We start from the raw sequence: 57671 nt of genomic DNA on the forward strand, positions 1-57671 counted from the left end.
GAGCGAGCCGCACGTCACGGCTGAAGTTTCGTTTACCTTTAATCCCAACTGAAAAAACGGGCCTTGCAATTGCAGGCCCGTTTTTCGTTGGCAATCACCATCAGCGCAAGAAGGCCTGCCGATACTCCCCAGGCGTCGCCCCCAATGCCTGGCGGAAACGGTGGGTGAAGTGACTGGCGCTGGCGAACCCGCAAGCCAGTGCCACGTCGCCCAAGGGTTGTGAGGTGTGGCGCAGCAGGTGCCGCGCCTGTGCCAGGCGCCTCGCCAACACATACTGGTGGGGTGGCAGCCCGAAGCTCTCGCGGAACATCCGGGCGAAGTGGTATTCGGACAGCGCACACAATGCCGCCAATTGCCCGAGGCTGATAGCGTCGGCCAGATGGCTGTCGATGTAATCCACCAGCAACCGGCGTTGGTGTGCGGCGAGCCCGCCTTTGAGGCGCAGGTCCTGGCGTTGGCCGACCTGGCTGAGCAGCAGGTGATTGAGCAGTTCGTGGGCCAGGCTGGTGGTCAGCAGGCGTTCGCCGGGTTCGTCCCAGTTCAAGGCGATCAACTGACGAAAGCGTTGTGCCTGTTGCTCGTCGTCGAGGAACGTCGCCTCGCGCAGTTGCACTTGCCGGGGTTCGCGATCCAGCAGCGTGACGCAACCGAGGGCGAACTGTTCGGCGCTGAAGTACAGGTGAGCGAGGCGAATGTCGCCGTTGATGACCCAGGCCGACTCATGGTCCGCCGGCAGGACGCAGAGCTTGTCGGGAGCCCCGAGCGTGTCGGGCCGCTCGCGCCGAAAGGTACCGGTGCCGCCGGCGATGTAGCAGGACAGCGTGTGGTGGGTCGGCGCGTCGTAGTCCCGGGCGTCATGATGATTGGTCCACAAGGCGGCCGCCATGCCGTCACCGAGCTCGGCGCTGTGCTCCAGACGGGCATTGGGCGAGCTGTTGAGGGCTTGAAAGACTTGCAGGGTTTGCAGTGTGGGCATGATCGGTTATCTCCAACGTCTTGCATCCTACTCCGTTGAAAGACCCGTGCCAGCCTGCACGCCGACAAAACCGCAAGTTTACGCAAGCGCCCGGTGGACGGCGGCGTGACACTGAACGCCATCGTCCAGGAGCCGTCACCATGAACCTCTCGTTATACCTGCTCACCGTGCTCATCTGGGGCACCACCTGGATTGCGCTGAAACTGCAACTGGGCGTCGTTGCCATCCCGGTATCGATTGTCTATCGCTTCGGCCTCGCGGCCCTGATCCTGTTCGCAATGCTCCTGCTCAGCCGGCGCCTGCAAGTGATGAACCGTCGTGGGCATTTGATCTGCCTGGCCCAGGGACTGTGCCTGTTCTGCGTCAATTTCATGTGTTTCCTCACGGCCAGCCAGTGGATTCCCAGCGGCCTGGTGGCGGTGGTGTTCTCCACGGCCACGTTGTGGAATGCCCTCAATGCCCGGGTGTTCTTCGGCCAGCGGATCGCCCGTAACGTGCTGTTGGGCGGCGCATTGGGATTGTCGGGGCTGGGGCTGTTGTTCTGGCCGGAACTGGCCGGCCATCACGCGAGCCCGCAGACGCTGCTCGGATTGGCGTTGGCGTTGCTGGGCACGCTGTGTTTCTCGGCGGGCAATATGCTCTCGAGCCTGCAACAAAAGGCTGGGCTCAAGCCGCTGACCACCAACGCCTGGGGCATGGCTTATGGCGCGACGATGCTGGCGGGGTGGTGCCTGTTCAACGGGATTGCTTTCGATATGGAATGGAACCTGCGCTACATCGGTTCGCTGCTGTACCTGGTGATCCCGGGCTCGGTGATCGGCTTCACCGCTTACCTGACGCTCGTGGGGCGCATGGGGCCGGAGCGGGCGGCGTATTGCACTGTCCTGTTCCCAGTGGTGGCGTTGAATGTCTCGGCGTTTGTCGAAGGCTACCAGTGGACGGCGCCGGCACTGGCCGGGCTGGTATTGGTGATGCTGGGGAACGTGCTGGTGTTTCGCAAGCCTCGACCAGCGGCGACCAGTGTCGCGCTTTGTGAAAGCAAGGCTTGCCCGCGATGAAGACGACGCGCTCTGTCAGAAACCGAGGCGTTCGTTTCGCGGGCAAGCCGTGCTCCCACAAAGCGGGGCGATGGGATACGGCGCCGGCTTCTACTTCCAGACTTGCGGGTTGACCAGGTTCTGCGGCCGCTCACCCAGCAACGCACTGCGCAAGTTTTCCACCGCGAGATTGGCCATGGCTTCACGGGTTTCGTGGGTAGCCGAGCCGATGTGGGGCAGGGTGACGGCGTTCTTCAGCTGGAACAGCGGCGACTCGGCCAACGGCTCCTTTTCGTAGACGTCCAACCCGGCGCCGCGAATGCGGTTGTTCTGCAAGGCCTCGATCAATGCAGGCTCATCCACCACCGGGCCGCGGGAAATGTTGACCAGGATCGCGCTTGGCTTCATCAGCGACAGTTCACGCTGTCCGATCAGGTGGCGGGTCTTCTCGCTCAGGGGCACAACGAGGCAGACGAAGTCCGCTTCGGCCAACAACTGGTCCAACTCGCGGAACTGCGCGCCCAGCTGGTTTTCCAGTTCGGTCTTGCGGCTGTTGCCGCTGTACAGGATTGGCATGTTGAACCCCAGCCGGCCACGCCGGGCGATGGCCGCGCCGATGTTGCCCATGCCGACGATGCCTAGGGTCTTGCCGTGCACGTCGCTGCCAAACAGTTGTGGCCCCACCGTCGCCTGCCATTGTCCGGCCTTGGTCCAGGCGTCCAGTTCCGCAACGCGACGGGCACTGCTCATCAGCAGGGCGAAGGCCAGGTCGGCCGTGCTTTCGGTGAGCACGTCGGGGGTGTTGGTGAGCATGATCCCGCGTTCATTGAAGTAGGCCAGGTCATAGTTGTCGTAACCCACCGACACACTGGCAACCACCTGCAGGTTCGTGGCGCCTTGCAATTGCTCGCGACCGAGTTTGCGACCAACCCCGATCAGGCCGTGGGCATGGGGCAGGGCTTCGTTGAACTGTGCATTAATGTCACCCTTCGATGGGTTCGGCACGATCACGTCGAAGTCCTGTTGCAGGCGCTCGACCATCTGGGGCGTGACACGGCTGAAGGCAAGTACGGTTTTTTTCATCGTGCAAGGCTCGTCTTGGAGGCAATACCAAGCACGCTAACATTCTCGGCGAGGGTTAGGCGAGAGGGGGGTGCAGTTTATGACTTGGAATGACCTGTGGGAGCGAGCCTTCTCGCGATGGCAGCGGTTCAGCCAGCGTTGATATTGACTGACATACCGCTATCGCGAGCAGGCTCGCGCCCACAAGGGGCCTTTATGTTGTCTCTAGGCCGCCCGCAGCGAAATGAACGCATAATCCGAAGCTGCCTCGGTGACGACCCGAGCCCCACAGGCCATGACCTCGCGGGCGACGTCATCCCCGGACAGATGGAATTGCCATTCACTGGTTTCCTGCGCCGTTGGTCGCAAGCGCACCTGATCGATGGCGGCGGCGAACGCTGTCATGTCCGGCAGATAGGCGGCAAACCCGTCACCTTTCAGCGCGGTGGTATGGATGCCCAAGGCCGCACAGATGCGGTCCTTGATCGCAATCTCTTCGCGATCGGCCTGGCGCGAGCGTTCGATTAGCTCGGCCAGTTCTTTATCAACCAATTTCCCGCCGACGATCAGTTGCGGACCGGTTTCCCAGGATTCCGGGGGGCAGTCCTTCGCTGCGATATTGAGCGGGATATGTGGGTTGATTTCCATCGGATAGATCCGGCACACCAGCGGCCTGCGTTCGTAGATGCTGCACAGGTTTTCTTCGTCGAGATTGTGGCAGCGGCCGGGGTTATAAGCGGCGAAGGTGATCGCCACGAAGGCATCGGTGCCGCCGCTCCGGACCCTCGCGGAACGGCGTTCGGCATGCTCGCGCTGCGCCACCGGCAGACCGAGGCCATTGGGCAGGAAGGCTTCCACCAGGACGATGACCTGGCCGCCGTCGCTTGCCCACATCCGGGCTTCATCGAGGGTCAGGGGAACGTGGTGGCCAGAGCAGCATTTGCCGCAGCCTACGCAGGAAAACGTTGTATTCATTGAGCGACCGGTCGAGAGCTGAAAGGCGGCGACAGAAAAACGCCGTGATGAGCCTCGCGAAGCAAGTTATGCGCCACTCACTGATCGGTCGCGGTGGAGCGTATCGAGTCCCATTCGGTCACGTGGGCGGTCTTGGTTTTCTTGCGGTAGAGGCACAGCTCGGTACCGCTCGCCCCTTTCATGTGTTTCTGCGGGTATTGGCCTTGCAGCAACAGCGCGGTATAGCCGACCCGGTCGTCGAATTGCGCGGCGGTGCCCACCGGCTCGGCGTTCTTCAAGCCACTGGCCTTGATGCAACTGGCCAGCACGGCTTTGTCGTAGGCAGCCCAGGCTTCCGGGCTGGAGGCATGGGCTTGGGAGGCCAGGGCAGCGAGGCCAAGGAGAAACGATGCGCGGATGTTCATCGGGATGTCTCGTTCCGGAAAGTCATGGCAAAAGTATGCCTGAGATTGCCGGACCCTCCCACGCCGGAACGCAGGAGCGCATCGTCGGTACAACTCAGTGGCCTTGTTCGGCCACCGCCTTGGCTGCCGTGATCAGGCACTTGGTCAGTTCGGGCGAGGAAAACTTGGTCAGCACCCCATTGGCGCCGGCCAACCGGGCCTTTTCACTGTTCATGGCACTGTCCAGCGAGGTGTGCAGCAACACGTAGAGGTGGGCGAAGTCCGGCGTTTCCCGCAGCGTGCGGGTGAGGGCGTAACCGTCCATTTCCGACATTTCGATGTCGGAGACGATGAGGTTGATCTGTCCGGCCGTGCCTTGCAGGTCCAACAAGCATTCGATGGCTTCCTTGGCGCTGCGGGCGGTGTGGCATTGCAGGCCCAGGTTGCGCAGGGTGTGCACCGATTGTTGCAACGCCACCTGGCTGTCATCGACCACCAGGATCCGTGCGTTGCCCAGCACTTCGGCGTCTTCCATGCTCAGCTCGGTGGGCGCGGTTTCGATCTGCGCCGGGGCGATGCCATGGATGACCTTCTCGATGTCCAGCACCTGCACGAGCTTGCCGTCCACCGACGTCACGCCGGTGATGAACGCGCGATTGCCGCCGGAGCCGTAAGGCGGTGGCTTGATGTCGGTGGTCAGGCAGTGGACGATCTTGCTCACCGCCTGCACGTGCAGGCCCTGCTTGGAGCGGCTGACATCGGTGACGATCAGGCAGCCGCCGTCCGGATCTTCCAGCGGCCGCTCGCCAATGGCACGGCTCAGGTCAATCACCGACAGCGATGTGCCACGCAGGGTCGCAATGCCTTTCACGTGTGGATGCGACTCCGGCAGTTTGGTCAGTGGCGGGCACGGGATGATCTCACTGACTTTGAGCAGGTTGATTGCCATCAGCTTGCCGCTGCGCAACGTAAACAGCAGAAGCGAAAGTGAATCTGCGCGGGCTTTGTTGGAAGACATAAAAACCTTCTGTGTAAAAAGGTGGGGCGAACGTGAAGATCGCCAAAACAGCTTTTGATATCGGGTTATCGACTTGTTGGGGGCAGGCTTTAGGGCGAAAGCGGCCGACATCCGCTTTCCGGGCCAGCGGCCTGTGAATACACACCTGTGGCGAGGGGATAAATCCCCTCGCCACAAAGGCTTGAGCAACTTGAGGGCGTTACTTGAGCCCCAACCGTCGTGCCATCCGCCCCAGGTTCGCCCGATCCAGCCCCAGTTCTCGGGCGGCACTGGCCCAGTTGTGTTGATGGCGTTCCAGGCTGGCGCCGATCAGCCGGCGCTGGAAATCGTCCATGGCTTCGCGCAGGTCTCCCGTCACGGGGGGGATCGCCAGCGCAGGGTGTGTCGCTGAAGGCTCGGACGTTGGCTCGGTCGCCTGGGGCAAGTCCAGGTCCTGGGCACCGAGGCTGAGGATTTTCGGCCGCACCGGGCATCTGCCAAGCGCTTTCAGGGCGCTACGGCCGATCAGGTGTTCAAGTTCACGCACGTTACCCGGCCAGTCGTAGGCCAGCAGCGCGGCCTGGGCATCGCTGCTCAGACGCAGGCTGTTGAGGCCCATGCGCGAGCGATTCTGCTCCAGGAAAAAACCGCTGAGCAGCAGCACATCTCGGCCACGATCCCGCAGCGCCGGTACCTGCAAGGGATACACGCTCAAGCGGTGGTAGAAATCGGCCCGATAGCGGCCGTTGCGCACCTCTTCGGCCAGGTCGCGATTGGTGGCGGCGATCAGACGCACATCCACCAGATGCTCCTTGTCCGAGCCCAGGCGCTGCAACTGGCCGCTCTGCAACACTCTCAGCAGTTTGGCCTGGACGGTCAGGGACAACTCACCCACTTCGTCGAGGAACAGCGTGCCGCCATCGGCCAACTCGAACTTGCCGCGCCGGTCGCTCGTCGCTCCGGTGAACGCGCCGCGTACGTGGCCGAAAAGTTCGCTTTCCACCAGAGTGTCCGGCAGGGCGGCGCAGTTGAGGCTGATCAGCGGCTGTTCGGCGCGTTTGGAGGCTGCATGGATGGCTTGGGCGACCAGCTCCTTGCCGACGCCGGTTTCACCGGTGATCAACACGGTCAGGTCGCTGCCGCCCACCAGCTTGATCTCTTCCACCAGTCGTTTATGGGCTTTGCTCTGGCCGACCATGTCGCGGGATTGCTGGCCGCTGGCCTGGCGATAGACCTCGGCTCGGCGGTGTTCGTCTTCGGCTTTCAAGGCCAGGCGTTCGATGCGTTTGGCGGCGCTGACCGTGGCGGCGGCGAGGCTGGCGAAGGCCTGCAGCGCACCGAGGTCGATGGGTTCGAAGCGCTCCGGATCCAGGGAGTCAAGGGTCAGCAGGCCCCAGGGGCGCTCATCGACGAACAGCGGGCAGCCCATGCAATCGTGAACTTCCAGATGGTCGTCAAGGCCTTCAACCAGTCCGTCGTAGGGATCGGGCAGGTCGCTGTCGGTGGCGAAACGGGTGGGGTTCGGGTTGGCCAGCAGCGCTTCGAAGCGCGGGTGTTCACTGACCCGGAAGCGCCGGCCCAAGGTGTCGGTGCTCAAGCCGTCCACCGCCAGCGGCACCAGGCTGTCCCCGTCCAGCCGCAACAGCGCTGCAGCGTCGCAAGGCAGCAAGGCGCGCAGGGCGCCGAGCAGGCGGCGATAGCGCTCGCCTTCAGGCAGTTCGCGAGACAGGTCAGCTACCAGCGGCAACAAGGCGGTCAGCAGGGAGGTTGCGGTCATAATGACTCCGTGTAGTCAAAAAGACTATAACTTCACGTGTGTCGTTATGACTACATTATTTTTAAGCTATTGAAAATTAACGAAAATATTTGTGGCATGAAACCTGATAAGCATCGGTATCCGTTTCCGTAACACACGAGGATTCACCTTATGCTCACCCGGGAAGAACGCGCCATCATTCGCTCCACCGTTCCATTGCTTGAAAGCGGTGGTGAAGCGCTCATCACTCACTTCTACCGCATGATGCTTTCCGAATATCCTCAGGTTCGACCGCTGTTCAACCAGGCTCACCAAGCCAGCGGCGATCAGCCTCGGGCCCTGGCTAACGGTGTATTGATGTATGCACGGCATATCGACCAGCTCGACCAGTTGGGTGACCTGGTGGCGAAAATCGTCAACAAGCATGTCGCCTTGCAGATCGAGCCACAGCATTACCCGATTGTCGGCTCCTGCTTGTTGCGGGCGATTGCCGAAGTGCTGGGCAACGAGATCGCCACGCCCGAAGTGATCTCCGCCTGGGGCGCCGCTTATAACCAATTGGCCGATATTCTCATCGGCGCCGAAGCCGGCATGTACGACAAGAAGGCCGCTGCCCCGGGTGGATGGCGGGGCGAGCGGGAATTCATCCTGGTGGCCAAGGTCCAGGAAAGCTCGGAGATCACCTCGTTCTACTTCGAACCGGCGGACAAGGGGCCGATCCTGCTGGCCGAGCCGGGTCAGTACATCGGCATGAAACTGTTCCTGGACGGTGAGGAAGTGCGCCGCAACTATTCGCTGTCGGCCCTGGCGGACAACGGCCAGTACCGGATCAGTGTCAAGCGCGAGCCGGGTGGGCGGGTATCGAACTACCTGCATCATGATTTCCAGATTGGCAGCCGCATCCAGTTGTTCCCGCCGTCCGGGGACTTCTACCTGACCGCCAGCGACAAGCCCTTGGTGCTGATCAGCGGTGGCGTCGGTATCACCCCAACCCTGGCGATGCTGCAAGCGGCGCTGCAAACCGAGCGACCAGTGCATTTCATTCACTGCGCACGTAATGGTCGTGTCCATGCCTTCCGTGAGTGGATCGACGACCTGGCCAAGCGGCACCCGCAACTCAAGCGCTTCTATTGCTACGACGAAGACGACGGCTTGAGCGAGGCGGCCGATCGGATTGGTTTGTTGAGCCAGGAGCAACTGGCCAAGTGGCTGCCGGAACAGCGTGACCTGGATGCCTATTTCCTGGGGCCGAAGGGCTTCATGGCCGCCGTGAAGCGTCATCTCAAGGCCCTGGGCGTACCGGATGGGCAGAGCCGTTACGAGTTCTTCGGGCCGGCTGCGGCGCTGGAATAAAGGCAAGCGGCAAGCCCGGCAGAACCGGGTTGCCTTCATCGCGAGCAGGCTCGCTCCCACAGGAAATTGCGGCGGACGCACAGTTGTGAGTGCTGCAAAAAAACGGTGGGAGCGGGCTTGCTCGCGAAGACGGCGGCATCGTCGACATCGAGGTTGCCTGACACACCGCTTTCGCGAGCAAGCCCGCTCCCACAGTGGAGCCGGGGTGCACGCAGCATTTGCATGCACCATCGGACCCTGTGGGAGCGAGCCTGCTCGCGAAGGGGCCGGCATGCTTTGCACACTCAACTGACCTTTCGCCCGCTCAAAGTTAATCCGCACTTAACCTTTTTCCTGTCTATTCCCCCCCAAAGATGGCGCAAGCCGCTCGTTCACTGTCATGGCCAACGTGTAGACTTCGGCCATCCGACTGTGCGCCGAGTGTCGCAAGGCTGTGCGTCGATCCATGCATCCAAAGGAAAAGGTAATGAGTGAGGAAATGATGCGGTTGGGCCGCGAGCGGCGCTACCTGGTGTTGCTGGGGCTGATCTGCCTGGCGCTGATCGGTGGTGCGCTATATATGCAGGTGGCCTTGGGTGAGGCACCGTGCCCGCTGTGCATCCTGCAGCGTTATGCGCTGTTGCTGATCGCGATCTTCGCGTTCATCGGCGCGGCCATGCGCACCCGTCGCAGCCTGACGATTCTCGAGGGGATTGTGGTGCTCTGTGCCCTGGCCGGTGCGGGGGTGGCGGGGCATCACGTGTATACCCAGTTCTTCCCGGCAGTCAGCTGCGGTATCGATGTGCTGCAACCGATTGTCGATGATCTGCCGCTGGCGAAGATCTTCCCGTTGGGGTTCCAGGTCGACGGGTTCTGCTCCACCCCATACCCGCCGATCCTGGGCTTGTCCCTGGCGCAATGGGCGCTTCTGTCCTTCGTACTGATCGTGGTACTGGTACCCTTGCTGGTGTCGCGTAACCGCAAGACCCTTCGCTGAAGCACCTCGATGAAACGCCCCGGTTTCCCTGTTGGAGAACCGGGGCGTTTTGCATTCAGCGATAGGAGGGACAGGCCTTGATCCGGGACAAGAATGACCTGCGACACTGTGCGACACGTTGTCACACATCCCCAGGTTCCGGGGGCGTTCGCGGCAGGAATATACGCCTCGTCCTGTAATAAAAAAATGTACCGGCTTGCCACGCCCATTACCTTGGCGGAGCCGGCAGCAGGCATTTTTAACAGCGCAGCGCCATTTGGCGAGCCCCCCGAAAAACGGGCGCTTGCCAGGCAAAAAACCTCAACGCGTTTCGTTCAGGCTGTCTGAATCGGGCGTAGTAGGCCTACGTTTTTTGGGGTTCTTGTTGAGAATCAATTTCGATAACATGCCGGACCGTTGCGGTATCGGGAAGAGATTGTTGCCGGTTTGGATAAAAATTATTTCGGGATGAGACATGGTCTACAGCGCTCCAGCTCACTACAATCGCCCGCACCGAATATCCGACCCGGCTCAGGCTTGAGCACGAGAGGCGGTCGAAGGGTGCCAGCGCCCCATGCGACCCCAGGTGTCGGTGCCTTCCAACTACCCGCACCAAATGGAATTGGGCTGTAACAAGGCCTTTTACCGACGAATTCGAATAAGAACTCACTGCTGGCCCAGGATATGTCGAACAGCGTCTGACGCTCGACGGGCAGCCCTTATTCAAATCCAAGAAATGCCAACCCTTGGCAGGGTGAAGTGTTGGCGATCAAAACCCAACTGCATTGCGCAAGCTGCTTTAGAGGTCGTGAGATGAGTAAAAACAGGTACCCCCGATTACTAGGCTTGTTGCCGCTGCTCGGCACGTTGCTGCTGGGAGGCTGCAACATGACCTTGCTCGATCCCAAGGGCCAGGTCGGCCTGGATGAACGAAACCTGATCATCACCGCCACGCTGCTGATGTTGCTGGTCGTTGTGCCGGTTATCGTCATGACGTTCCTGTTCGCCTGGAAATACCGCGCGTCCAATACCAAGGCGGTGTACACGCCGAAGTGGTCGCACTCCACCAAGATCGAAGCGGCCGTGTGGACAATCCCGGTCCTGATCATCATTGCCCTGGGTTATGTCACCTACAAGTCGACCCACGCCCTGGACCCGTACCGTCCGCTGGAATCCGACGTCAAGCCGATCACCATTGAAGTGGTCTCGATGGACTGGAAGTGGCTGTTCATCTATCCGGAACAGGGCATCGCCACCGTTAACAAGATCGTGTTCCCGGCCCACACGCCGATCAACTTCAAGGTCACCTCCGACACCGTGATGAACTCGTTCTTCATCCCGGGCCTGGGCGGCCAGATCTACGCGATGGCGGGCATGCAGACCAAGCTGCACCTGATCGCCAACCAGAACGCCGAACTCGAAGGTATCTCCGCCAACTACAGCGGCGCGGGTTTCACCGGCATGAAGTTCAAAGCAATCGCCACCACCCAGGAAGACTTCGACGCCTGGGTCAACGATGTGAAGAAGGCACCTAAACAGCTTGAAAAAGCTGAATACGAAGCCCTTTCCAAACCGAGCCAGAACAACCCAGTCGAACTCTACTCCGCGGTCACGCCGAACCTGTTCCAGACCATCATCGACAAGTATGAAGGGATGAATCCGGGCAAGCCGATGCACCACGAGAAGAAAGAGCAGGAAGTGGCGCACAACATGGAAGGGATGGACATGAGTTCGCATTCAGCTGCCGGGGCAGAGGAGTAAACGATGTTTGGTAAATTAAGTTGGGAAGCGATCCCGTTCCACGAGCCGATTGTCATGGTGACCCTCGCCATCATCGCGCTCGGTGGTCTGGGGCTGTTCGCCGGGATCACTTATTTCAAGAAGTGGACCTACCTGTGGACCGAGTGGCTGACGTCGGTCGACCACAAGAAAATCGGCGTGATGTACATCGTCGTCGCCATGGTCATGCTGCTGCGCGGTTTTGCCGACGCCATCATGATGCGTACCCAGTTGGCCATGGCCACCGAGGGTTCGCCTGGCTACCTGCCACCTGAACACTATGACCAGATCTTCACCGCCCACGGTGTGATCATGATCATCTTCATGGCGATGCCATTCTTCACCGGCCTGATGAACCTGGCAGTGCCGCTGCAGATCGGTGCCCGCGACGTTGCCTTCCCGTTCCTGAACTCCCTGAGCTTCTGGCTGCTGGTGTCCGGCGTCGTGCTGATCAACGTTTCCCTGGGTGTTGGTGAATTCGCCAAGACTGGTTGGGTTGCCTATCCGCCGTTGTCGGGGCTGCAATACAGTCCGGGCGTAGGTGTGGATTACTACATCTGGGCGCTACAGCTATCCGGGTTGGGTACGACGCTCACGGGGGTCAACTTCCTGGCTACCGTGCTGAAAATGCGTACCCCGGGCATGAAGCTGATGGACATGCCGATCTTCACCTGGACCTGCACCTGGGCCAACGTACTGATCGTCGCTTCGTTCCCGATCCTGACCGCTACCCTGGCACTGCTGACGCTTGACCGTTACATGGATTTCCACATTTTCACCAATGAACTGGGTGGAAATCCGATGATGTACGTCAACCTGTTCTGGGCCTGGGGTCACCCCGAGGTGTACATCCTGATCCTGCCGGCGTTCGGGATCTTCTCCGAAGTCATCTCGACCTTCTCCGGCAAGAAACTGTTCGGCCACCACTCGATGATCTACGCTTCCGGCGCGATCTCGGTGCTGGGCTTCATGGTTTGGCTGCACCACTTCTTCACCATGGGTTCGGGGGCCAGCGTCAACGCCTTCTTCGGCCTGGCGACGATGCTGATTTCGATCCCGACCGGGGTGAAGCTGTTCAACTGGCTGTTCACCATCTACCAGGGCCGTCTGCGTTTCACCAGCCACGTCATGTGGACCCTGGGCTTCATGGTGACCTTCGCCATCGGCGGCATGACCGGCGTACTGCTGGCCATCCCGGGTGCCGACTTCGTCCTGCACAACAGCCTGTTCGTGATCGCGCACTTCCATAACGTGATCATCGGCGGCGCGGTGTTCGGCTACATCGCTGGCTTCGCCTTCTACTTCCCGAAAGCGTTCGGCTTCAAGCTGCACGAAGGCTGGGGCAAGGGCGCGTTCTGGTTCTGGATCACCGGCTTCTTCGTCGCGTTCATGCCGCTCTATGTACTGGGCTTCATGGGCATGACCCGTCGTCTGAACACCACCACCAACCCTGAGTGGGTGCCGTACCTGTACGTTGCCATGTTCGGTGCGGTGCTGATCGCCGTCGGTATCGCCTGCCAGCTGATCCAGCTGTATGTCAGCGTACGTGACCGCAACAAGCCAGAGAACATGTGCGCACACGGCGACCCGTGGGATGCCCATACCCTGGAGTGGTCGACCTCTTCGCCACCGCCGTTCTACAACTTCGCCGTGCTGCCGAAAGCGGACACCATCGACCCGTTCACCGAAGCCAAGGAAAACGGTACTGCGTACCAGACTCCGGCCAAGTACGCGCCGATCCACATGCCGAACAACACCGCTACCGGTGTGGTCATGGGCGGCCTGTTGACCGTGTTCGGTTTCGCGATGATCTGGCACATCTGGTGGCTCGCCGCTGCCAGCCTGGTCGGCACCGTGGTGTATTTCGCCATCCATGCCGCCCGCGACGATCAGGGCTACATGGTGCCGGTGGATGTCATCGAGCGCATCGAAGCCGAGCAGCACAAACGTCTGGTCGCGGCCGGGAAAGTCCGGGCTACCTCCACCCGTGTTGAAACCTCGTTGGAACAGGCTTAAACCATGTCGAACTTAGTGACCAATGTTGGACACGCCCATGGTCATGACCATGGGCATGATGACCATCACCACGACTCGGGCGAGATGACCGTATTCGGTTTCTGGCTCTACCTGATGACCGACTGCATTCTGTTCGCGTCGATCTTCGCGGCCTATGCAGTGCTGGTCAACAACGTCGCCGGTGGCCCGTCGGGCCACGACATCTTCGAGCTGCCTTACGTACTGGGCGAAACCGCTCTGCTGCTGTTCAGCTCGATCACCTACGGCTTCGCCATGCTGGCGTTGTACAAGGGCAAGAAAACCCAGGTCCTGGGCTGGCTGGCCATGACCTTCCTGTTCGGTGCCGGCTTCATCGGCATGGAGATCAACGAGTTCCACATGTTGATCTCCGAGGGCTTCGGTCCTAACCGCAGCGGCTTCCTGTCCGGGTTCTTCACCCTGGTCGGCACCCACGGTCTGCACGTGACCAGCGGCCTGATCTGGATGGCGATCATGATGTACCAGGTCCAGAAAAATGGCCTGACCGCCACCAACAAGACCCGCCTGAGCTGCCTGAGTCTGTTCTGGCACTTCCTGGACGTGGTGTGGATCTGCGTATTCACCGTTGTTTATCTGATGGGGACCCTGTAAATGGCTAACGCACATTCCCATGATGGTCATGACGCCAGCCACGGCAGCGTCAAGTCCTATGCCATCGGCTTCATCCTGTCGGTGATCCTGACCGTCATCCCGTTCGGCCTGGTGATGTACCCATCGCTGCCCAAGAGCCTGACCCTGTGGATCGTCCTGATCTTCGCCGTGGTCCAGGTCCTGGTGCACCTGGTGTACTTCCTGCACCTTGACCGCTCCGCCGCCCAGCGTAACAACGTGATTGCGTTTGTCTTCGCGGCGTTGGTGATCGTCCTGCTGGTCGGCCTGTCGTTGTGGATCATGTTCAGCATCCACACCAACATGATGGCGCACTGAGGAAAGTCCGGATGTCCTTAAAGCACTTTATCCAAATCACCAAGCCGGGGATCATTTTCGGTAACGTGCTTTCTGTGGCAGGCGGGTTCTTCCTGGCCTCGAAAGGGCATGTCGATCTGGCCATCTTCCTGGCGGCGATGATTGGCACGTCCCTGGTGGTGGCGTCCGGTTGCGTGTTCAACAACTGCATCGACCGCGACATCGACATCAAGATGGAGCGCACCAAAAACCGTGCACTGGTCCAAGGGTTGATCCCGGTACAACTGGCCCTGGCATTCGCCACGGTGCTGGGCGTGGCCGGTGTGGCGCTGTTGTACCGGGTGGCCAACCCGTTGGCGGCGCTGTTCGCGGTGATCGGTTTTGTCATCTACGTCGGTCTCTACAGCCTGTACCTCAAGCGCAAGTCGGTTCACGGCACGCTGGTGGGCAGTCTGTCGGGGGCGATGCCACCGGTGATCGGTTATGTGGCGGTCAGCAACAGCTTCGACATGGCTGCGCTGACGCTGCTGGTGATGTTCAGCCTGTGGCAGATGCCGCATTCCTATGCCATCGCGATCTTCCGCTTCAACGACTACCTGGCAGCCTCGATTCCGGTGTTGCCGGTCAAGCGCGGTATTCGCGTGGCCAAGAAGCACATCCTGCTCTACATCCTGGCCTTCCTGGTGGCGACCTTGATGCTGACCTTCAGCGGCTACGCCGGCATGAGCTACCTCGCCGTCGCCGCCGCCATGGGCATGTACTGGCTGTACATGGCCTGGACCGGCTACAAGGCCGTGGATGACACGGTGTGGGCACGCAAGCTGTTCGTGTTCTCGATCTTCACCATCACCGCCCTGAGCGTCATGATGTCCCTGGACTTCAAAGTGCCAAGTGAGCTGCTGCTGACCTACGCACCTTAAGCGCCAGATGCCCCACAAAAAGCCCCGCCTTCGAGAGAAGCGCGGGGCTTTTTCATGGGCGCTGCCCGGGGTGGTGATGTTCCTGTGGGAGTGGGCTTGCTCGCGAAGTCATCGGTGGGTTCGATATCTTTGGTGGCTGACCCACTGCTATCGCGAGCAGGCTCGCTCCCACAGATATGGGGTATGGCGCATCACCGGCGAACACTGCAGACCCCATGTGGGAGCGAGCCTGCTCGCGATGGCGGCGGCACATCCACCCTCCATTCAAACTGATTCACCGCCTTCGCGAGCAAGCCCGCTCCTACAGGCTTACTGCTGGGCGATGCTGTAGCCGTCAAAGGCCTTTTGCTGCTGCAAAGCGGTGATGATGCTTTTGCGGGTGGCCTGTTGTTCGGTGCCGTCGTTGTCCAGGAACAGGTCGTTTTCCAGTTCGGCCTCGTCCCCTTCGCCGACGAAATTGAAGCCCAGGAATTCGAAGGCCTCACGGTCGACGTTCGGCTTGGAACTCGGGGTGCGCAGGGGCAGGGTGACGCTTATGCCGTCCTTGCTGATGACAAACACTTGCGCTTCCTTCTTGGCTCGCGAGGCCTTGCCCTTGCTGCCGCTCGGGTTGCTGATGGCCTGGTGGGTCTGGTTCAGCACCTTCAAGGCCAGGCCATAGACCAACTCCTGGAAGGCCGGGTCATCCTTGTAGCTGGAGAGAATCCGGCTGATGGGGAAGCGGCTGCTCAGGTCTTCCAGCGCGGCGAAATCGGCAGCTTCGGCGTCCTTGAGCTGCTTGAGCTGGCCCATCAGTTCGTAGGCCTTGTCATCGTCGAACGCATCGTGAGCCTGGCGAATGGCGCTGCGCAGCTCGCGGATCTGGTCGCTCTCGCGGTTCGACTGGAAGGCATCCAACACCATCTCACTGATGGTCTTGGCTTGAGGCAGATGCTGTGAAAGATTGATGGAGTTTTCGTATTCCGCTTTGGACGACAAGGTGACTACGGATTCAGCGGTATTGGAATCGGACATTGAAATTTCACTACTTCTGTTAGCTGGATAAGACGAGAAAGGCGTTGAGCTTTTTTTCGGCCGCCTAATCTATTGGACACGGGCGGCGTTGTCACGGTTGATCCGGTGGCTGGTCGGCATTTGTTGCAGGCCACGGTGTTTTCGTACGCATCAGCGCCTCCAATCGCAATGCGTCGGGGATAGCCGCGCCACTGGCGGTGTTGTCGAAGATGCACCAGGTCGGTGTATCGGGTTCGCGTTTCAACTGCCGGGCGAGTTGCTCCAGCCAAATGTCTTCGTAGCGGGAGTAATAGATTCGCGGTGAGCCGTGCAACCGGTAGTAGCGCACCCCGAGCCAACCCCCGGGCTGGTCGCAGCCGGGCAAGGGCGATGGATCGGCGGCCACGCGGCCGATGTGTTCAGCGTGCAGCAATGCCGTGACGTGCTCGGCCAGCCAGCTTGGATGTCGGGGCTCAAGTACCGCGTGGCCCTGATAACGGTCCCGCAATGCCTTGAAAAACGATTCGGCCGCTCCGGCATCGAAGGCCAGTGACGGTGGCAGTTGGATCAACAGGCAGCCCAGCTTTTCCCCCAACTGCGAACACTGGCCGAGAAACTCATCCACAAGCCCGTCACAATCGCGCAACCGCCGTTCATGGGTGATCTGCTTGGGCACCTTGACCGAGAAGCGGAAGTCCGGCGCGACGCTGTCTGCCCACTTCGCATAGGTGGCGGGACGGTGCGGACGGTAGAACGAACTGTTGATCTCCACGGCCGGGAAGCGGGCGCTGTAGCGTTGCAGATGGGTGCCTTCCTCGGGAAAGTCCGGCCATTGTTCCCGGGGCAGCGACCAGCCGGCGCAGCCCAAATGAAAGTCAGGTGAAGAGCGAGATTGAATCGACAAGGGCAATGACCTGTAGCGTCTCTGATTTCGCTGGGTTGTTCTGTAGCCCTGAAAGGCTACATTTCCAAAAGTAGCCTCTCAGGGCTACTCCTACGTTTAGTCAGCGGATCTCGCCCATTTCTCCAAGGCAAATTCCACAAAACTGCGCAGCTTCGGCAACCGGTAGCGGTCCTGGGCGTAGATCAGGTTCATCGGCCGATGAGGCAGTTGATAATCCTGCAGCAACGCCACCAGGTACCCGTCCTTCAAATCCTGTTCCACCAGCGCATCGGGCAGCATCACCACGCCCATGCCGGCCAGGGCCGCGCGATGCAGCCCCGCCGAACTGTTGATCAGCATCGGTCCGTTCACCGGCACTTTGATTTCGCCGTCCGGGCCGTCGATGGGCCAGTGGTCCTGGGCGAAGCGCCACTCGTCACTGGCGGAATAGGCGAACGACAGGCAGTCATGTCGTTGCAGATCGGCGGGTTGTTCCGGGGTGCCCCGGCGGGCCAGGTAAGCCTTGGAAGCGCAGATCGTCAGGGTGTAGTCCATCAATGGACGGGCGATCAGTTTCGGATCGGACAGGCCGAGGCGGATGGCGGCATCGAAGCCGTGGTCGAGCAGATCCAGGCGCTGGTTGGTCAGAACCACGTCGAGTTTGACCTGCGGGTAGCGCTGGCTGAATTCGGCCAGGGCCGGTGCGAGGCGTTCGGTGCCGAAGGTCAGTGGCGCGGTGATGCGCAGGGTGCCGGTGGGTTCGCCTTGGGTCTGCTCGGCCAGGCGCTCGGAGTCGGCCACCAGTCCCAGGACTTCCAGGCAACGCTGATAATAGGTCGAGCCGAATTCCGTCAGGCGCTGACGACGGGTCGTGCGGTTGATCAGGCGCACTCCCAGGCGTTGCTCCAGTGCCCGAAGGTGATTGCCCACCATGGTGGTGGACATTTCGCACGCCTGGGCCGCCGCGGTCAGGCTCCCGGTTTCTACCACTTTGACGTAAACCGTCATTGCCTGGAACAGATCCATTATCAAGCCTGGCTTCTAAATGATTGAAGTAAAGCAGTGTTTATCCAGCAAGGGTGGCTAACCATACTGGAAAAAACCACTTGATGGAGCTTGATGTCATGACCGCTGCCTGCCTGATGACCACCTACCAACCCCTGGCGCTGAGTTTCACCCACGGGCTGGGGACGCGCCTGTGGGACCAGGACGGTCGCGAATACCTCGATGCGGTGGCCGGTGTGGCGGTGACCAATGTCGGTCACTCCCATCCCCGGTTGGTAGCCGCCATCAGCGAGCAGGCCGGTTTGCTGCTCCACACGTCGAATCTGTACAGCATCGACTGGCAGCAACGGTTGGCGCAAAAGCTCACGCAACTGTCGGGGTTGGAGCGGGTGTTTTTCAATAACTCGGGTGCCGAGGCCAACGAGACCGCGTTGAAGTTGGCGCGTCTCTACGGCTGGCACAAAGGCATTGAGCAGCCCCTGGTGGTGGTCATGGAAAACGCCTTCCACGGACGCACCCTGGGCACCCTGTCCGCCAGCGACGGCCCGGCAGTACGGCTGGGTTACAACCGCTTGCCGGGGGATTTCATAAAGGTGCCGTTTGGCGATCTCGCCGCGCTGGAAGACATCCAGCAAATCCACGGTGAACGCATCGTCGCGATACTGGTGGAGCCGATCCAGGGTGAAAGCGGCGTGCAAATGGCCCCGCCGGGCTACCTCAAGGCTTTGCGGCAGTTGTGCTCCCGGCGTGCCTGGTTGTTGATGCTTGACGAGATCCAGACCGGCATCGGCCGCACCGGCCAATGGTTCGCGTTTCAGCATGAGGGCATCGTGCCGGATGTCATGACCCTGGCCAAAGGGTTGGGCAATGGTGTGCCCATTGGCGCATGCCTGGCGCGGGGCAAGGCGGCCGAACTGTTCACTCCCGGCAGTCATGGCAGCACTTTCGGGGGTAATCCGCTGGCTTGCCGGGTCGGCTGCACGGTGTTGGACATCATTGAGGAGCAGGATCTGGTGGGCAACGCCAGGCGTCAGGGCGAGCAACTGCTCGTCCGGCTGCGGGCGGAACTGGCGGATAACCCGAACGTGCTGGCGATTCGTGGCCAGGGATTGATGATCGGCATCGAACTCAAGCAACCGGTCCGCGACCTGGCGCTTTGCGCCGCCCGGGACCACGGCTTGTTGATCAATATCACCCGGGGCAAGACCATCCGTTTGTTGCCGCCGTTGACGATTGATGGCCGGGAAATAGAGATGATTGTCCGGGGGGTAAGCCGCAGCCTTGTCCAATGATAAAATCGACCTGGGCGAAGCGCAGCGGAACGGAATTTTTAACGTTTGCTGCGTTCCAACGCCAGCCAGAGTCGATTGCCCATGCCCTGGCACATCAGATTGAAAACCCAGGAGCTTGTCCCATGTTCACCTCGCGTCGCTTGATCGTTGTCGCTACCGCCGTGGCCCTGTTGTCCGGCTGCGCGTCGCCTAACCCGTATGACAATCAGGGCCAGGCTTCCACGGATTCTTCAGGGATGAGCAAGACCGCCAAGTACGGCGGCCTCGGAGCCCTGGCCGGTGCACTGGCCGGTGCGGCCATCGATCACAACAATCGCGGCAAGGGCGCGTTGATCGGCGCTGCGGTCGTGGGCGCTTCCGCGGCAGGTTACGGTTACTACGCCGACCAGCAGGAAAAGAAACTGCGGGCCAGCATGGCCAACACCGGTGTTGAAGTGCAGCGCCAGGGCGACCAGATCAAACTGATCATGCCGGGCAACATCACCTTCGCCACCGACTCGGCGAACATTGCGTCCAGCTTCTACCAGCCGCTGAACAACCTGGCCAACTCCCTCAAGGAGTTCAACCAGAATCAGATCGAAATCGTCGGCTACACCGACAGCACCGGCAGCCGCCAGCACAACATGGACCTGTCCCAGCGCCGTGCCCAGAGCGTGGCGACCTACCTGACATCCCAGGGCGTCAGCGGTGCCAACCTGAGCGCCCGCGGGGCCGGTCCGGACAATCCGGTGGCCAGCAACGCCGACGTCAACGGTCGGGCGCAGAACCGTCGCGTCGAAGTCAACCTCAAGGCCATTCCGGGCCAGCAATACCAGGCACCGGCGCAGCAAGGGCAGACTTACCAGCAGTACCCGTGATTGCCTGACGGCAGTTGAAAACGGGGGGCCATGGAAACATGACCCCCCGTTTTTTTTCAGCCTGATGCCAGCCCTGTGGCGAGGGCGCTCGTTTCCACAGAATCTGGCACACCGCAGATCCACTGTGGGAGCGAGCCTGCTCGCGATAGCGGTCTACCGGCCTCGGTAAAGTCCCACCGTCAACGCGGCCCCAGCATCCGCGTCGGCGGTTTGCCGTTGGCGTTGTGCTGGTAGATCTGCGTGGGCTGGCCTTGCTCATTGAAAAACACCTGCCCGATCCCGGCCGAGTTCCACAAGCGCTCACCCGCCTCGGCATGTTCCGGGGTGTGGGGGATGATGCGCATGCGTCGGCGCTGGGTGAACCAGTTCAGGGGCGAGCGTGGGGCGTAGAGCCAACGGTTCAGGCGGTCGAACCATTCCAGCAGCACCGGCGGGAACTCATTCTTGATGCCGCTGCTGGTGACCTGCCAGATGCGTGGGCCACCCTTGCGATGGGGGATCAACACTTCGTAGACGAAGGAATAGTGCACATCCCCTGACAACACCACGTAGTTCCCCGGCGTCCGCGAGTGTCGGAAAATGTTCAGGATCACCTGGGCCGCACCGCGATGGGCCATCCAGTTTTCCGCGTCCACCAGCAGCGGATAACCACACCAACTGAACACCCGTTGCACGGTTTCGATCAGCTTCACGCCGAAGATCGGGGCCGGCGAAACGATGATCGCCGAAGGGTGGTCCAGCAGTTCCTGTTGCAGTTCGCTCAGGGCTTCCCAATCCAGCAAACCGGAGGGATGCCTGAGGTTGCGTTCGCTGCGCCAGCGGCGGGTGCGGGTGTCGAGCACCACCAGGGCAGGGGTGCTTGGCAACACGTAGTGCCACTGCTGGAAGCCCAGCAAGGTATCGATCAATTTGTCCTGGGGGCCGCTGTCCAGGTAGCGGTCCCGTGCCGTGTCGCTCAGGGCCACGGCCTGGCGAACCACCTCCTCGAACGCATCCGGGTTGTTGCCCCAGCCTTGGCAGAGCATGTAGGCGATCAATGCGTTGCCGATGATGCGTTTGGAGAACGGGTGGCCGTAGGCCGTTTCCTCCCACTGCGCGGACAGATTCCAGTCATCGGTGATGTCGTGATCGTCGAAGATCATCAGGCTCGACAGATGCGCGAACACCCGTGCCACACCACCCAGGCCGGCCTTGAAGCCATCGATGCGTTGCTGCTCCAACGCGTAGCGCTGGCGCCGCTCGACGGTCAGCTCGGGTGGCTGCGGGTCGATCAACGTCCAAGGCACCGGCGACCAGGTCAGCAGATACATCGCAATGACCTCGGCGAAGGTCACCAGGTGATTGTCGGCGCTGCTGCTGGTGAAAATCGGCTTGCGTGCGCCGCCGAAAAACCGCTCGCGCAGGGTTTCGTTGCTTTCCAGGGCCGGTAGCAGGTCGGCGCGATGGTAGTAGCTGGCCGGGTGTCGATAGAGCCTGGCGCTGTCTTCCACCACCGCACCGTCCAGGCGCTCCTCGAACAGCCCCAACCGCTCGATCAACGCATGAGTCGCCCGCAGCATCGGCCCGGCAACGTCGTCGGCGTAGATTTGATCGCCGCTCATCATCAGCAGTGCCGGCCGTTGCTCAGGCGCCTGGGCGAGCAGCCGGTCGACACAGAGCAAACCGTCGTTGGCCGGATGATGGGGTTTGCGACATGAGCCGTGGACCAGTTGGCCGATACGCGAGTGCAGCACGAAACTTGGGCGTTTCGCCTTGCCATACAACAAGTGTGGCGCCCATTCGGCGATGGGCGCGCCGTCCACCAGCAGGTCGTATTCAAGCGCGACGTCCTGGGGCAGGGGATGATCGAGCCGGACATCGATCAGGTGCACAAACGCTTGCTGCCCCACCGGCACCACCGTGCAGCGTTCGGTATCCAGCGCCAGATCGCTCACACCTTCCACTTGCAATGTCAACGCCAGCGACCGCGTCCCTACCAGCCACATCACCAACCGCGTGGGTTCCAGCCGCCGCAACAGCGGACCGACCAGGACGGGGGGCAGGGTGATGGAGATATCAGCAGTGGAAGGCATGCGCGGGTAAAGCCCTGGTTCAGAACGAGGAGGGGATCATAACGCAATGCGCTTTGGCACTGAGGAGGGGTGAACAAGAGCAGCAAAGCGACACGGCTCTTGTGGCGAGGGGATTTAGCGAAACGTCGCACCGCCCCGTTGGGCTGCGCAGCAGCCCCCTAACCATGAGCGAGCGATGTGCTCGTAGTTTGGATGGGGCCGCTTCGCGGCCCAGCGGGGATGAATCCCCTCGCCACAGGTCGCTCGATCACTGAACCTGATTGGCTGCTTGCGCCGCCTTGAGCAGATCCGTTCCGATCTCCTTCTCGAACTTCGCCCATACCGGCTTCATCTTGTCCCGCCAGGCGTTGCGCTGTTCCGGCGTGAGGGTAATGATCTCGGTGGTCTTGGCGTCCAGGACATGTTGCTTATCCTGCTGGTTCAACCGCTCTGCCTCACCGTTGGTATAGGTGGTCACCTCCGCCACGATCTTGTCCAATTCGCTGCGGATGTCCGGCGGCAGGCCATTCCAGAAATCGGACGTGGTGATCCACATGTAGTCGAGCGCACCGTGGTTGGTTTCGGTGACGTATTTCTGCACCTCATGCAGCTTCTGGTTGTAGAAGTTCGAATAAGGATTTTCCGCGCCATTGACGACACCTGCGCGCAAGGCCTGGTACGCCACGGAAAAAATCATTGGCTGCGCCTTGGCGCCCACTGCCTTGAACTGTTCTTCCAAGACTGCGGACGTCTGTATGCGGAACACCAGGCCACGGGCATCATCGGGCATGCGCAAGGGCTTGTTGGCCGACAACTGCTTCATGCCGTTGTGCCAATAAGCCAGGCCGGTGATGTTCTTGCTTTCCATGGACTTGAGCAGCTTCTGGCCTTCGGGGCTCTGTTGAAAGCGCTCCACCGCGGCCATGTCGTCAAACAGAAACGGCAGGTCGAACAGCTGCACGGTCTTGGTGTACTGCTCGAACTTGGCCAACGACCGCGCAATCATCTGCACATCTCCCAACAGCAGGGCCTCCATCTCTTTGTCGTCGTTGTACAAGGTGGAGTTGGGATACACCTCGACCTTCACTTTGCCTGCCAGTCGCTCCTCCACCAGCTTCTTGAACATCAACGCGCCCTGGCCCTTCGGAGTCTGTTCGGCCACGACGTGGGAAAACTTGATCACGATTGGTTCTGCCGCCATCGCGGTGGCCCCTGCACTGAGGACGAGGATGCAGAGGAGTGTCTTCCATATCGGCTTGAGCATTGCAGGCTTCCTTTTTATTGTCTTTATCGTACGGGTTCATTCAAAACCCGGCGTACAGCGGACCACGACAAGTCTAGGGGAAAAAAAGCAGACTGCAGGATGCCGTCCAAGTGGGGGGGTCGAGTGTCTGCTAGGCTACGTCGTCAGAATCGAGGAACCTAAGGAAGGGGCAGCATGTTTACATTCGATAAATTATGGAACAGTCATCCGCAGATATTCGGCGACGCCGCGCCCTGTAGAACCAAGGGCGCCAAGAACTTCAGCGACCAATGTGCGATCAGCCTCGGCGTCGCGCTGCGTCGCGCCGGTGCCGACATGAGCCAGCTCAAAAGCGTGCGCCATTGTTGGCAGCACCCCAAAAGCGAAGGGCACATATTGGCCGCCGAAGAGCTCGCCAACGCCTTGACCCGCGCCAGGATTCCCGGCTTGCAGCCCATGAAGACGGTCAAAAGTGAAGACTTCGAAGATGCCCTGAAAGGCCAGCAGGGCGTTATTTTCTTCAAGGACTTCTGGCGTCGGGCAAATGAAACCACTGCCGGTCGCAGTGGTGATCACATCGACTTATGGAATGGTCGACGCCTGACGGATTGGATGAGCTACGTGCGTATACAAATGGGTTTTTCGATCGAAGGTACGTTTTCGGATTTCCATGACTCCAAGGACATATGGTTCTGGAGGGTCATATGAACGTCATCAAGGGAACGTTGTTTGTCCTCCTGATCATTGCCCTGGCCGTCGGGGCGTTCAATCTGGTTTTCATCGCGGTCGGCAACTACTTTGGGCCGTTCTACGAAAGCGAGGCGGATCAGAGCCGTAACTTTGCAATCTGGTTGTTCGGTAATGCCGGGGTGGTGATCATCGCGGCGGTGGTCGGGGTCTTGTGGAATCGCCGGCGCAACCGCCGAATCTAACCGAGCCACAGCATCGCAGGAATGCTTCGGCACCCACAGGTCACAGCGACGCCCTGAAGGGCGCCGCTGCAAGGCTGAGACTCAAACCTTTGCAGGGTTCTGCTTTTGCGGATCAATGCCGCGAGGGCGATGAAGTGCCGATCCCCGGCGATGAAGTCAACGCGTTGATCTTGGAACCGAGGCGTCTTTATCGCGGGCAAGCCTTGCTCCCACAGTCGATCGGCAGTTCGGTCACTGAGCCTGGTTGAATCAACTCATCCCCAACCAGTTCGGCAACACCAGCGAGATCCATGGCACATAGGTAATCAGCACCAGGAACGCCAGCAGGATCATCAACCATGGCATGGCCGCGCGGATAGTGGCAGGCAAGGACATGCCGGTCACCGCCGAGGTCACGAACAGGTTCAGACCCACCGGCGGTGTAATCAACCCAATCTCCAGGTTCACCACCATGATGATGCCCAGGTGGATCGGATCGATGCCCAATTGCATGGCGATGGGGAACAGGATCGGTGCCAGGATCAGGATGATTGCCGATGGCTCCATGAACGCGCCAGCAACCAGCAGCACGATGTTCACCACCAGCAGGAACGTCACGGGCGTGAGCCCGGCATCGATCACCCATGCCGTGATTTGTTGGGGAAGCTGCTCAGTGGTCAGTACATGGGCGAAGAGCATGGCGTTGGCGATGATGAACATCAGCATGATGCTCAGCTTGGCCGACTCCAGCAGCACCTTCGGCGTTTCACGGAACGTGAGGTCCTTGTAGACGAACAAGGCGATGAACGCTGAATACACCGCAGCCACCGCAGCCGCTTCGGTCGGAGTGAACATCCCCGAATAGATCCCGCCGAGGATGATGATCATCAACAGCAGGCCCCACAGCGCTTTGCGTGCCGCAGACAGCCACTCGCGAAACGTTGCCCGGGGCAGGGCCGGCAGGTTCTTTTTCACGGCGACGATGTAGATCGCGATCATCAGCACGACGCCCAGCAGCACCCCGGGAATCACACCGGCCATGAACAGTTTGCCCACGGAGGTTTCGGTCGCGGCGGCATACACCACCATCACGATCGAGGGCGGAATCAGGATTCCCAGTGTCCCGGCGTTACACACGATGCCAGCACCGAATGCCTGTGGATAACCCGAGCGCACCATGCCGGCAATGGCGATGGAGCCGACCGCCGCCACCGTTGCCGGGCTTGAGCCGGACAGTGCCGCAAACAGCATACATGCCAGTACCGCGGCAATCGCCAGGCCGCCGCGGATGTGGCCGACACAGGCGTTGGCGAAGTCGATCAGCCGTCGCGCCACGCCGCCGGTGGTCATGAACGCGCCGGCCAGCAGGAAGAATGGAATGGCCAGCAATGTGTAGTGCTCGGACGTTTCGAACAGCTTGATCGCCAGGGAGCGTACCGAGTCCGGGCTGAAGAAAATAATGGTCAGCGAGCCGGCCAACCCCAACGAGATGGCAATAGGCACGCCGATCAGCATCAGGGTAAACAGTGCCGCAAACAGGAAGGCAATGGTCATGGTTTGTCTTCCTCGTGTTCGGTCAGCTTCATCGCTTCCGCCGCTTCATCGGCCAGGCCCAGTCCTGTCTGACGATTTCTCAGGATGCGCACGAGGATTTCCGCGAAGCGGATGAACACCAGGGCAAAACCCACCGGTACGATCAACCCGATGTGCCATTGCATGATGCCGAATTGACCCAGATCCTCGGCGCCGATCTGCGCGATCATCAACGTATTGATCCATTCATAGCTTGCCACCGCCAGCAGTCCGGCGTAGGTCAGGCAGAACAGGCAGGCGATCACCCCGATAAAGCGTTGTACCGGCTTGCTGGCCAGTTTCACCAGCGCATCGACGCCGATATGCCCGGCGGTGCGCACGCCATACGACAAGCCGAAAAAGATCAGCCAGCCGAACAGCGCCTTGGTCAGCGAGCTGCTCCAGGTCATGGCCTGGGCCATATTCATGATGCCGTCGCCAATGGCGAACGCCGGTTCACTGACGGCAGACCAGTTGTCGCCGATGCTGTAGAAGACGCTGTAGAGGTTGTTGAGCACCACATAGACGAAAGTGATCAACGTCATGGCGGCCAGAAGGAAGGCAATGAAACCTTCCTCGAAGTGTTCCCAGATGCGCCGAAAAGCGTTCATGGAGGACATCTCCTGCAGGGGGATGACAAGCCGGCGCTGCCAGGGCGGCAGCACCGGCCAACCCATTACTGAGCTTTATTGGAGGCTTCGGCCGCTTTGATCAGATCAGCACCGATGTCGCCTTCGAACTTCTTCCACACCGGTTTCATCTTGTCGCGCCATTCGCCACGCTGTTCAGGTGTGAGCGTGATGATTTCGGTGGTTTTGGCGTCGACGATTTTCTGCTTGGCATCCTGGTTCAGTTGTTCGGCTTCCTTGTTTACCTGGGTGGTGACTTCCTTGATGATCTTGTCCAGTTCGGCACGGACATCGGGTTGCAGGCCGTTCCAGAACGTGGTGTTGGTGATCAGCATATAGTCGAGTACACCGTGGTTGGATTCGGTGATGTACTTCTGAACTTCATGCATTTTCTGGCTGTAGATGTTCGAGTACGGGTTTTCCGCACCATTGACCACGCCGGTCTGCAGGCCTTGGTACACCTCGGCAAAACTCATCTTGCGCGGGTTGGCGTTCACCGCCTTGAACTGTTCCTCCAGTACGGCCGAGGCCTGTACCCGGAACTTCAGGCCACGGGCATCCTTGGGTTCACGCAGCGGCTTGTTGGCCGACAGCTGCTTCATGCCGTTGTGCCAATAAGCCAGCCCGGTGATGTTCTTGCTTTCCATGGACTTGAGCAGCTTCTGCCCATCAGGGCTCAACTGGAAGCGGTCCACGGCAGAAATGTCGTCGAACAGGAACGGCAAGTCGAACAACTGCACGCTCTTGGTGTATTGCTCGAACTTGGCCAGCGATGGCGCAATCATCTGTACATCGCCCAGCAGCAAGGCTTCCATCTCCTTACCGTCACCGAACAGCGAGGAGTTAGGGTAGACCTCCACCTTCACTTTGCCCGGGAGTCGTTCTTCCACCAGCTTCTTGAACAGCAACGCGCCCTGGCCCTTGGGCGTTTGTTCGGCCACCACGTGAGAGAACTTGATGATGACCGGATCAGCCGCCATGGCCGTGCTCAATGCACTGAGGGCGAGGGTACAGACGAGTGCTTTCCAGATTGGTTTGAACATTGTGGGGATACCTCGTTATTTTTGTATTTATCGTGCGGGCTCATTCAACCCTAACGCACGTTGGGACAGTTGCAAGTCTAGGCAGAAAACCGCCTGCCGGTGGAAGTCCTCTTTCAGTCCTTGTGAGATTCGCTTCAACAGCCTCAGAATCCCATCCGCCAGCCTCCACAGGCCGGGTGACCTGGAATACTTTTCAACTCGAAGGATTTACGGATGATCGACTTCAACAACAAAGGCTTCTTCAAACTCAAGCAGAACGACGAATATGCCGAACGTGTCACGGCCCTGCTGCTGGACGGCGAGCAGGTCATCGACGCTTACAAATCCATGCGCGATGGGGTGGTCTTCACCAACAAGCGCATCATCGCGGTGAACGTACAGGGCATCACCGGCAGCAAGAAGGATTTCACCTCCCTGCCATACAAGAACATTGTGGCTTACTCGGTCGAAACGTCCGGCACTTTCGATCTGGATTCCGAGCTGGAGATCTACTTCTCATCCCTGGGCAAGGTGAAGTTCGAGTTCACCGGCAAGACAGGGATCGTCGAGATCTCGAAGGTGATCTCCCGGCATCTCCTGGCTTGACCTCAGGACCCGCTGGGAGAGAGGGCGCCAGTAATCGGCGCCTGCCCTCACTCGAAATCCGTCCCACCGGACGTCAATACCAGTAAACGATAGACGCCGTTCTCCACTTCGATCCCATGGGTGTCATGGGTGAAGCCGGGGAAGGACCTATCGAAGCTCTCCAGTGCTTTCAGATAAGCCAGCAACGGTCCATCCGCGGGGCCGGTGTTTTCCCCCGGCATCAACAAGGGGATGCCCGGTGGGTACGGCACGATGCCGGTGGCGGCGATGCGTCCGGCTGCGTCCTCCAGGGTCACTTGCTCGACGTCGTTGCGCACCAGTTTTTCGTAGGCTTGCACCGGGCTGAACACGGCCTTGGGCAACGTGCCGAACGCCTGGGCCATGGTGGAGGTGGTCTTGGTCTTTTTCATCGCGGCGAAGATTTCATCGGCCAGGTCCTTGAGGCCCATGCCGGCGTAGCGCTGCTGGTTGGCGGTCAGCAGGTCCGGCAGGCACAGCTCCAGCTCGGTGTTTTCGTCATAGTCGCGCTTGAAGTCGAGCAGGGCGTTGACCAGGGTGCCCCATTTCCCTTTGGTGATGCCGATGGAGAAGAGAAACAGGATGGTGAAGTCGGTGGTCTTCTCGACCACGATGCCCTGGTGCTCCAGGTAGGCCGTCAGGACGCAGGCCGGGATGCCGAAGTCGAGCAGGTTTCCATCATCCCCCATGCCGGGGCTCAACACTGAGACCTTGATAGGGTCGAGCATGCAATAGCCTTCTTCGATATCGCCGAAGCCATGCCAGACCTCGTTCGGATGCAACACCCAGCAGCTCGGGTCCGTCTTGAGCAGCGTCGGATCGACTGCATGGAACGGCATCTGGCTGGCGCCAACGCGCACCGACGGCGGTTGCCAGCAGGTGAAGAACCATTCGTGCTTGCTCGACATCTCGTTGTGCATGCGCGACAGAACCTGGCGAAACGCGACGGCTTCCTCGATGGATTCGCTGGTCAGAATCTGCCCGCTCGGTGCTTCCATCATGGCCGAACTGACGTCGCAGGAAGCCATGATCGCGTAGTTGGGCGAGGTCGAGGCGTGCATCATGAACGACTCGTTGAACCGCCCGTGTTCGATCGGGTTGCGGCCATTGCGCACATGAATCATCGAGGCCTGGGACAAGGCAGCAATCAGCTTGTGTGTCGACTGTGTGGCGAACACGGTTGGCTTCGAATCGTCGTGATCGTCGGGGTCGCCATGCATGGCGAAGCGGTCGCGGTACAGCGGGTTGAAACGTGCATAGCCGTACCAGGCTTCGTCGAAATGCAGGCGGTCGACGCTTTGTCCGAGCAGTTCTTCTACGCGGGTGACGTTGTAGGTCAGGCCGTCGTAGGTGGAGTTGGTGATGATCGCGTGCACCGGTGTCGGGTCGATGCCTTTCTTGACCAGCGGGTTATTCGCGATGGCCGCTTTAACCCCGTCGGCGCTCAGGGTCTGCGGCAGGATCGGGCCGATGATGCCGTAGCGGTTGCGGGTGGGGACCAGGTAGGTGGGCAGCGCGCCCGACAGGGTCATCGCATGCTCGGCCGACTTGTGGCAATTGCGGTCGCAGAGGGCGATCTGGTTGCGGGTGACGCTGGCCATGAGGATCACGCGGTTGGACATCGAGGAACCGTTGGTCACGTAGTACGTGCGATGGGCGCCGAACACCTTGGCCGCATAGCGCTCACCCTGGCCGATGGGACCACTGTGATCCAGCAGCGAGCCCAGCTCCCCGACCGAAATGGACAGGTCCGCACGCAACAGGTTCTCCCCGAAGAACTCGTAGAACGCCCGACCTGCGGTGCTCTTGAGAAACGCTGTGCCGCCTGCATGTCCGGGAGTGTGCCAGGAGTATTCGTAGGAACTGGCAAACCTGACCAGAGCACCGAACATCGGTGGCAGGGAGGCTTTGCGATACCGCTCGATGGCCGCCAGGACTCGCCCGCTGAGGAAACGGCTGGTGTCCTCCGGCAGCCAGATGAAGTCGTCGGCGTATTGCATGACCACCAGGGGAATACTGGAGGCGCTGCTGCGATCGCTGATCAGGAAGACCGGTACCCGGGTGTTGCGTTCACGCAGATTGGTCAGCAGCTTGATGCACTCGTCATGGTCCTCGCTGTCGTCCATTTCCCAACTGAGCAGGACACATTGAATCGCCGGGTCCGAATTCAGGATCGACGTGGCGTCGCTCAGGGATTCCGACACCAGCAGGCTGATGGCCCGTTGCTCCACGTCGCTGATCAGCTGAAGCAGGGCACGACCGAAGACTGTGCGTTTATCCGGCGGGCTGCTGACCAGCAGGGTGAGCATCCCCAGAGTGTGCTTGTTTTCCGTCATGGCAGGCCCCCGAAGTGGCTTTATTCAAGTGGTTCACAGGTACTGGCTCGCCTCTGGATGTTGTGCGCTGACGGTTTGCGTCGGCGCACTGTTATTGAGCGCTTCGAGGCGAATGAGGCGGGTGTTGATGAAGCCGAACAACGTGCAGCCGAAAAGGGTCGCCACGCCACCGAGCATCATTGCCTGTTCGCCCGAGCTGTAGAGCGCGAGATAACTGTAGGCCGCCGCTACCCAGGCAATGATGTTGGTGACCAAGGCCTTGCCGGCGGGGACGTTGGACACTTTTTGCAGGGTCATCAATGCGGCCATCGAGAGGATGTAGGGCACCAGGTTGGTGACCACCGCGAGGTTGACGAGAATGTTGAACTGCTTGCTCAGGTCAGGGCTGATGGTGAGCAAGCCCAGTGCCGTTTGCGCGGCAAGCAGCACCAGCATGCCGACAATCGGCGTACCGGCTTTGTTGGTCTTGGCGAAGATCGGCAGGAAATATCCCGTGTCCGCCGAGCTTTTGTAGACCTGGGCAATGGTGAACTGCCATCCCAGCAACGAACCGATGCAGGCCAACACCATCAATCCCATCACGATATCGCCCACGAACGGGGTGAACATCTTGGCGAAAACCAGCCCGAACGGCGCCGTGGATGCGGCCAGTTCGGGGTTGTCGACGATCCCGGCAATCACGTTGGTGGAGACAATGTAGAGCGCCGCTGCCCCCAGCGTGCCGCCCAGCACCGCAATGGGCACGTTCTTCTCGGGATTCTCCACGGCGTCAGTATTGGCACACGCCGACTCCAGGCCGAGAAAGGCCCACAAAGTGATCGCCACGGAAGCCCCCGCCGCGTCGTACCAGCTCTTGTCATGCGGGTTCCAGCCGGCAGCGTAGATACTGCTGTCGAACCAGAACCAGCCGATGGTCGAGACAAGCGCCACCGGCGCGATGACCCCCCACACGGTGACCGAACCGATCCGGCCGGTGATCCGCGCACCGCCGAAATTGGCGAGCGTGGTGATCCACAACAGCGCGATGGTCGCCAGCCCCACTTGCAGGGCATCCAGCCGGACCTGCAGAAGTTCCTGGATGTAGCCTACGGCGGTAATGCTGATCGCCACGTTGGCGATCAGCAGCGACAGGCCATAGGTGTAGTTGGTGATGTAGTTGCCGCCCTTGCCGAAGGTATATTCGGCGTAGCCCCCCATGCCACCGGTCTTGCGACTGAGCATTCCGCAGCGGGCGAACGAATAGGCCAGCGCCAATGAACCGGTGGCCGTGACCAGCCAGGAGAGGATAGAAATGCCCCCGACCTCGGCGAGTTTGGTGGGCAACAACACAATGCCTGAGCCGAGCATGTTCACGGCGGTCAGCATGGTCAATTGCATCACCGTCATCTTCTCGGTGACTGACATCCCTGCCTCACTCAAACGCACAGTAAAGACTTAGCTATAGCTGAAGATAGAGATGTCGCAAGGCTTTGCGTGGTGAGTTCGGGGGGCCGGTAGTGTGGAAAAACCTTCGGCGTCGCCTCGGGTTCAGTGGCCCGGAAACTCAGGCAGGTAACACGCAGGCGAACTCATTTGCGCCCGTTTTTCCACCTCATCCTCCAACCATTCGGCCAGCACCACGGCATTGTTTTCGAGGGGCGATCGGGCTGCGTAGACCAGGGTGAGGGTGCCATTGCAGGCGATGTCGACCAGCTTCCACCAATGCTGCGGTTGCGCGCCCAGTTCCTGGCGATAAGCCGTTTTGAACTGATCGAAGGAGATCTCACCGCCCTTGAATGCCTTGCGCAGCTCAGGGGATGGAGCGACGTCCTGGAGCCATGCGTCGATGCTCAACGCGTCCTTGCGGCAGTTGCGCGGCCACAGGCGGTCGACCAGCACGCGCTGGCCATCGTCGAGGGCGGGCGCTTCGTAGGCGCGTTTGCATTGGATCATCACGAGCGGCCTGTCGCGGGGATTGGGTCAGCATAGGCCTTGGCGGCTGGGTTATCACGGGAGAAAGGCGATACCAGATGAGATGCCGACGGAGCGGACGCAAAGATGCCCGAGCAAACACGGAACCTGTGGGAGCCGAGCTTGCTCGCGATGGCGGCGGTCCGTCCGACATTGATGCAAGCTGACCCAACGCCATCGCGAGCAGGCTCGCTCCCACAATGGTTCTGTGTAGGCGAGAGATTTGTGTTCACCACGAATCCCTGTGGGAGCGAGCCTGCTCGCGATGGCGGTATGTCAGCCGACGATGGTGTGTCGGCTGCCACGGACCACGCATTGCGTCACTGAGCGTCCAGCAACTGCCGCAATCGCGGCATCGTTGCCGCGAATCCCATCTGCTGCGCCTCGCGTTGGAGCCCTTTCAACGGCTCCTCCTTCGTTTGATCGCCCCGCAACCACTGGCCTGCCACGTCGATCAGCCGCACATGATGATTGACCCACGCGCATGAAGCGGACTCGGGCAGTACTGCCATCTGCTGTCCATGCCGGATTGCCTGTTCGATGTTCCCCGCCAGCAGACAGGTTTCAGCGGCAGCTACGCGAAAGCGCAGGGTATTGTGGGCGAGGCACGCTTGGGTGAGTTGAGTTTCGCCCTTCAATAGCGCCTGTTCGCTGAGCTGCGGATCGTCGACCATCATCGCCAGGCTGCCGTAGATCCAGGGTCCGATGTAGCGGTGCAGGTCGAAGCGTTCAACCAGGCTTGCTGCGTCCATGATCAACGTCTGCGCCAGCTCGCGTTCACCCTGGTGCAAGGCCACCCGTGCCAGCCCTTCCAGCAGGATCGCTTCGAAACGGCTGGCGCCCAGGTTGCGCGCCAGTTCAAGGGCACAGGTCAGTTGCTGCTCTGCCGACGCCTGCTGAGCACTTGCCGCCAGCACCCAGGAGGCGGTCAGGCGCGAGAACACTTCCGCCCGATGGTTGCCGATCCTGCGGCTGCATTCGATGGCCTCCGTGGCGTCGCGCAACGCCAGGTGCGGCTGGCCCAGGTAGAACTGCGCCGAGCCGCGGGCGCTGCGATTGCCCGCTTCCACGTCCACCAACCCATGGCGCTCGCACAGGCGCACGCATTGGTCGAAGACTTCGTAGGCGGTCTGCATGTGCCCTTGGGCGTAGTAGGAGTCGCCGATCCCGCTCAGGGCCTTGGCCTCGGTTTCCAGATCCCCGCCGATCCTCGCAAAGGAGAGCGCCTCTTCGTGCAAGCGGCGACACTCGACATAGTCACCGCGCGGAAAGTAGATATTGCCGTGCAACTGATGCAGCCGGGCCAGTGCCGTGTGGGCGCGCAGGGCCTGGGCAACGGGCAGCATGTCTTCGATCAGGCGTTCTTCTTCGTCCAGGCACTCGAGGGTATTGAGGACTGCCGCCAGGCCCAGCGCCGACTCGATCCGGTCCTGCGGCTGTTCCGCTAATGCCAGCGCCCGCTGGAAATGCTCCCGCGCTTGCGCCGTCTGGCCAAGGCCTGAACAGGCTTGGCCGCACAAGAACGCAAGGGAAAAACTGCCGTGGGTGCGCTCGCCGAACACCGCACATTGATGTGCCAGCGCGAGCACGCTGTCGTACTGGCAGGCGAGGCGCTTTTCGTCCATGGCCGCCAGCAGCGCATCGAACGCTGCCGGGTCTTTGGCTCGCAGCAGATGCTGGGCATGGAGCACCCGGTCGCGCTCGCGGTATAGCTTCGCTACCGTCCGATGCAACTGTTCACGCAGCACGTCGGGGATCGCGTCGTAAAGGCAATGCATGACCAGGTCATGGACGAACAGGTAGTTTCCCGGCTCGACTTCGCGCAGCAGCCCTTGGCGCATGTCCGCCGTCGGCAGATAGTCAGGTTGTCCAAGTGCCTCGCGCCAGAGCGTCAGTTCGAAACGATTGCCCAGTACCGCAGCGTAGTGCAGGGCGCGACGCTGGTGCGAGGCCAGCTTGTCGAAACGGGTCTGGATCAGGTGTCGCAGGCTGTCGGGGAAAGTACCTTCCTGGCTCGCCAGCAACTGCGTCAGGTACAACGGGTTGCCTTGGGCGCGGATGACGCAATCGGCGCGGTAATGCGGGTCGACATCAATGAACTGAGCGGCCAGGGCGGAGGCCTCCCGTGCGCGGATCGGCGCGATGTCGAGCACGCTCATGGGCGTGTTCGCGTGCGCTCGGATTGCGTTTTCCAGCGGGTCGCCTTCGGGGCGGGACGTCAGCAGCCAGACGATGGGCGCGTCGTCCGTGGCATCGAGCAGTTTGCCCAGCAGCGTAAACAATGGAGCGTCGCCCCAGTGCAGGTCCTCCAGGCCAATCAGCAAGGGCTGTTGCACCGCTATTCGCCGCAACACCTCGAGCAAGGCGAGCAGCAGCCCCTGTGTGCGAGCCGGGCTGCTCATCGCTGCATACAACGCGGGCGGCTCGGCGGATGAAACAGCCGTCAGGACCTGGAGGAACATCCAATGTTCGGGCGCCACTTTCAGGCGGGATAACCCGGCCTCCAGCTGCGAAGCATTGATCGACGTAGCGCCAGCGACACCCAGCAAGCTGCCCACCAACTGCCCCAACGGCCAGAGGCTGTTGTCCATGCCGAAGTCCAGCACATCGGCACGATGACAAGCGAAACCGCTTTGCCGGGCGATGTCGAAATACTCGCTGACCAGCCGTGTCTTGCCGATGCCCGCCATGCCGCGCACATAGACCACATGGCCGTCCTGGCACTCGTGGGTGGCCTCGATCACGCCCTTGAATTGCAGCAACTCAATGGCCCGTCCCACCAACGGTCGGGGCGCGTTTTCGTCGAGGCTGCGCAGGCGCCGACACTTTCGATAGGCGGCAAAGGCCTCGTCGGTGGAGGAAAACTCGAAGCGCGAAGCGAGTTGTTCCAGCAAGTTCTGCGCGACATACACCGGTGCGTGACCGTGTCGATCCGACAACGGCTGTTGCGCCAGCAGGATTGCATCGCCCTCCGGCATTGTCGTTTCGCTGCCCAGGCGCACCAGCCGCAGCAACAAGGCGTGCCCCGGCTTTACGAATTGCTCCCGGCTCAGCGCCAGTGCGCACAGCAGGCCACGTTCGCTGTCGCTGCGATAGGCTTGAGGTGAGCCGAACCGCGCGATGACGACATCCTGGGCGATGACGGGGGCTGCGCCGCCGAACTGCCGGACCAGGCGTTCGATGTCGTCCGCCAATACCTCGGGCACCCCCTCGATGGCAAAAGACAGTTCCAGCACGTAGCGGATGACCGCGTCGTCGGCTTGTTTCAGCGTCTGTTGTGCCAGGGCCTTCTCATGCAACTCGGTGACCGATTGCTCGATCTCCACCAGCATCGTCGACACAGCAGCGCCCAACAACGCACTCACGTCGACATCGAAGGCCGTCGCCAGGTGACGGGCCGTGCGGTAGAGCACCGGTTTGCCGGTTTCGGCGCGTTTGATGGAGGCGATGGATACGCACAGGTGCCGGTTCAGGCAGGCTTCGGCCAGGGTCTCCTGGCTCAGGCCATGTTGTTTGCGCAGCCCTTTCAACAGCCCGGCGTCCAGCAGTACACGGCCATCGGACACCGAAGCTTCGCGCTTGGTTGGAGCAGGGAGCACGCGGTGTCTGGAGTCCATGTTGATCGCCAGGGGAAGTCAACGGCAGACGCCCGAGTCTACTCCTCTCCATCCGCGACGTTAATGAAAAGATGGCATTTTGCCTGATACCAAACTGATACCGGACTGACACCGCTCTGGACTGTCGGCTCGGCAGCGGCCTCCTGATACTGAATCCCGTCAATTGGCATCAGTTGATACAACGTGAGCGATGGGAGAAAGGCGATGAACGAAGGACTCCAAGGCAGCGCAAATGATCCGCGTGATATCGGCGGCTCGCAGTTACTGGGACGCGGCCTGAATCGGCTCGACTGGGCCGGCGATAGGAAGGAATGTCAAAAGGTCGGTGATACCGAGTCGGGTAAACGGACCGTGCCCTACAAAGACACGTCCTACAACGTGGGCAAGCACGTCACCATGAGCACAGCGGTCTCCCAGGACAACTCCACGGTCGAGACATTTTCTTCCCGCGACGATTATGAAAGCCATACCCAATCGAGCGTCGAGGCGGCTGGTAAGTACGGTGCCTTTTCCGCGGGTTTCAAAGTCACGTTCGGCAGCGAGATCAAAACCTTCGAGGAGCGTGAGGCTGCGCTCTACAGCCACACGGCACGGCTGTGGAAACTGACGCTTGCGGTCGACCCCGCCAACGCCACCGACGTCTTCAAGGAACGAGTCAAGGCACTGCCGTCGGCTTTCGACGAGGACAATCCGCAGCCGTTCTTCGACTTCTTCCTCGCTTTCGGCGTCGATATCGTCAGTGAGGTCACCGTCGGCGGCTCGCTGAACTACGCGATGACCGCGCTCAAGAGCTATCTCAGCCAGACCAACACCCTCGATGCGATGGTCAAGGCCGAGTACGGCGCTTTCGTCAGCGGCAGCGCCTCGACCTCGATTTCGGAAACGGTCAAGAAACACCTGGCCCATCGCAAGGCCAACCTGACCACCCGGGGGGGCACCCATTCGATCAACTTCAACTCGATGGAGCCCAATAACTGCAACGCGGATTTCAGCAAATGGCGCGAGTCGCTGGCCAACGATCCCGCGATTGTGGAATTGAACCTCTCGCCGGTCTATTACTTCATCAACACTGGCGCAACCCGCACGGCAGTGGAGCAGGCCTACCGGTGGTACACCAGCTACAAGGCGGAAATCAAAGCGGATTGGCAGGAGTCGACGATTGTTCTCGGCCGCTCCAATCGGCTCAAGGCATCTGTCGCGGCGACAGCCGGCCCAGCCCTGCGGCTTGTGTTCGTCGACAACAAGAGCAAGGAAACCAGCGAAACCTTTCACACCCCACCGGCAGCGGATGCCTCCAGCGAAGACTTTGAACAGTTCTGGGATGCGCTGGCCTCGCTGGTGAAACAAAAAAGCGGGCACAAGCTATTGATGGCCACTGAGCGCTGGCCTCGCGACAAGCGTTACTACCCCGGTCGTCGCATGCGTGAGGTGCTGCTGCTCAACGGCGCCAGTGAAAAGGCGCTCCAGCGTTGGGAGGCCCTGACCAGGTACATGGTGCCAAACCCATTGGCCGGCCTCACTTATGTGCTGGCGGGCAATGACCTGGAAACGCCGGGCGTCGATGGGCTCATCGCCGGCTTCGGCCAGGCGGGCAAAGACCTCAACCCGACGGTGAAAGTCTCGGCGCGCCTGTGTCATGACTCGTTCGGCAGGGTCAAGGTGGTGCAGACGGAAAAGACCCAGGAAGACCCGTGTACGTTGCTGTACATCGTGCGCAACAACACCGACTCCAAACCGGCCCTGGCCACCGACCCGCAGAACAAGACCCGGATCGCCATGCAAACCCCGGACAGGCACAACCTGGGGCAATACTGGTACATGCTCGAGCTGGAAAAACCCTATCCGGAAATCAACCACCCGGTGCTGCTGATCAACTACGAGACGGGGACTTGTCTGCAAGGCATGCATGACCAGAACGACTGCCGGCTCAAACCCATCGAACCGGGTCGCCAGCAAGACGATGTGATCTGGGATCGGCGTGGCGACGACGTGTTCCATCTGTTGCTGGTGCACTGCTGGAAGAACGCCATGTGCCTGACCCAGATTGAAAAACGCGCCGCTGTCCGGCCATGGCGCCTGCCCCACGGCATGGACTGGTTCCGCGAGGCGCACCGTCCGTATAGTTGATAACCAACAGACAGCCCCGGCCTATCCGGCCGGGTCTCCCGTGCTTTCTTGCGTGAGTGGTCCCTGACGATGCAAGTCTTCAACAGTGTTCCCTTTATCAACGAGGGCGTGGAAGCAGCGCTCGATCCGCGAACCTTTCCTTATCTGTTCAATGACCATGGCCTGGCCCAGCCCAGCGCCTACGTGCGCGGCAAGCTGATCTCCCTGACACCTGAAAACCCCGACCTGCTGCTGGGCGCCCGCTATTCCGGCATCACCTGGTGGGACCGTGAAGTGCCGACGAGCTGCGGTTCCTATCGGATCAAGCAATTCGATTTCCGCGTCAAGGAAGTACGCTACGAGCCCATCTGGGCCACGAAGGAAACGGCACAAGCCTTCGGCATGACCCTGCTTGCCAATGGCGAATGCCTGCGCTTCGAGTACGACCAGTTGATCCTGGGCCAATACACCTATGGCAAATGGGCGGGCCATCAATCCCCGTATCTGGGGCCGGAGCGCACGCGTGAACTGCTGACCTACAACCCCACCGACCTCGAATACCACAACTTTCCCCATGCCTTCTTCTCTCGCTACGGACGTCTGCCACTGGTCATCAGCGTCGCCCGCTGGCGTCCTGCGGCACGGGAGATCTACCTGGCCGACCTGTGGCTGCGCCCCGGCGACGCGTTGGTCCTGCCGCCCAAGCACTACCCCGACATCCCACCCAGCGACGCCGGTGGCCTGGAGAACTGGCCGGTGGTGGTGGACATGCATGGCAATAGGAACTCCGCCCTGGCTTGCTGGTTTGGGGGAGAGGACTGCCTGCTGACGGAGACGGTATTGGCGAACTCGGCCTTGATGAGGTCGCCGGCGGGGCGGCCGCATTATCACGAAGAAAAGACGGCGACGCGGCATGAGATGCCGATGGGGTATCAGGCGTAAAGAGGTCGAACCTGTGGGATCGGGCTTGCTAGTGACCGCGAGGTTGAATTGTACCGACGCCATCGCGAGCAGGCTCGCTCCCACATGGGGGGGGGTGTAGGCGGTATTTATGTACGACGCCGGACCTGTGGGAGCGAGCCTGCTCGCGATGACGGCCTGTCAGTTACCTCGATGTTGAATGTATCGACGCTTTCGCGAGCAAGCCCGCTCCCACAGGGTCCGGCTTCGTACCTGAATACCACTAGCACCACAGCCCCCATGTGGGAGCGAGCCTGCTCGCGATGGCGGCCTGTCAGTCATCCCGATACCGACAGTTGCCGCACAGCCAATTCCCCTCGCTGGACGTCCCGAATTCCCCTGTCTAGAGTGAAATATCCGCGCCGGATACATCGGGAGGGACTCCAGTGAATCAGCTTAATGACTACACCAGCCTGACGGATCCATTGAATGTAAAAATCATGGAACTGGCTCCCAAGGAAAAGCGCGATGGTAAGAAAACCAATTTGTTCTTCACCCCCGACACTGCATTCGACTCCAAGCCACTGACCCTGACGACGGGCAGCTATCCCTTCACGCCCATCGGCAGCCTGGGCATCACCCAGGTGGATACCACCGGAAAGGAATGGAGGCATGTCGTCAATCAAATCACCAACAGGCATGGCCTCACTTCGGATTACGGCAATCCTGACCGGGCTGATCAACTGGTCTTGCTGGACACCCTGGATGCCGTGAAGATCAAGGAGGCCGTCGCGCGGGATAAGCAATTCACCAAAGGCAGCTACTTCCACCCGGACGTCGAACAGGTATTCGGGACAACCAACCCTGTCACAACCTATGCCGCCCAACAGGTCATCGAGCGTCGAGCCGCCCTGTGTCAGCCCGTGCCCGATCCAACGGCGCTCCTCTATTGGAACCTGCTCAGCTCGGACCCCGCCGCGCAGGCGAAGCTATATAACTGGCTGCAAACCCATGGTGGGATTTCTCACAAGTTCTCGGTCAATGACAGAAAATCAGGGAACAGAATCCAGAACCACTTCCAGAACCTGGAGAACTCCAACGCCATCCATTTCGCCAGCGAAACCCGTGGTGAATATGCTGCCGCCAAACTGCTGATTACCGTCCTCGGCAACGAATACCAGATGAAGATCGGCAAAGCCTCTTCAGGCCGCACCAATGGGATCGACCAGATATGGGTCAAGCGCAACCTGATCAGCGGCGTGGTGGAGGAGTACATCATCGTCGAGTGCAAAGGCAGCGTGGATGCGTCGCTCAACGAAGCCAAGTATGGCTGGCAAATGTCGCCCTGCTGGGTCTTCTACTGCCTTGTCGGTCTGCTGGGCACCAACGGCAATCTCGCCAGCACCTCGACCACGGATGTGTTCGCCAAGACCACCATGGTCAGGAAAATCCTCGACGCCTTGATCAACCCGGGTCCCCCCGTGGTGAAAGGCCTGGTCATCCAGCCCATGACCAAATCCGTCACGGCGCCCAATAACATCGAAATGGTCGACTTGGGGGCCTATGACCTGGTCGAGCAATATACGAATGCGGCGGCTGGGCACTCGAAGTTCCATAACGCCCAAGTGTTCACCGGCACCTTGTTCTAGGAGCCAATGCCATGAAAAAACCAGAACAGGAAAACCTCCTGCACACGCTGAAGTCCCGTTTCGAACAAAACCCTCATCGCCACCCGGACCTTCAATGGCCTGACGTCCAGGCCCGGCTCGAAAGCAACCCCGCCGCGCTGAAAACCCTCCAGGCCATGGAAACCACTGGAGGCGAGCCGGACGTGATCGGCCACGACAAGCACACCGGGCGCGTGACGTTCTGCGATTGCGCCAAGGAAACCCCGGCCGGCCGTAGAAGCCTTTGCTACGACCGCGCGGCCCTGGAAGCGCGCAAGGAGAACAAACCTCGGGGCAGCGCGCTTGAGCTGGCGGAAGAGATAGGCATCGCCCTGTTGACGGAGGATCAGTACCGCGAGTTGCAGGCGTTGGAGGCGTTTGACTTGAAGACGTCCAGCTGGCTGGCCACTCCCGCTGACGTTCGCTCGCTGGAGGGGGCGATATTTGGTGACCGGCGTTATGGCCGGGTGTTCGTGTACCACAACGGCGTGCAGTCGTATTACGCGGCGAGAGGGTTTCGTGGGGTGTTGTGTGTTTGAACTGGGTCAGCGCTATCGAGCCACTGATCGGCGTTGCCCAGTTCGTGTCGATCTCAGCGAAGCCGGAGTGTCTTCACCACTGCCTCTCCCTGGGCGCCGCCAGGCCAGCATAGGTCAACGGAGGCTGAGGCCCCACCCGTTACATGGAAGATTGCAAAGTTCTTATCTTCCGAATGGCCGAACAGATGCTCAAAGTAAATGGAGGCATGGCCGCTGATCCTTCCTGAGCTTGCAATTCCACCCCCGGCAAGCTGGCCGGCGGGCATGCGCGAAATAGCGCTTGAGGTGATCTGGTAAACACTGGCTCTACGGTAGTCATCGTGGCTCAGGCGAAAAGCCGCCGCGCAGTGGACATCACCGCTGATGAATACAAGGGTCTTCCCGCCTTTATCCAAAGCCTGAAAAGCCGCATCAAGCAGCAGGTTTCGCTCTGTGTGATTGGTGCTGTGGTCCCACTCATCCATACAGTCATCTTTGGCTGAGTCAAACCATGACCCCACCGTCAATAGAACCGATTTCCAGTGGACGACGGGCACTGAGCTGACCACAAATAATACCGGTGAGGAGGTGTGCTCGTTGCTTGTCAGCCACGTTTTGAATCTTTCGACCTGCTGTGTTCCGAGAATAAAATTCTTATGTTCGGGACTCTCGACGTCGTGATGCCCGCGAAGATCAAGCATGTAGAAAGGAACCCCACCCTTTTCGAAGCTGTAATCCCAAATACATGATTCCGGCGTCTTTAATGAGTCTTTGGAAATGCCGGTGTCTGGATTGTGGCTATGCGCATACTCAAAGTAGGCAGTCCGCGCCGCTGTCCACATGGACGCGACCAGTTTTCTGTCAGTCGCGTTGTCGTCGGATTTGAAAATCCTCGAGATGATTGCAATTCGTTCTTCATCGGTACGGGAGCCCCAGCCATCCATGATTTCATGATCATCCCAGATCATGTACTGCGGATATCTCGCAAACACTTCCTGCAGGTGAGGGAATTTCCAGTACACCCGATAATACCAGCGGTACAAATTCAACAGATACGCGTCGAGTTTCCTGGTATCAAGCCTCTTGCCGGTGGAACACTCGGCTATCAGATCGTCCTTGTTGTCGACCAACCATTCCCAGATGTCTGGAAAGTGTTTGCTATCCTGACAGTCCACGTAAACCTGATCGCCTCCACCTATTGAAAACCTGGCGTCCGACGTGTTCATTCGCTCAAGAAAGAGCGGCCACGCACCATAACTTCCGTTGGCGTTGAATGGGTCGTGGCAGCTATAGAACCCAAAGCTGAAGTCCTGCATTGCGTCAGCCATGGTCCTGAATGTAAGGGACTTGTGACAGCCGATTTCAGTTTTGCGAAAGGCTTCCGTGCCGTCTGTCTCGTCGGTCATCAGGTAGTAGTAATAGACAGTATTTTGATCCAGACCTTTAAGATCAAACGTATGGGTCAAGTCATCATCCCAACTGAACGAGTGCGATTCATACGCACAGTCGAATGATTTTAAAAAAACCACCAAGGGTTTTCCGTCCAACTTGACCAGATCCCCGTCAATGGGTTTGGTCGACCAGACCAGGCTCCATGTCCCCGGTCGATACGCACGAATCCAAATTCGCGCAGTATCGGAGGTTACATGGCCAATGATGCTCGCGCTCTGGAGTTTGCAAACGTCGTATTCGTTATTTCTGGGATCGACCAGGGCCATGGGAAGTCCTTTGCCCGAGCTCATTTCCGTCGGGCATGAGATGAACCGGTTGTGCAGGTCTTTACCTTTCAGCAGGACCCACCACTCGGGATTTCGGCTCCAGTGGGAGCGATGGCCCTGTGAATATAGACGTGCCGCTTCGCTTGTCTAACCGACCTTCGTAACGTTTGGCGATAAGCAGATGCAGAATCGGCCACAGTCACGGCCTTTTGGCGATGACGACCAATCCGCCCGCAATCAACACCGCGCCTATCCGCGTGCGCGGGGTGATCACTGATACATCGAAGCAGAGGTAGTTGTAAGCTGGCAATCACAACAGACAACGCCCGCCCCCGAGCCACGACACGGTGGCAATTGATGGACACCCCACATGCCCCAAGCAACCCTGAACCTGATCCTGAATGCCTTGAACGAAACCGAACTGGGCCCTCTTGCCTCACGCCCATATGACTGCGCGTTCAACGTACTGGCAGCACCGCCGGAACAGAAAAGGCTGATCGTGATGGGGTTCAACGGCTCTGAAGCCGACAAGGACTTCACCAACGTTTCCGCCATCGAAGGAGACTTCCAACAGCCCGAGGTCTGTAATGTGGGGCTTGGCGTAGAGGGCAAATGGGGCAGCACTCGCCTGGCGAACCAGCTCAACACACTGCCGGACAAACTGGGCTTCACCAAGGCCGAAACCCTCTACACCAACGCCTTGCTGCTGTGCTCCAAGGACGCCGCTTCAATCGGCAGAGCGGCCAGGGCATCGGCGCTTGGCAGTCATCAGGTGCTTGCCGAGCGATCCATGCGGTTTTTTGCCGAGGCGACCATGAAGCTGAGTCGCCCTGAGTTGATCATTGCCTACAGCAACTCACTCCGGGCGCCTTCTGCTGCCAGCATTCTTTATGCGGCATTTGGTCAAGGCGAGGTCATCGACCACATCTGTACCGGCTCGCATACCGCAACATTCGGCTTCACTGCGACCATTGCTGGCGTTCGAGTGCCGGTGGTTGGCATACGCCACATGTCGCGTTTTACCGCCAGGCCGGAGCTCATTCATGAAGCCTGGAAGCGGCAGTTGTCCAGGTGAGTACGCGGCTTTCCAAGCCCTAACCCCCGGACACACTTTCCAGCAACACCTGCTCCATCATCTCGAAAAAACATTTGATATGGGCCTGCTTCAACGCCTGGGGCCGGCTCACCAGATAGATTTCCAGGTCTGGAATAGGCAGCTCAGGAAACACCTCGATCAGATCCTGCGCCAATACCCGAGGCAATACCGCCACCCCCATGCCTCGACGCACTGCCTCGAGTTGTGCGGTGAACGAATTCACGCTGATCGGCGCATGCTCCAGGCCGCCGGCTTTTGCCGCGCGCAGTTGCGGCAACATGTCCAGCGGGGGAAGCAAGGCGATATGCGCCGCCGTGGCTGGGGTGAGCGCTGGAGAGCGCTTCAGATAGGCCGCATCGGCGAAGACGCCGTAAGCGACTCGGCCGATGTGCTTGTAAATCAGTGACGGCTCACCCAGATGGGCGGTGCGCACCGCAATGTCTGCCACGCCGCGGACGATCTTGTGGAATTCGGCGGTGACCAGCAATTCCACCGAACAATTGGGGTGCAGGGCGGTGAAGCGGCTCGCGGCCTCCAGCACGGAGGAAGAGAAACCCTCCCCGGCACTGACCTGCACGCTGCCACTGAGCTCAGCCTGCCGCCCGGGCGGGCTCGCAACGGTTTGTCGGCGCAAGCCGGTTTCCGCGGCCAGGGCGACTTCCACCAGCGACTGGCCTCGCGAGGTCAGCCAACAGCCTTCGACGCCCCGCTCGACAAGGGGTTCGCCCAAGGCGCTTTCCAACTGCGTCAGGCGACGGGACACTGTAGACGCCGCGATTCCCAACAACTGCCCCGCCTGAAGAAAACTGCCCCGCCGCGAGACGGCCAGCAGCAATCGAAGATCGTCCCAATTCGCCTGCGATGCCATGCGTCCTGTCTTCCCTGGTTTGCATATGTGCAAAGCCATTATGCAGCAGTCGCTGTTTTTCAAAAACGGCGCCAACGGTATATCTACGGCCCTTCGAAACCCACGGAGTGGACTGTATGACCGCCGGCCCCAACGACTACGCGGAACGCGCCTCAAGAGCCTTCAATTGCCGTGATGTGGAGGCGATGCTTGCATTGGTGAGCGAGGATTTCATCTACCTCGATGGCACGGGCATTCAGATTGGTCGCGAGGCCATGCGCAAACGGGAACTCGCGTTGTTCGAAGCGCTGCCCGACGCCGAAATCACCTTCAGCCCCTTCATGGTCGCCGAGGATCGACTGGCGCTGGTTGCCGTACTGTCCGGCACCTTCACTGCCCCCCTGGTGCTGCCGGAGCGGGTGATACCGCCCCATGGTCGGCACATCACTGTGCACTTTGCGGCGCACTTTATCTTCAAGGATGGGCTGGCCACCCATGAAGAAGTGTTCTTCGACAGCGCGGTGCTGCTGCCGTCCGCCGAACAGGGCGAGGCTTGAGTCATGCGCAACGTATTTGTGACCGGCGCCACCGGCCTGCTGGGCAACAACCTGGTACGGGAACTGGTTGCGCGTGGCTACGCCGTCAAAGCCCTGGTCCGCTCCAGAAGCAAAGGCGAACAGCAATTCAGTGACTTGCCCGGTGTGGAGCTGATTGTCGGCGACATGGCCGATGTCAACGCCTTCGCCGCTTCGCTGCAAGGCTGCGATACGGTGTTCCACACGGCGGCATTCTTTCGCGATAACTACAAGGGCGGCAGCCACTGGGCGGCGCTTGAAGCGATCAACGTCGACGGCACCCGAGACCTGCTTCATCAGGCGTACCGCGCGGGCATACGCCGATTTATCCACACCTCCTCCATCGCTGTGCTCGACGGTGAACCCGGCGCGTCCATCGATGAAACCTGCATGCGGGCCGAGGCCGATGCGGACGATTACTACCGCAGCAAGATCCTCGCTGACCGTGTCGTGTTGACCTTCCTGGACGCCCATCCCGACATGCACGCCTGCATGGTCCTGCCCGGCTGGATGTGGGGCCCTGGCGACATGGGCCCGACGTCCTCGGGACAACTGGTCAAGGACGTCGTGAACGGCAAGTTGCCCGGGCTGATCCCCGGCAGCTTTGCCGTGGTCGATGCCCGCGATGTGGCCTGGGCACTGATTGCCGCCGCCAAGCTGGGACAGCGAGGCGAGCGCTACCTGGCGGCGGGCCGGCACATGACCATGGGGCAGTTGGTGCCTGTGCTGGGCCGTATCGCGGGCGTCAAGACCCCTTCGCGGCAACTGCCGCTGCCCTTGCTATACGCCCTCGCGACGGCCCAGGAGATTTATGCGCGGCTGACCGGCAAGCCGATCCTGTTGAGCTTGGCGACGTTGCGGCTGGTGATACGCGAGGAGCATCGCACCTGTTTCGACCCTCGCAAGAGCGAGCAGGCGCTGGGGCTGCGCTTCCGGGATCTGGACGTGACCGTTGCGGATACGGTGGCGTGGTATCGGGAGCATGGTGGGTTTGGCAAGCATAATGCTCTAAACACTGCATAACGACCGGGCCGCTCTGTGGCGAGGGGATTCATCCCCGCTGGGCTGCACCGCAGCCCCAACCCCCCCTCAGCCTAATGCCAATCAGTTAAGCCACAAACCTGTGGGAGCAAAGCTTGCTCGCGATTGTGGTAAGTCAGTCAGCAGTGTTGACTGGTTTGTCGTCATCGCGAGCAAGCTTTGCTCCCACAGGTTTTCTGTTTCGACCCTCGCAAGAGCGAGCAGGCGCTGGGGCTGCGTTTCCGGGATCTGGACGTGACCGTTGCGGATACGGTGGCGTGGTATCGGGAGCATGGTGGGTTTGGCAAGCGCAATGCTCTAAACACTGCATAACGACCGGGCCGCTCTGTGGCGAGGGGATTCATCCCCGCAGGGCTGCACCGCAGCCCCCCCCTCAGCCTAATGCCAATCAGTTAAGCCACAAACCTGTGGGAGCAAAGCTTGCTCGCGATTGCGGTAAGTCAGTCAGCAGCAATGTTGACTGGTTTGCCGTCATCGCGAGCAAGCTTTGCTCCTACAGGTTTTGCGTCGTTTGATCCTTAGCCTCGCCGCAAGACCGCTTCAGCACCTGCGTCTAACGGGGAGAAAGCCACGGACGACCCAGCCTCTTCAAGTCTTCGCTGCACCTGCCGCTATTGGTATAACGATTTTTACCGTATCCCTCGATTGTCTTTGCGATACCTTTGCCTTTCGGCAATGACGTTGGCAAAAGCGCGATAAGAGAACGTAGCGAATGGACGACGGACGAGACGAAAGGCGGGCGGCTGTGTCTGGGCGGGCGACGGTGTCTGGTGACGCGCTGCCGCATATTCTGTTGATCGACGATGTTCCGGAGGACCTCCGTGCCACGCTCATTCTGCTGAACGCACAGCCCTGGCGCATATCCCTGGCCAGCGATGCCCAGCAGGGCTATCAACGGGCCCTGGCATTGCGTCCCGACTTGATCGTGCTGGATGTGCACATGCCGCACATGGACGGCTTCAGCCTGTGCCGACTGTTGCGCGAGGCTCCGTCGACCCGGCAGACGCCCATTCTCTTCTTGTCTTCGGCCAACAGCACCTTGGAGCGCCTGGAAGGGCTGACCGTGGGCGCGGTCGATTACATCCCCAAATCCTGCGCCCCCGAAGAAGTGCTGGCGCGTATCAAGATCCACCTGCAGTTGACCTGGCGCGCGCCGCCAACCTATCAAGCCAGCCCGGCGGACCCGGAGCCCGAGGGCGACGAGATCGTGCTGCGCGCCGCGATGCGATGGATTGAACAGCACCTCGACGACATGCCCTCCCTGGTGCAATTGGCGCAAAAAGTCGGCACCCATGAAAAACGTCTTTCCCGGATATTTCGTGAGCATCTGGGGCTGACGGTGTTCGCTTACATTCGCGATGCGCGGCTGCGTCGTGGCCAACAATTGCTGACCGAAAGTGCTGTGAGCGTGCAAGACGTCGCCGAGCTGGTGGGCTTTCGCAATGCCTGCAACTTCACCACGGCCTTTCGTCAACGCATCGGCATGACGCCCAGTCAGTTTCGCCAGCAAACCCTGGGTATAGCCGATACCGAGTCGGCCGGGCGCGCCTGATGCGGGGCCTGCAATTTTTGTTGCTGGCGATGACGTTGTTGTCCGCCGGCCTGCTGCGCGCGGCGCCTGTGGATATCTGCCAGGCTGAACAGCTGGACGTGATGCCCGCGATGCGGATTGTCGAAGACCCCCAGGCCAGGTTGAGCCTGGAGGACGTTGTGCAACTGCCCGACGAGCGATTCAACACCGCGACCGCGAATTGGCCAGCGCAAGGCTATAGTCGCTCGGCATTCTGGTTGAAGCTGCAACTCACCAATGCAAACGTCGGGGCCTGTTCGCGCCTGCTGGTGATCGGGGCGCCGCGGCTGGAAGACATCCGTGTCTATCAATCTGTCGACGGACACTGGCGCGAGGCCAAGGCCGGCAGCGCCCATCCCCTCGCCGAATGGCCCCAACCGGCGGCGCGTCAACCCGCGTTCCCGGTCGCGCTGGCGGCGGGGCAGGGTACCACGCTGTTCATCCGGGTGACCGGCAGTTTCCAGATGCTGCTGGAGCCGCAGCTGTGGTCCGAACCGGCGTTGCTGCGCAGCGAACAACAGACGTACTTGAGCGACGGTCTGACCCTGGGCATTGTCTTGCTGGTCGTCCCGTTCGGACTGATTGTCGGCTGGATCCTGCGCTCCCGATTGCTGAACGTGAATGCAGGCGCGGTACTGAGCTATATCCTGCTGACCTGCATCGTGAACGGCTACCTGATCTACTGGCCCGCGGCGCTCGGCTGGACGCGCGAGCTGCTGGCGTGCGTCAGCGTGATCTCGTTCGTCCTGTTCCTCGCCTACATGCGTGTGTTGCTACAGGTGGGCCGGCTGCCCCGGATCATTGGCTGGAGCTATTGGGTGCCACTGCTGGGTTGTGCACTTGGCCGGGTCTGGTGGTTGAAGGTCGATCCGGTCCAGGGTGCGCAGATGATCCAGGCGTCGCTCCTGAGTTTCTACGGCGTGCTCCTGGCCACGTTGTTCATGGCGTGGCGCCGACGGCTCACTTACCACTGGATGGCGTGGCTGGTGCCGGGGCTACTGCTTTCGCAGTTGTTGATGCGGATTTTCTTTCCGCAGGAACAGTTGCCCTGGCAGTCGCCGCAAAGCAAACACAGCCTGTCGTCGACCCTGCCCGGCGTGGCGTTGCTGGTGTGCACGTTGATCATGGAAGTCAGCCGCAGCCGGTATCGGGAAAAACACGCCCTGTCCACCCTCGAACAACAGCGCCAGGCCGAGCACGAGCGCCTGGAAAGCACCGTGGCGCTGCGCACGGCACAGTTGCGCGAATCCCTGGCGGCACGCAGTGCGTTGATGGCCCGCATCAGCCACGACCTGCGCTCGCCGCTGGTGCGCATCATCGATTATTCACGCCTGCTGCACGCGGGGCCGAACCACGAATACCCGGCCAATATCGAGCGTAACGCCCGCCAGCAACTGGAGCTGATCGACGAGATGCTCGAGTTCTCCCGTGGGGAACTCGAGCAGATGCAACTGACCCTCGCGCCCGGCTATTTGTATGGGTTCCTGAGGGAAATCGAAGAGGAGGCGGGCTTCCTCGCCGCGCGGCAGGGCAACACCTTTGAAGCCGTTCTGGCGCAGGACCTGCCGGCGCTGGTGGAGGCCGATTTCAAACGGCTGCGGCAGGTCCTCATGAACCTCTTGGCCAACGCGGCGAAGTTCACCCGCAACGGCCAGGTCCGTTTCGAAGTGAGCGCTTCGCCAGGGGCGACCGCTGACACCGTGGCGCTGCGTTTCAGCGTGATCGACAGCGGCATCGGTATCGATCCGCAAGAGTTCGAACAACTGCTGCAACCGTTCCATCGTGGCCGCAATGCGCAACGCTACGAAGGCAGCGGGCTGGGCTTGTCCATCGTCACGCAACTGCTGGAGCGCATGGGCAGCCGGCTGGAACTCCAGGCCGGTGAACAGGGCGGCAGCCGCTTCAGTTTTTGCCTGCAATTGAACTGCGCCGCGGAACACGAGCTGGAAAGCGGCATCGTCGATAGCCATGCCGAGCCGTTCGATGGCCAGGGCCAGCATGTCCTGCTGGTGGACGATGTCGAGCAGAACGGCGAATGGCTGTATGACCTGCTGGCCGGCTACGGGTTTGACGTGAGCCTTGCGACGAGCGGTGAGGATGCCCTGGCCTGCCTCGCGCAGCAGCCGGTCGACCTGCTGATCAGCGACCAGATGATGCCCGGCATGGACGGCTGGGCGCTGCTGCGACGGGTGCGCGAGCACGGGCACGATTGCCCGGTGTTGCTCTATTCGGCGGTTCCGCCCCGCAGGCCGGAGGACTATCCCCAGGACCTGACCTTCGATGCGGTTCTGCTCAAGCCCGCCGACAGCCGTGAATTGTTGGCGTGGGTCAAGGCACTGACGGACTCGGACAGTGTGCGTCGCCCGATGGCTCGGGAGCAATAGCGTGCTCGGTCGGCGTTACCGGCTACTCTTGCTCGGCAGCCTGACGGCATTGCCCTGCACGGCGGCCTATGCCGAACAAACGCCATTGCCGACCACGCCTGGCGTATCACCCGCTCCTCTGGTCCTTGAGGAAACCAAGGTGACCGCTCGCCGCCGCGAGGAAGACCCGCAACAGGTGCCGATCCCGATCAACGTCCTCTACGGCGAGCAACTGGACGAAGCCGGCCTGCACACGCTGCAAGACATCCAGCAGCGCGTGCCCGGGCTGGTGGTGTCCGGGCATGACGCCCGCTATGCCGGCTTCGGCCTGCGCGGTTTCGGCGCGACCGCCTACAACGATGGCCTGGAAGGCAGCGTCGGCACTTACGTCGATGGCGTCTACCAGGCGCGCCAGGGCATGGCCTTCACCGAGTTGATGGACATCGAGCGCATCGAAGTGCTGCGCGGGCCCCAGGGCACCTTGTTCGGCAAGAACACCACCGCGGGCGCGCTGAACATCATCACCCGTCAGCCGACGTTCCAGCCCGAGGCCAACCTGGAGGCCAGCTACGGCGAGCCCGGTCTGCGTGAATATCGCGGGACGGTTTCCGGGGCGTTGCACGACGATGTACTGGCCGGGCGACTGAACGTCTTCGAACGCTCGGTCGATGGACAAGTGGAAAACCTGGAAGACGGCGCCCGCCTTGGTGACGCCGACAGCCAAGGCTTGCGTGGGCAATTGCTGTGGACCCCGAACGCGGACTTCAGCGCGCGCCTGATCGCAGATCATGCCCGACAAAACGAGGCCGGCAACGTGCTTCTGGTCAACCACTACAGCCAGCAGACGCGCAAGCGGGCCCAGTTCGTCGGCTATCCGCTGGCAGAGCCGGACCCTTACCAACGTGAAGTGCGTATCGACGCACCGGGGCACCCGCAGACCCTGCAGAACGGTGTGTCCCTGGAATTGAACTGGGACCTGGACGAGGCGATGCGCTTGACCAGCATCACCGCCTACCGTGACTGGGACTACCGCGCCACCCGCGACGGCGACAGTACCGCGCTGTCGGTGGCTCAGTCCGAGACCGAGTTGGGGCACCGGCAGTTCAGCCAGGAATGGCGCCTGTCCGGCACGGCCGGCTCGTCCATCGACTATGTCGCCGGGCTCTATTACCTGCACCAGCAGCTTGACCGTGATATCGATGTCGAATTCGGCAAGGACGCCGCGTCCTGGTTCGTCGGCGACCAACTGGAGCAATTGCAGAAGCTCTACGGCATCACCATCACCGATCCGCGGCAGGTGCCGCCCCAACTGCTGGACGGCGCCCGGCAACGTTACGACGGCGAGCAGAAGGGCGACAGCCGAGCTGTGTTCGGTCAGGTGTCCTGGCGCCCCGTCGACCCCCTCGAACTGACCGGTGGCCTGCGCTACAGCCAGGAGCGCAAGGACGGTTGGATCTCCCGCGACGTCAGCAACCTCGCCTCGCTGGCCGGACTGCCACCGACGTTCCAGGCGGGCGGCCAATTGCTGCGGGACATCGCCCTCGGGGGGGATTATTACCGCCAGGACTCGATTGAAGAAGACAACGTCTCCGGCCTGCTCAGCGCCAGCTACCGCTTCAGCGATGCCGTGATGGGCTACGTCAGTTGGTCCCGCGGCTACAAGGCTGGCGGCATCAACTTCGACGTGGTCGGCCCGTTCGCCGCGCCCACCTTCGAGCCGGAGCGCGCCACGTCGTTGGAGCTGGGCATGAAGACGCGGTTCTGGGATGAGCGCGCGCTGCTCGACCTCGCCGTCTACCAGACCGACGTCGACAATTACCAGGCGCTCACCTACAGCCCGTCGACATCGGTGTTCGCGCCACCGCTGCGGGACAACCTGATCAACGTCGGCAAGGTGCGCCTGCGTGGCATCGAACTGGACTCGGCCTGGCAGTTGGCCCCCCGGCTTACCGGACGCCTGGGTCTGGCCTGGAGCGACGCGCGCTATCGCAGCTTTCCCAACGCACCGTGCCCGCCGGCCTCGGGCCAGTGGACCTGCGACCTCAGCGGCGACCGGCTCTACAACGCGCCGGAATGGAGTCTCACCAGCGGCCTGGAGCATACCCATCCGCTGCCTTATGGATTGGAAGCCTACAGCGGTGTCGACTACAGCTTCCGGACCGGATACTCCGGCACTCTCGAAGGCGGCGAAGGCAGCTACCAGCCCAGCTACGGCCTCACCAATCTGCGCCTGGGGCTGCGCAGCCAGGACCGCGGGTGGGAAGTGGAAGGCTGGGTGCGCAACCTGTTCGACCGTCACTACGTCACCGCCGTCTATTCGCTGCTCGGCGCCGGTGACTACGGGGTGATGACCGGCAGCGAAAGAACCGTCGGCACCACCGTCAGGCTCCGTTATTGAGGGAAATGAAGCGGGTCGGACAAAACGCCAGGCGGTTGCCGCCGGCCTTTTTCGACAGGTACATCGCCTGGTCCGCCTTGCTGATCAGCGCGTCGATCTCCTGACCGTGCTCGGGGAAAAACGCCACGCCGATACTGGCGGAAATCTCCACCGTCTGGGCGCCGATCAGGATGGGCGCGCTGGCCGCTTGCAGCATGCGCTTGAGCAACGGCTCGCTGTCTTGCACCTCCTCTAGCTCCACCAACCCGGCAATAAACTCATCGCCGCCAAGCCGCGCCAGCGTGTCGCTCGCACGCAGCGTCGCGTTGATCCGCGCCGCGACGATCTGCAACACCCGATCGCCCCAGTCATGCCCGTAACTGTCGTTCAGGGACTTGAAACCGTCGAGGTCGATAAACGCAATCGCCACCTTCTGCTGATGGATCCGCGCCTTGCCCAATGCCTGGCGCATCCGTTCGGCCAGCAGCAATCGATTGGGCAATTGCGTGAGCGCGTCATACCGGGCGTCCCGTTCCAGCAACTGCAGGCGTTGCTTCATCTGAGTCATGTCGCTAAGCAGCACCACGTAATGTTGAACATTGCCGTGGCGGTCATGCACGGCACTGATGCTGACGCGCGACGTCATCTCCCGGCCGTCCTTGTGGCTGCTTTGGATTTCCCCGGACCAGTGCCCATGGAAATCCAGCGCGTTCTTCATCGGCGCATAAAACGCCGCGAGCCGCCGCACCATGCGATGGGAATTCAAGTCCCGGCCCCTGACCTCGTCCTCCCCATAACCGGTCAGGCGCGTGAACGCCTCGTTCACACCGATGACCCGCCCGAAGGGGTCGACCAGCATCGCCCCTTCCCGCGCATGGCTGAACACAGTCGCGGCCAGCTCCGGGCAAATGGCATTGGCCTGCCTGTCCGCGGCATCCTCATCACGAGGCACCGGCCACCGCTCGGAATCGAAGCCCAACCGCGCCAGATAACCGGCCATGAAAGAAAGCGCCCGGTGAAGCCGGACCAGCGCACTCATGGCGAACCTGGACTTGAGGCAATAACAACGGATGAAGGCACGTAGGTTCATGGGGTTTACACGGTGTTGGCGGGTAAGGGGACTGCAAGCGAAGCGGGCATTATCGAGGGGGAGAGGGCGCGGCGACTTTGCTGGAGCGGATGGGAACTTTGCGGGAGGGGATAAAGCGAAAGATTTTTGCCGGGCGGCCAAAAGAAACAGCAGGATCAAACGCTGCAAAACCTGTGGGAGCAAAGCTTGCTCGCGATGGCGGCAGGCCGTTATTGCCGATTGACTACCGCCATCGCGAGCAAGCTTTGCTCCCACGGTTATTGCGTTTTTTACAGATCACTCGCAACCAACTCATTAAAACGATCTTGTTAGCTGTTACTTCTGACAGTAGTCGATGGGTATATCTGATGCTTATATCCCTTTGCGCTGTCTTATTGGCGCCTTGAGTCACAGCACTGAGGGTTCAAACATGAAAACCGACAATAAAAAATCAGATGCCCGCATGGTAGGAACGATTATCGTCAATACGCCATCTTCGGTAACTTTTACAGAGGTCAATGCGACGTTGTTCAATAGCGATGGCAACAACGCCAGTGGCGGATTTCTGCAAGGAGGGCTGAAAGCGTGGAAGCGAGGAAAAAAGGACGACGCCGCGATTTTTATCGGTTTCCCGGCCGCTCAAGCGGGTGGTGACACACAAACGTTTCAATATCCTGGTGATTTCGATGGCCCCTCTATACGGTGGATCTTCATCGACGAGGAGGGGAAGCATCATTCGGTCAGCACCGGGACGATCACTATAGAGTTCGGCAGATTCTTCAGGTTTTTCAGAGGGGTCTATTCTTTCGCTGATACGGAAGGTCAAATTGTCAGAGGGTCGTTTGATGTGAGGTATGTGGAGTAATGGTGTAAACACAGCAGCATCAGGAGACAGCACTTGGCAGCCTGCTACAACCCGGTACCCAATAAGTCTCCTCAATCTGTGGCGAGGAGATTTAGCGAATCGTCGCACCGCCCCGCTGGGGCTGCGCAGCGGCCCCAAACCAACCTTGCATCTGGTGGCGCTTAACAAGCTTGATGCTTAGCCACCCACCGCCAGCACAACCCGGCCAAACTGGGCGTGCTCATCCCGCGGCGTAATCGCCAACAAGTGATCCAGACGAATCTCCCGGCGACCCTCCGCGGTTTCAACGTCGAGAAACTCCTCCCGCGTGCGAGCGGTACGCGTGGTGATCGCGCGGGCTGTCAGGCGTTGGTCGTCAGTCAGTTCGATGTCCAGCGTGTAGCCGTACAGGCAGGCGATCTCCAGATAGTCATGCAAGTCGCAGTTCAAGGGGCGATAGGTGTTCATCTCATTGCCTCGATGGTCATAGCGGTGCTCACCCATTAGGACAACAGCGACCGAACAGGATGGCCCACCTGTCGGTCGCAAGGGCCCAGCGTGATTCAGCGCAGTTGATTCAGCATCGTCTGCAGTTGGCTAATGCGCGCCTCGTCGAGTGGGAACACTGGCAAGCGTGGATCGCCCACCTCCAGGCCCAGGCTGCATAGACCGGCCTTGATGGTGGCCGGCAAGCCGCCCTTGAGGATGAAGTCCAGCAGCGGCAGTTGACGATAGAACAGCGCCCGGGCCCGGCTCAGGTCGTTGGCCAGCACGGCGTCATACAGGTCGAGGTTGAGCTGCGGGATCAGGTTCGGCGCTGCGGTGCACCAGCCCTTGGCGCCGGCCGCGAAGGCTTCCAGGGCCAGTGGGTTGCAACCGTTGTAGAACGGCACCTGGCCCTCGCCCAACAACTGCAGCTTGTGCATGCGCTGGATGTCGCCGGTGCTCTCCTTGACCATGGTGACGTTCGCCACCGCGTTGAAAATCCGCAAGATCAGCTCCACAGACATGTCGATGCCGCTGGTGGCCGGGTTGTTGTACAGCATGATGGGCAGGTCGATGCTGGCGCCGATGGCCTGGTAGTGGGCCAGGATTTCCGCCTCGCTCAGTTTCCAGTAAGCGGCCGGCAACACCATTACTGCATCGGCCCCTTTCGCCTGGGCGAAACGTGCACGGCGTACCGCTTTGGCGGTGGTCAGGTCCGACACGCTGACCACCGTCGGCACCCGGCCGGCGACGCGGGCAATGCTGAACTCGCTGACCTGATCCCACTCCGCATCGCTCAGGTAAGCGCCCTCGCCGGTGCTGCCCAAAGGCGCGATGGCGTGGACGCCGCTGTCGATCAGGCGGTCGATGGACTGGCCCAGTGCGTCCAGGTCCAAGCCTTGGCCGTCGGCGGAGAAGGGCGTGATGGTGTAACCGATGATGCCGTGGATATTGGTAGACATGGCGTGGCTCCTAATGGGTTCAGTTCAGGCAATCGGCGTGTTGGCGCAGGTTCTGCCGGGCGTAGTAGTTGAAGGCGGCGGCGTGACGCTTGGGGCGGGCGATCCAGTCATGGGCTTCGCGACCCAGGTGAGGCAGGATCGGCTTCACCTCGCCGGCGGCCATGGCCAGCAGTTGCAGCTTCGCGGCGCGTTCGATCAGTTGGGCGATGTTGCAGGCTTCTTCCACGGTGGCACCGGTGGACAACTGGCCGTGGTGGGAAAGCAGGATGGCGCGCTTGTCGCCCAGGGCACCGGCGATCAATTCGCCTTCCTCATTGCCCACCGGCACACCCGGCCAGCCCTCCAGAAAAGCGCAGTCTTCGTAGAGCGGGCAGAGGTCCATGTGGGAAATCTGCAGCGGCACCTCCAGCATCGACAGCGCGGCGATATGGGTCGGGTGGGTGTGGATGATGCAGTTCACATCCGGCCGGGCGCGGTAGACCCAGGTATGAAAGCGGTTGGCCGGGTTGGGAATGCCGTGGCCCTCCAGCACCTCCAGGTCTTCATTGATCAGCAGCAGATTGCCGGCGGTGATTTCGTCGAAGCCCAGGCCCAATTGCTGGGTGTAGTAGGTGCCCGGCTGCGGCCCGCGCGCAGTGATCTGCCCGGCCAGGCCCGAGTCGTGACCGTTTTCGAACAGGATGCGGCAGGTCAGGGCCAGCTTTTGTCGTACAGTCCACGTATTATCCGGCAGTGATTTTTGCATCTGGTTAACAGCGTGCTGGACCAACTGGTCCTTGGGCGTCGCCAGTGTCTTGCTCATATCCGTTCTCCTGATTCGTTCTTTGACCGTTCTTGATCCGCGTCATGGAAGCTGTGAAAGGAAGGTGCTAATGACACAAAAAATACTATATGACACAAAGTGTCATTTGCAACCTTTGATTGTCCGTTTCCCAGGAAATGTTGGTTACCTATGTCCATTCGCTTGAAATTGCTCAGGAAAAAACTCGGCATGACACTGGACGTCCTGGCCGAAAAAACCGGGATGACCAAGAGCTACCTGTCCAAGGTGGAACGCGGGCTGAGCACGCCCTCCATCGCCACCGCGCTCAAGCTCGCCAAGGCGCTGAACGTGAATGTCGAAGAATTGTTCTCAGAGGAGAACGTCTCCCTCGACAGCTACAGCCTGGTGCGCAGTGAAGACCGGCGCTCGCTGGCGTCGAGCAGCGGCAGCTCTGAATACGCGGTCCTGGCCCATCAGGTCTCCGAGCGCAGCCTGCTGCCCTTCATCCTCTACCCCGCGACCGAATTCACCGCGCACCACGCGTTCAAGGAACACACGGGGGAGGAGTTTCTATTCGTGCATGAGGGGCAGGTGGAAGTGGATTTCATGAACGAGCGCGTGCTGCTGAAT

General features: G+C 60.6%; 49 protein-coding genes and 1 pseudogene (2 of these 50 only partly in view). 26 read left to right on the top strand and 24 right to left on the bottom strand.

Annotation, left to right across the window (positions count from 1 at the left end; all coding sequences use genetic code 11):
• Positions 1 to 24, top strand: partial view of an HPF/RaiA family ribosome-associated protein gene (locus tag FGE05_RS14255; RefSeq protein WP_047699635.1) — the end only. The gene continues 384 nt to the left of window position 1, outside the view; only the last 24 of its 408 coding nucleotides appear in the window; its start codon lies off the left edge, out of view; it ends in the stop codon at positions 22 to 24.
• A 76-nt stretch (positions 25 to 100) separates the two neighbouring features.
• Here FGE05_RS14255 and FGE05_RS14260 read toward each other — a convergent pair whose 3' ends face one another.
• A complete protein-coding gene (locus FGE05_RS14260; RefSeq protein ID WP_139645870.1) occupies positions 101 to 976 on the bottom strand; it encodes a helix-turn-helix domain-containing protein in 876 nt (291 codons plus the stop codon).
• A gap of 140 nt (positions 977 to 1116) precedes the next feature.
• On the opposite strand from FGE05_RS14260, the gene FGE05_RS14265 reads away from it, so the two are divergent.
• On the top strand, positions 1117 to 2034 hold the full coding sequence (locus FGE05_RS14265) for a DMT family transporter (protein WP_139645872.1): 918 nt from the start codon (positions 1117 to 1119) through the stop codon (positions 2032 to 2034).
• A 90-nt stretch (positions 2035 to 2124) separates the two neighbouring features.
• Here FGE05_RS14265 and FGE05_RS14270 read toward each other — a convergent pair whose 3' ends face one another.
• From FGE05_RS14270 to norR, 5 genes are all read right to left on the bottom strand, one after another.
• Complete coding sequence (locus tag FGE05_RS14270; protein ID WP_139645874.1) at positions 2125 to 3096, bottom strand: D-glycerate dehydrogenase; 972 nt, start codon at positions 3094 to 3096, stop codon at positions 2125 to 2127.
• A 204-nt stretch (positions 3097 to 3300) separates the two neighbouring features.
• Positions 3301 to 4050: a YkgJ family cysteine cluster protein gene (locus FGE05_RS14275; protein WP_139645876.1), complete on the bottom strand. Its 750-nt coding sequence runs from the start codon at positions 4048 to 4050 to the stop codon at positions 3301 to 3303.
• Between the two features lie 77 nt (positions 4051 to 4127).
• Positions 4128 to 4454, bottom strand: a complete 327-nt coding sequence (locus tag FGE05_RS14280) for a hypothetical protein (RefSeq protein ID WP_139645878.1) — start codon at positions 4452 to 4454, stop codon at positions 4128 to 4130.
• Positions 4455 to 4548: 94 nt separating this feature from the next.
• On the bottom strand, positions 4549 to 5451 hold the full coding sequence (locus FGE05_RS14285) for a chemotaxis protein CheV (RefSeq protein WP_139645880.1): 903 nt from the start codon (positions 5449 to 5451) through the stop codon (positions 4549 to 4551).
• 199 nt (positions 5452 to 5650) lie between these two features.
• On the bottom strand, positions 5651 to 7207 hold the full coding sequence (norR, locus tag FGE05_RS14290) for a nitric oxide reductase transcriptional regulator NorR (protein ID WP_139645883.1): 1557 nt from the start codon (positions 7205 to 7207) through the stop codon (positions 5651 to 5653).
• A 150-nt stretch (positions 7208 to 7357) separates the two neighbouring features.
• On the opposite strand from norR, the gene hmpA reads away from it, so the two are divergent.
• The 7 genes from hmpA to cyoE all read left to right on the top strand — a co-directional run bounded on the left by hmpA (position 7358) and on the right by cyoE (position 15154).
• The gene (hmpA, locus tag FGE05_RS14295; protein WP_139645885.1) at positions 7358 to 8539 is read left to right on the top strand and encodes an NO-inducible flavohemoprotein; all 1182 of its coding nucleotides are present in this window, start codon (positions 7358 to 7360) and stop codon (positions 8537 to 8539) included.
• A 466-nt stretch (positions 8540 to 9005) separates the two neighbouring features.
• Positions 9006 to 9515, top strand: a complete 510-nt coding sequence (locus FGE05_RS14305) for a disulfide bond formation protein B (RefSeq protein ID WP_139645889.1) — start codon at positions 9006 to 9008, stop codon at positions 9513 to 9515.
• 792 nt (positions 9516 to 10307) lie between these two features.
• Positions 10308 to 11255, top strand: coding sequence for a ubiquinol oxidase subunit II (gene cyoA, locus FGE05_RS14315; protein ID WP_024777552.1), 948 nt, complete (start codon positions 10308 to 10310; stop codon positions 11253 to 11255).
• Positions 11256 to 11258: 3 nt separating this feature from the next.
• Complete coding sequence (gene cyoB, locus FGE05_RS14320) at positions 11259 to 13289, top strand: cytochrome o ubiquinol oxidase subunit I (protein WP_139645892.1); 2031 nt, start codon at positions 11259 to 11261, stop codon at positions 13287 to 13289.
• Positions 13290 to 13292: 3 nt separating this feature from the next.
• Positions 13293 to 13919, top strand: a complete 627-nt coding sequence (locus tag FGE05_RS14325; RefSeq protein ID WP_024777554.1) for a cytochrome o ubiquinol oxidase subunit III — start codon at positions 13293 to 13295, stop codon at positions 13917 to 13919.
• Positions 13920 to 14255 (top strand): cytochrome o ubiquinol oxidase subunit IV, encoded by a 336-nt coding sequence (gene cyoD, locus FGE05_RS14330; RefSeq protein ID WP_041022358.1) that lies wholly within the window; start codon positions 13920 to 13922, stop codon positions 14253 to 14255.
• An 11-nt stretch (positions 14256 to 14266) separates the two neighbouring features.
• Positions 14267 to 15154: a heme o synthase gene (cyoE, locus tag FGE05_RS14335; protein WP_025211928.1), complete on the top strand. Its 888-nt coding sequence runs from the start codon at positions 14267 to 14269 to the stop codon at positions 15152 to 15154.
• 309 nt (positions 15155 to 15463) lie between these two features.
• Here the strand turns inward: cyoE and FGE05_RS14345 are convergent, their stop codons facing one another.
• The 3 genes from FGE05_RS14345 to FGE05_RS14355 form a co-directional block, all read right to left on the bottom strand.
• Positions 15464 to 16168 (bottom strand): hypothetical protein, encoded by a 705-nt coding sequence (locus FGE05_RS14345; RefSeq protein ID WP_047699663.1) that lies wholly within the window; start codon positions 16166 to 16168, stop codon positions 15464 to 15466.
• A gap of 91 nt (positions 16169 to 16259) precedes the next feature.
• Positions 16260 to 17051: a DUF72 domain-containing protein gene (locus FGE05_RS14350; RefSeq protein ID WP_139645896.1), complete on the bottom strand. Its 792-nt coding sequence runs from the start codon at positions 17049 to 17051 to the stop codon at positions 16260 to 16262.
• Between the two features lie 96 nt (positions 17052 to 17147).
• Positions 17148 to 18056, bottom strand: coding sequence for a LysR family transcriptional regulator (locus FGE05_RS14355; RefSeq protein WP_139645899.1), 909 nt, complete (start codon positions 18054 to 18056; stop codon positions 17148 to 17150).
• A 98-nt stretch (positions 18057 to 18154) separates the two neighbouring features.
• On the opposite strand from FGE05_RS14355, the gene FGE05_RS14360 reads away from it, so the two are divergent.
• Both FGE05_RS14360 and FGE05_RS14365 read left to right on the top strand, forming a co-directional pair.
• Complete coding sequence (locus FGE05_RS14360; protein WP_139645901.1) at positions 18155 to 19327, top strand: aspartate aminotransferase family protein; 1173 nt, start codon at positions 18155 to 18157, stop codon at positions 19325 to 19327.
• A gap of 122 nt (positions 19328 to 19449) precedes the next feature.
• Positions 19450 to 20184, top strand: coding sequence for an OmpA family lipoprotein (locus FGE05_RS14365; protein WP_024777561.1), 735 nt, complete (start codon positions 19450 to 19452; stop codon positions 20182 to 20184).
• A 179-nt stretch (positions 20185 to 20363) separates the two neighbouring features.
• On the opposite strand, the gene FGE05_RS14370 is transcribed toward FGE05_RS14365, so the two are convergent.
• Both FGE05_RS14370 and FGE05_RS14375 read right to left on the bottom strand, forming a co-directional pair.
• The gene (locus tag FGE05_RS14370; RefSeq protein WP_139645903.1) at positions 20364 to 22256 is read right to left on the bottom strand and encodes an alkaline phosphatase D family protein; all 1893 of its coding nucleotides are present in this window, start codon (positions 22254 to 22256) and stop codon (positions 20364 to 20366) included.
• 247 nt (positions 22257 to 22503) lie between these two features.
• The gene (locus FGE05_RS14375) at positions 22504 to 23499 is read right to left on the bottom strand and encodes a TRAP transporter substrate-binding protein (RefSeq protein ID WP_139645905.1); all 996 of its coding nucleotides are present in this window, start codon (positions 23497 to 23499) and stop codon (positions 22504 to 22506) included.
• A 174-nt stretch (positions 23500 to 23673) separates the two neighbouring features.
• Between FGE05_RS14375 and FGE05_RS14380 the strand changes: the two genes are divergently transcribed.
• Both FGE05_RS14380 and FGE05_RS14385 read left to right on the top strand, forming a co-directional pair.
• Positions 23674 to 24186, top strand: coding sequence for a type VI secretion system amidase effector protein Tae4 (locus FGE05_RS14380; protein WP_047699671.1), 513 nt, complete (start codon positions 23674 to 23676; stop codon positions 24184 to 24186).
• Positions 24183 to 24410, top strand: coding sequence for a hypothetical protein (locus tag FGE05_RS14385; RefSeq protein ID WP_139645907.1), 228 nt, complete (start codon positions 24183 to 24185; stop codon positions 24408 to 24410). Before FGE05_RS14380 ends, FGE05_RS14385 begins: the two co-directional genes overlap by 4 nt.
• Positions 24411 to 24659: 249 nt before the next feature.
• Here FGE05_RS14385 and dctM read toward each other — a convergent pair whose 3' ends face one another.
• The 3 genes from dctM to dctP all read right to left on the bottom strand — a co-directional run bounded on the left by dctM (position 24660) and on the right by dctP (position 27633).
• Complete coding sequence (dctM, locus tag FGE05_RS14390; protein WP_139645909.1) at positions 24660 to 25943, bottom strand: C4-dicarboxylate TRAP transporter large permease protein DctM; 1284 nt, start codon at positions 25941 to 25943, stop codon at positions 24660 to 24662.
• The gene (locus FGE05_RS14395) at positions 25940 to 26572 is read right to left on the bottom strand and encodes a TRAP transporter small permease (RefSeq protein WP_139645912.1); all 633 of its coding nucleotides are present in this window, start codon (positions 26570 to 26572) and stop codon (positions 25940 to 25942) included. Before FGE05_RS14395 ends, dctM begins: the two co-directional genes overlap by 4 nt.
• Before the next feature lie 65 nt (positions 26573 to 26637).
• On the bottom strand, positions 26638 to 27633 hold the full coding sequence (gene dctP, locus FGE05_RS14400) for a C4-dicarboxylate TRAP substrate-binding protein DctP (RefSeq protein WP_047699677.1): 996 nt from the start codon (positions 27631 to 27633) through the stop codon (positions 26638 to 26640).
• A gap of 213 nt (positions 27634 to 27846) precedes the next feature.
• Between dctP and FGE05_RS14405 the strand changes: the two genes are divergently transcribed.
• Positions 27847 to 28218, top strand: coding sequence for a PH domain-containing protein (locus FGE05_RS14405; RefSeq protein WP_039592153.1), 372 nt, complete (start codon positions 27847 to 27849; stop codon positions 28216 to 28218).
• A gap of 47 nt (positions 28219 to 28265) precedes the next feature.
• Here FGE05_RS14405 and FGE05_RS14410 read toward each other — a convergent pair whose 3' ends face one another.
• From FGE05_RS14410 to FGE05_RS14425, 4 genes and pseudogenes are all read right to left on the bottom strand, one after another.
• Positions 28266 to 30572: an Orn/Lys/Arg decarboxylase N-terminal domain-containing protein gene (locus FGE05_RS14410; RefSeq protein ID WP_139645914.1), complete on the bottom strand. Its 2307-nt coding sequence runs from the start codon at positions 30570 to 30572 to the stop codon at positions 28266 to 28268.
• A gap of 13 nt (positions 30573 to 30585) precedes the next feature.
• Positions 30586 to 31976 (bottom strand): annotated as a pseudogene (gene potE, locus FGE05_RS14415) (putrescine-ornithine antiporter); the annotation flags it as partial.
• A 123-nt stretch (positions 31977 to 32099) separates the two neighbouring features.
• The gene (locus FGE05_RS14420) at positions 32100 to 32504 is read right to left on the bottom strand and encodes a DUF488 domain-containing protein (protein WP_139645917.1); all 405 of its coding nucleotides are present in this window, start codon (positions 32502 to 32504) and stop codon (positions 32100 to 32102) included.
• 338 nt (positions 32505 to 32842) lie between these two features.
• Positions 32843 to 36139 (bottom strand): tetratricopeptide repeat protein, encoded by a 3297-nt coding sequence (locus FGE05_RS14425; protein ID WP_139645919.1) that lies wholly within the window; start codon positions 36137 to 36139, stop codon positions 32843 to 32845.
• Positions 36140 to 36343: 204 nt separating this feature from the next.
• Between FGE05_RS14425 and FGE05_RS14430 the strand changes: the two genes are divergently transcribed.
• The 4 genes from FGE05_RS14430 (at position 36344) to FGE05_RS14445 (ending at position 41351) form a co-directional block, all read left to right on the top strand.
• Positions 36344 to 38266, top strand: coding sequence for an MAC/perforin domain-containing protein (locus FGE05_RS14430; RefSeq protein WP_139645921.1), 1923 nt, complete (start codon positions 36344 to 36346; stop codon positions 38264 to 38266).
• A gap of 69 nt (positions 38267 to 38335) precedes the next feature.
• Positions 38336 to 39187: a hypothetical protein gene (locus FGE05_RS14435; RefSeq protein WP_139645923.1), complete on the top strand. Its 852-nt coding sequence runs from the start codon at positions 38336 to 38338 to the stop codon at positions 39185 to 39187.
• Between the two features lie 404 nt (positions 39188 to 39591).
• Positions 39592 to 40794 (top strand): hypothetical protein, encoded by a 1203-nt coding sequence (locus FGE05_RS14440; protein ID WP_139645924.1) that lies wholly within the window; start codon positions 39592 to 39594, stop codon positions 40792 to 40794.
• 11 nt (positions 40795 to 40805) lie between these two features.
• Entirely contained in the window at positions 40806 to 41351 is a 546-nt protein-coding gene (locus FGE05_RS14445) for a DUF4256 domain-containing protein (protein ID WP_139645927.1), read from the top strand.
• 53 nt (positions 41352 to 41404) lie between these two features.
• Here FGE05_RS14445 and FGE05_RS14450 read toward each other — a convergent pair whose 3' ends face one another.
• Positions 41405 to 43048, bottom strand: coding sequence for an alkaline phosphatase D family protein (locus FGE05_RS14450; RefSeq protein WP_139645929.1), 1644 nt, complete (start codon positions 43046 to 43048; stop codon positions 41405 to 41407).
• A 370-nt stretch (positions 43049 to 43418) separates the two neighbouring features.
• Between FGE05_RS14450 and FGE05_RS14455 the strand changes: the two genes are divergently transcribed.
• Positions 43419 to 44123, top strand: a complete 705-nt coding sequence (locus tag FGE05_RS14455; protein WP_217510094.1) for a hypothetical protein — start codon at positions 43419 to 43421, stop codon at positions 44121 to 44123.
• A gap of 19 nt (positions 44124 to 44142) precedes the next feature.
• On the opposite strand, the gene FGE05_RS14460 is transcribed toward FGE05_RS14455, so the two are convergent.
• Positions 44143 to 45012, bottom strand: coding sequence for a LysR family transcriptional regulator (locus FGE05_RS14460; RefSeq protein WP_139645931.1), 870 nt, complete (start codon positions 45010 to 45012; stop codon positions 44143 to 44145).
• Between the two features lie 116 nt (positions 45013 to 45128).
• Here FGE05_RS14460 and FGE05_RS14465 point away from each other — a divergent pair, with 116 nt between their 5' ends.
• The 5 genes from FGE05_RS14465 (at position 45129) to FGE05_RS14490 (ending at position 52938) form a co-directional block, all read left to right on the top strand.
• The gene (locus FGE05_RS14465; protein ID WP_139645933.1) at positions 45129 to 45548 is read left to right on the top strand and encodes an ester cyclase; all 420 of its coding nucleotides are present in this window, start codon (positions 45129 to 45131) and stop codon (positions 45546 to 45548) included.
• 3 nt (positions 45549 to 45551) lie between these two features.
• The gene (locus FGE05_RS14470) at positions 45552 to 46589 is read left to right on the top strand and encodes an SDR family oxidoreductase (protein WP_139645935.1); all 1038 of its coding nucleotides are present in this window, start codon (positions 45552 to 45554) and stop codon (positions 46587 to 46589) included.
• 730 nt (positions 46590 to 47319) lie between these two features.
• Positions 47320 to 48159 carry a helix-turn-helix domain-containing protein gene (locus FGE05_RS14480; protein ID WP_249776304.1) on the top strand — a complete coding sequence of 280 codons (840 nt, stop codon included), beginning with the start codon at positions 47320 to 47322 and terminating at the stop codon, positions 48157 to 48159.
• On the top strand, positions 48159 to 50561 hold the full coding sequence (locus FGE05_RS14485) for a 7TM-DISM domain-containing protein (protein ID WP_139645939.1): 2403 nt from the start codon (positions 48159 to 48161) through the stop codon (positions 50559 to 50561). The genes FGE05_RS14480 and FGE05_RS14485 overlap by 1 nt, the downstream gene beginning before the upstream one ends.
• Position 50562: 1 nt before the next feature.
• Positions 50563 to 52938, top strand: coding sequence for a TonB-dependent receptor (locus FGE05_RS14490; RefSeq protein WP_139645941.1), 2376 nt, complete (start codon positions 50563 to 50565; stop codon positions 52936 to 52938).
• Here the strand turns inward: FGE05_RS14490 and FGE05_RS14495 are convergent.
• Positions 52922 to 54007, bottom strand: a complete 1086-nt coding sequence (locus FGE05_RS14495) for a sensor domain-containing diguanylate cyclase (RefSeq protein WP_139645944.1) — start codon at positions 54005 to 54007, stop codon at positions 52922 to 52924. The genes FGE05_RS14490 and FGE05_RS14495 overlap by 17 nt on opposite strands.
• Positions 54008 to 54416: 409 nt before the next feature.
• Between FGE05_RS14495 and FGE05_RS14500 the strand changes: the two genes are divergently transcribed.
• Complete coding sequence (locus FGE05_RS14500; RefSeq protein WP_139645946.1) at positions 54417 to 54851, top strand: hypothetical protein; 435 nt, start codon at positions 54417 to 54419, stop codon at positions 54849 to 54851.
• A gap of 177 nt (positions 54852 to 55028) precedes the next feature.
• Here FGE05_RS14500 and FGE05_RS14505 read toward each other — a convergent pair whose 3' ends face one another.
• The 3 genes from FGE05_RS14505 to FGE05_RS14515 all read right to left on the bottom strand — a co-directional run bounded on the left by FGE05_RS14505 (position 55029) and on the right by FGE05_RS14515 (position 57080).
• A complete protein-coding gene (locus FGE05_RS14505; RefSeq protein ID WP_139645948.1) occupies positions 55029 to 55298 on the bottom strand; it encodes a Rho-binding antiterminator in 270 nt (89 codons plus the stop codon).
• 95 nt (positions 55299 to 55393) lie between these two features.
• Complete coding sequence (locus tag FGE05_RS14510; protein WP_139645950.1) at positions 55394 to 56278, bottom strand: dihydrodipicolinate synthase family protein; 885 nt, start codon at positions 56276 to 56278, stop codon at positions 55394 to 55396.
• 19 nt (positions 56279 to 56297) lie between these two features.
• The gene (locus tag FGE05_RS14515; RefSeq protein WP_024777027.1) at positions 56298 to 57080 is read right to left on the bottom strand and encodes an aldolase; all 783 of its coding nucleotides are present in this window, start codon (positions 57078 to 57080) and stop codon (positions 56298 to 56300) included.
• Positions 57081 to 57230: 150 nt separating this feature from the next.
• Between FGE05_RS14515 and FGE05_RS14520 the strand changes: the two genes are divergently transcribed.
• Positions 57231 to 57671: the 5' portion of a helix-turn-helix domain-containing protein gene (locus tag FGE05_RS14520; RefSeq protein ID WP_139645952.1), read on the top strand. The gene runs 126 nt beyond the window's last position; only the first 441 of its 567 coding nucleotides appear in the window; its start codon is at positions 57231 to 57233; its stop codon lies beyond the right edge, outside the window.

Source organism: Pseudomonas sp. ICMP22404, assembly GCF_006227205.1.
GTDB lineage: Bacteria > Pseudomonadota > Gammaproteobacteria > Pseudomonadales > Pseudomonadaceae > Aquipseudomonas.

Coding starts and splice junctions, on each gene's coding strand:
- FGE05_RS14345 (WP_047699663.1), bottom strand. CDS start 16,168: ATGTCCGATTCCAATACCGCTGAATCCGTAGTCACCTTGTCGTCCAAA.
- FGE05_RS14495 (WP_139645944.1), bottom strand. CDS start 54,007: ATGAACCTACGTGCCTTCATCCGTTGTTATTGCCTCAAGTCCAGGTTC.
- FGE05_RS14510 (WP_139645950.1), bottom strand. CDS start 56,278: ATGTCTACCAATATCCACGGCATCATCGGTTACACCATCACGCCCTTC.
- FGE05_RS14360 (WP_139645901.1), top strand. CDS start 18,155: ATGACCGCTGCCTGCCTGATGACCACCTACCAACCCCTGGCGCTGAGT.
- FGE05_RS14365 (WP_024777561.1), top strand. CDS start 19,450: ATGTTCACCTCGCGTCGCTTGATCGTTGTCGCTACCGCCGTGGCCCTG.
- FGE05_RS14425 (WP_139645919.1), bottom strand. CDS start 36,139: ATGGACTCCAGACACCGCGTGCTCCCTGCTCCAACCAAGCGCGAAGCT.
- FGE05_RS14370 (WP_139645903.1), bottom strand. CDS start 22,256: ATGCCTTCCACTGCTGATATCTCCATCACCCTGCCCCCCGTCCTGGTC.
- FGE05_RS14385 (WP_139645907.1), top strand. CDS start 24,183: ATGAACGTCATCAAGGGAACGTTGTTTGTCCTCCTGATCATTGCCCTG.
- FGE05_RS14325 (WP_024777554.1), top strand. CDS start 13,293: ATGTCGAACTTAGTGACCAATGTTGGACACGCCCATGGTCATGACCAT.
- FGE05_RS14435 (WP_139645923.1), top strand. CDS start 38,336: ATGCAAGTCTTCAACAGTGTTCCCTTTATCAACGAGGGCGTGGAAGCA.
- FGE05_RS14380 (WP_047699671.1), top strand. CDS start 23,674: ATGTTTACATTCGATAAATTATGGAACAGTCATCCGCAGATATTCGGC.
- FGE05_RS14420 (WP_139645917.1), bottom strand. CDS start 32,504: ATGATCCAATGCAAACGCGCCTACGAAGCGCCCGCCCTCGACGATGGC.
- FGE05_RS14275 (WP_139645876.1), bottom strand. CDS start 4,050: ATGAATACAACGTTTTCCTGCGTAGGCTGCGGCAAATGCTGCTCTGGC.
- FGE05_RS14410 (WP_139645914.1), bottom strand. CDS start 30,572: ATGACGGAAAACAAGCACACTCTGGGGATGCTCACCCTGCTGGTCAGC.
- FGE05_RS14355 (WP_139645899.1), bottom strand. CDS start 18,056: ATGGATCTGTTCCAGGCAATGACGGTTTACGTCAAAGTGGTAGAAACC.
- dctP (WP_047699677.1), bottom strand. CDS start 27,633: ATGTTCAAACCAATCTGGAAAGCACTCGTCTGTACCCTCGCCCTCAGT.
- FGE05_RS14455 (WP_217510094.1), top strand. CDS start 43,419: ATGCCCCAAGCAACCCTGAACCTGATCCTGAATGCCTTGAACGAAACC.
- FGE05_RS14505 (WP_139645948.1), bottom strand. CDS start 55,298: ATGAACACCTATCGCCCCTTGAACTGCGACTTGCATGACTATCTGGAG.
- FGE05_RS14460 (WP_139645931.1), bottom strand. CDS start 45,012: ATGGCATCGCAGGCGAATTGGGACGATCTTCGATTGCTGCTGGCCGTC.
- FGE05_RS14450 (WP_139645929.1), bottom strand. CDS start 43,048: ATGGCCCTGGTCGATCCCAGAAATAACGAATACGACGTTTGCAAACTC.
- FGE05_RS14480 (WP_249776304.1), top strand. CDS start 47,320: ATGGACGACGGACGAGACGAAAGGCGGGCGGCTGTGTCTGGGCGGGCG.
- FGE05_RS14515 (WP_024777027.1), bottom strand. CDS start 57,080: ATGAGCAAGACACTGGCGACGCCCAAGGACCAGTTGGTCCAGCACGCT.
- cyoA (WP_024777552.1), top strand. CDS start 10,308: ATGAGTAAAAACAGGTACCCCCGATTACTAGGCTTGTTGCCGCTGCTC.
- FGE05_RS14285 (WP_139645880.1), bottom strand. CDS start 5,451: ATGTCTTCCAACAAAGCCCGCGCAGATTCACTTTCGCTTCTGCTGTTT.
- FGE05_RS14430 (WP_139645921.1), top strand. CDS start 36,344: ATGAACGAAGGACTCCAAGGCAGCGCAAATGATCCGCGTGATATCGGC.
- cyoE (WP_025211928.1), top strand. CDS start 14,267: ATGTCCTTAAAGCACTTTATCCAAATCACCAAGCCGGGGATCATTTTC.
- FGE05_RS14395 (WP_139645912.1), bottom strand. CDS start 26,572: ATGAACGCTTTTCGGCGCATCTGGGAACACTTCGAGGAAGGTTTCATT.
- hmpA (WP_139645885.1), top strand. CDS start 7,358: ATGCTCACCCGGGAAGAACGCGCCATCATTCGCTCCACCGTTCCATTG.
- FGE05_RS14260 (WP_139645870.1), bottom strand. CDS start 976: ATGCCCACACTGCAAACCCTGCAAGTCTTTCAAGCCCTCAACAGCTCG.
- FGE05_RS14485 (WP_139645939.1), top strand. CDS start 48,159: ATGCGGGGCCTGCAATTTTTGTTGCTGGCGATGACGTTGTTGTCCGCC.
- FGE05_RS14465 (WP_139645933.1), top strand. CDS start 45,129: ATGACCGCCGGCCCCAACGACTACGCGGAACGCGCCTCAAGAGCCTTC.
- FGE05_RS14500 (WP_139645946.1), top strand. CDS start 54,417: ATGAAAACCGACAATAAAAAATCAGATGCCCGCATGGTAGGAACGATT.
- cyoB (WP_139645892.1), top strand. CDS start 11,259: ATGTTTGGTAAATTAAGTTGGGAAGCGATCCCGTTCCACGAGCCGATT.
- norR (WP_139645883.1), bottom strand. CDS start 7,207: ATGACCGCAACCTCCCTGCTGACCGCCTTGTTGCCGCTGGTAGCTGAC.
- FGE05_RS14270 (WP_139645874.1), bottom strand. CDS start 3,096: ATGAAAAAAACCGTACTTGCCTTCAGCCGTGTCACGCCCCAGATGGTC.
- FGE05_RS14280 (WP_139645878.1), bottom strand. CDS start 4,454: ATGAACATCCGCGCATCGTTTCTCCTTGGCCTCGCTGCCCTGGCCTCC.
- FGE05_RS14305 (WP_139645889.1), top strand. CDS start 9,006: ATGAGTGAGGAAATGATGCGGTTGGGCCGCGAGCGGCGCTACCTGGTG.
- FGE05_RS14375 (WP_139645905.1), bottom strand. CDS start 23,499: ATGCTCAAGCCGATATGGAAGACACTCCTCTGCATCCTCGTCCTCAGT.
- cyoD (WP_041022358.1), top strand. CDS start 13,920: ATGGCTAACGCACATTCCCATGATGGTCATGACGCCAGCCACGGCAGC.
- dctM (WP_139645909.1), bottom strand. CDS start 25,943: ATGACCATTGCCTTCCTGTTTGCGGCACTGTTTACCCTGATGCTGATC.
- FGE05_RS14445 (WP_139645927.1), top strand. CDS start 40,806: ATGAAAAAACCAGAACAGGAAAACCTCCTGCACACGCTGAAGTCCCGT.
- FGE05_RS14405 (WP_039592153.1), top strand. CDS start 27,847: ATGATCGACTTCAACAACAAAGGCTTCTTCAAACTCAAGCAGAACGAC.
- FGE05_RS14470 (WP_139645935.1), top strand. CDS start 45,552: ATGCGCAACGTATTTGTGACCGGCGCCACCGGCCTGCTGGGCAACAAC.
- FGE05_RS14265 (WP_139645872.1), top strand. CDS start 1,117: ATGAACCTCTCGTTATACCTGCTCACCGTGCTCATCTGGGGCACCACC.